Annotated in this window: 47 protein-coding genes and 1 pseudogene (1 of these 48 running past the window's edge); 26 read left to right on the top strand and 22 right to left on the bottom strand. The window is 59.5% G+C overall.

Going from position 1 to position 57,671, the window contains the following annotated elements; genetic code table 11:
• Nucleotides 1–514: the end of a serine hydrolase domain-containing protein gene (locus BF99_RS0118210; protein WP_231471454.1), read on the top strand. The gene continues 731 nt to the left of window position 1, outside the view; the window shows 514 of its 1,245 coding nt (coding positions 732–1,245); the start codon falls outside the window, past its left edge; it ends in the stop codon at nt 512–514.
• Here the strand turns inward: BF99_RS0118210 and BF99_RS0118205 are convergent.
• Nucleotides 499–783, bottom strand: a complete 285-nt coding sequence (locus BF99_RS0118205; RefSeq protein WP_025772256.1) for a hypothetical protein — start codon at nt 781–783, stop codon at nt 499–501. The genes BF99_RS0118210 and BF99_RS0118205 overlap by 16 nt on opposite strands.
• A 15-nt stretch (nt 784–798) precedes the next feature.
• Here BF99_RS0118205 and BF99_RS0118200 point away from each other — a divergent pair, with 15 nt between their 5' ends.
• On the top strand, nt 799–1,905 hold the full coding sequence (locus BF99_RS0118200) for an LLM class flavin-dependent oxidoreductase (protein ID WP_025772254.1): 1,107 nt from the start codon (nt 799–801) through the stop codon (nt 1,903–1,905).
• 472 nt (nt 1,906–2,377) lie between these two features.
• Here the strand turns inward: BF99_RS0118200 and BF99_RS0118185 are convergent, their stop codons facing one another.
• The 4 genes from BF99_RS0118185 to BF99_RS23145 form a co-directional block, all read right to left on the bottom strand.
• A complete protein-coding gene (locus BF99_RS0118185) occupies nt 2,378–2,809 on the bottom strand; it encodes a hypothetical protein (RefSeq protein ID WP_025772250.1) in 432 nt (143 codons plus the stop codon).
• Between the two features lie 268 nt (nt 2,810–3,077).
• Nucleotides 3,078–4,202 (bottom strand): mandelate racemase/muconate lactonizing enzyme family protein, encoded by a 1,125-nt coding sequence (locus BF99_RS0118175; protein ID WP_197019217.1) that lies wholly within the window; start codon nt 4,200–4,202, stop codon nt 3,078–3,080.
• Between the two features lie 29 nt (nt 4,203–4,231).
• Nucleotides 4,232–4,642 carry a VOC family protein gene (locus BF99_RS0118170; protein WP_025772248.1) on the bottom strand — a complete coding sequence of 137 codons (411 nt, stop codon included), beginning with the start codon at nt 4,640–4,642 and terminating at the stop codon, nt 4,232–4,234.
• A gap of 83 nt (nt 4,643–4,725) precedes the next feature.
• Nucleotides 4,726–4,947: a hypothetical protein gene (locus BF99_RS23145; protein WP_156013468.1), complete on the bottom strand. Its 222-nt coding sequence runs from the start codon at nt 4,945–4,947 to the stop codon at nt 4,726–4,728.
• Between the two features lie 73 nt (nt 4,948–5,020).
• Between BF99_RS23145 and BF99_RS0118165 the strand changes: the two genes are divergently transcribed.
• Together BF99_RS0118165 and BF99_RS0118160 are read left to right on the top strand one after the other, a co-directional pair.
• Entirely contained in the window at nt 5,021–5,728 is a 708-nt protein-coding gene (locus tag BF99_RS0118165) for an SDR family oxidoreductase (protein ID WP_025772247.1), read from the top strand.
• Nucleotides 5,729–5,769: 41 nt separating this feature from the next.
• The gene (locus tag BF99_RS0118160; RefSeq protein ID WP_025772246.1) at nt 5,770–6,474 is read left to right on the top strand and encodes a carbonic anhydrase; all 705 of its coding nucleotides are present in this window, start codon (nt 5,770–5,772) and stop codon (nt 6,472–6,474) included.
• Between the two features lie 196 nt (nt 6,475–6,670).
• Here BF99_RS0118160 and BF99_RS0118150 read toward each other — a convergent pair whose 3' ends face one another.
• The 8 genes and pseudogenes from BF99_RS0118150 to BF99_RS23855 all read right to left on the bottom strand — a co-directional run.
• Nucleotides 6,671–8,170 carry an ATP-binding protein gene (locus tag BF99_RS0118150; RefSeq protein WP_025772243.1) on the bottom strand — a complete coding sequence of 500 codons (1,500 nt, stop codon included), beginning with the start codon at nt 8,168–8,170 and terminating at the stop codon, nt 6,671–6,673.
• Nucleotides 8,171–8,323: 153 nt separating this feature from the next.
• On the bottom strand, nt 8,324–9,322 hold the full coding sequence (locus tag BF99_RS0118145) for a Gfo/Idh/MocA family protein (RefSeq protein WP_025772242.1): 999 nt from the start codon (nt 9,320–9,322) through the stop codon (nt 8,324–8,326).
• Nucleotides 9,319–9,759, bottom strand: coding sequence for a (2Fe-2S) ferredoxin domain-containing protein (locus BF99_RS0118140; RefSeq protein ID WP_025772240.1), 441 nt, complete (start codon nt 9,757–9,759; stop codon nt 9,319–9,321). The genes BF99_RS0118145 and BF99_RS0118140 overlap by 4 nt, the downstream gene beginning before the upstream one ends.
• Before the next feature lie 58 nt (nt 9,760–9,817).
• Nucleotides 9,818–10,924 (bottom strand): 4-oxalomesaconate tautomerase, encoded by a 1,107-nt coding sequence (locus tag BF99_RS0118135; protein ID WP_025772239.1) that lies wholly within the window; start codon nt 10,922–10,924, stop codon nt 9,818–9,820.
• 159 nt (nt 10,925–11,083) lie between these two features.
• Entirely contained in the window at nt 11,084–13,081 is a 1,998-nt protein-coding gene (locus BF99_RS0118130) for a tripartite tricarboxylate transporter permease (protein WP_025772238.1), read from the bottom strand.
• 180 nt (nt 13,082–13,261) lie between these two features.
• The gene (locus tag BF99_RS0118120) at nt 13,262–14,416 is read right to left on the bottom strand and encodes a Bug family tripartite tricarboxylate transporter substrate binding protein (RefSeq protein ID WP_025772237.1); all 1,155 of its coding nucleotides are present in this window, start codon (nt 14,414–14,416) and stop codon (nt 13,262–13,264) included.
• A 496-nt stretch (nt 14,417–14,912) separates the two neighbouring features.
• Nucleotides 14,913–16,394: a DEAD/DEAH box helicase gene (locus BF99_RS22235; RefSeq protein ID WP_373604462.1), complete on the bottom strand. Its 1,482-nt coding sequence runs from the start codon at nt 16,392–16,394 to the stop codon at nt 14,913–14,915.
• Between the two features lie 162 nt (nt 16,395–16,556).
• A pseudogene (locus tag BF99_RS23855) lies at nt 16,557–16,754 on the bottom strand (cold-shock protein); the annotation flags it as partial.
• A gap of 765 nt (nt 16,755–17,519) precedes the next feature.
• On the opposite strand from BF99_RS23855, the gene sucC reads away from it, so the two are divergent.
• On the top strand, nt 17,520–18,692 hold the full coding sequence (gene sucC / locus BF99_RS0118095) for an ADP-forming succinate--CoA ligase subunit beta (protein WP_025772233.1): 1,173 nt from the start codon (nt 17,520–17,522) through the stop codon (nt 18,690–18,692).
• A gap of 148 nt (nt 18,693–18,840) precedes the next feature.
• Entirely contained in the window at nt 18,841–19,719 is an 879-nt protein-coding gene (gene sucD / locus BF99_RS0118090) for a succinate--CoA ligase subunit alpha (RefSeq protein ID WP_025772232.1), read from the top strand.
• 30 nt (nt 19,720–19,749) lie between these two features.
• On the opposite strand, the gene BF99_RS0118085 is transcribed toward sucD, so the two are convergent.
• Nucleotides 19,750–20,796 (bottom strand): phosphate acyltransferase, encoded by a 1,047-nt coding sequence (locus BF99_RS0118085; RefSeq protein ID WP_025772231.1) that lies wholly within the window; start codon nt 20,794–20,796, stop codon nt 19,750–19,752.
• Nucleotides 20,797–20,942: 146 nt separating this feature from the next.
• Between BF99_RS0118085 and BF99_RS21455 the strand changes: the two genes are divergently transcribed.
• A complete protein-coding gene (locus BF99_RS21455; protein WP_231471452.1) occupies nt 20,943–22,568 on the top strand; it encodes a GMC family oxidoreductase in 1,626 nt (541 codons plus the stop codon).
• Between the two features lie 87 nt (nt 22,569–22,655).
• Here BF99_RS21455 and BF99_RS21450 read toward each other — a convergent pair whose 3' ends face one another.
• Nucleotides 22,656–23,033: a carboxymuconolactone decarboxylase family protein gene (locus BF99_RS21450; RefSeq protein ID WP_038098975.1), complete on the bottom strand. Its 378-nt coding sequence runs from the start codon at nt 23,031–23,033 to the stop codon at nt 22,656–22,658.
• A gap of 136 nt (nt 23,034–23,169) precedes the next feature.
• Entirely contained in the window at nt 23,170–23,961 is a 792-nt protein-coding gene (locus BF99_RS0118070; RefSeq protein WP_025772230.1) for a hydroxyacylglutathione hydrolase, read from the bottom strand.
• 446 nt (nt 23,962–24,407) lie between these two features.
• Here BF99_RS0118070 and dcm point away from each other — a divergent pair, with 446 nt between their 5' ends.
• The 4 genes from dcm to BF99_RS21435 all read left to right on the top strand — a co-directional run bounded on the left by dcm (nt 24,408) and on the right by BF99_RS21435 (nt 29,798).
• Entirely contained in the window at nt 24,408–25,610 is a 1,203-nt protein-coding gene (gene dcm / locus BF99_RS0118055) for a DNA (cytosine-5-)-methyltransferase (protein ID WP_025772228.1), read from the top strand.
• The gene (locus BF99_RS21445; protein WP_081759348.1) at nt 25,492–26,136 is read left to right on the top strand and encodes a type II restriction endonuclease; all 645 of its coding nucleotides are present in this window, start codon (nt 25,492–25,494) and stop codon (nt 26,134–26,136) included. Before dcm ends, BF99_RS21445 begins: the two co-directional genes overlap by 119 nt.
• A 386-nt stretch (nt 26,137–26,522) precedes the next feature.
• Entirely contained in the window at nt 26,523–28,616 is a 2,094-nt protein-coding gene (locus tag BF99_RS21440; RefSeq protein WP_197019216.1) for a molybdopterin-containing oxidoreductase family protein, read from the top strand.
• A gap of 90 nt (nt 28,617–28,706) precedes the next feature.
• Nucleotides 28,707–29,798: a permease gene (locus BF99_RS21435; RefSeq protein ID WP_197019215.1), complete on the top strand. Its 1,092-nt coding sequence runs from the start codon at nt 28,707–28,709 to the stop codon at nt 29,796–29,798.
• 198 nt (nt 29,799–29,996) lie between these two features.
• On the opposite strand, the gene BF99_RS0118025 is transcribed toward BF99_RS21435, so the two are convergent.
• On the bottom strand, nt 29,997–30,503 hold the full coding sequence (locus BF99_RS0118025; protein WP_025772226.1) for an RT0821/Lpp0805 family surface protein: 507 nt from the start codon (nt 30,501–30,503) through the stop codon (nt 29,997–29,999).
• A 276-nt stretch (nt 30,504–30,779) separates the two neighbouring features.
• Nucleotides 30,780–32,609 carry an ABCB family ABC transporter ATP-binding protein/permease gene (locus BF99_RS0118015; protein WP_025772225.1) on the bottom strand — a complete coding sequence of 610 codons (1,830 nt, stop codon included), beginning with the start codon at nt 32,607–32,609 and terminating at the stop codon, nt 30,780–30,782.
• A gap of 232 nt (nt 32,610–32,841) precedes the next feature.
• On the opposite strand from BF99_RS0118015, the gene BF99_RS21430 reads away from it, so the two are divergent.
• Complete coding sequence (locus tag BF99_RS21430; protein ID WP_025772223.1) at nt 32,842–33,603, top strand: NUDIX hydrolase; 762 nt, start codon at nt 32,842–32,844, stop codon at nt 33,601–33,603.
• Here the strand turns inward: BF99_RS21430 and BF99_RS0118000 are convergent.
• Nucleotides 33,549–34,526: an MBL fold metallo-hydrolase gene (locus BF99_RS0118000; RefSeq protein ID WP_025772222.1), complete on the bottom strand. Its 978-nt coding sequence runs from the start codon at nt 34,524–34,526 to the stop codon at nt 33,549–33,551. The two genes, BF99_RS21430 and BF99_RS0118000, sit on opposite strands and share 55 nt — an antisense overlap.
• Before the next feature lie 290 nt (nt 34,527–34,816).
• Between BF99_RS0118000 and BF99_RS0117990 the strand changes: the two genes are divergently transcribed.
• From BF99_RS0117990 to BF99_RS0117955, 5 genes are all read left to right on the top strand, one after another.
• Nucleotides 34,817–35,389 (top strand): TIGR00730 family Rossman fold protein, encoded by a 573-nt coding sequence (locus tag BF99_RS0117990; RefSeq protein ID WP_025772220.1) that lies wholly within the window; start codon nt 34,817–34,819, stop codon nt 35,387–35,389.
• A gap of 110 nt (nt 35,390–35,499) precedes the next feature.
• A complete protein-coding gene (locus BF99_RS0117985; RefSeq protein WP_025772219.1) occupies nt 35,500–35,829 on the top strand; it encodes a BolA family protein in 330 nt (109 codons plus the stop codon).
• A 110-nt stretch (nt 35,830–35,939) separates the two neighbouring features.
• Nucleotides 35,940–38,858 carry an insulinase family protein gene (locus tag BF99_RS0117975; RefSeq protein ID WP_156013460.1) on the top strand — a complete coding sequence of 973 codons (2,919 nt, stop codon included), beginning with the start codon at nt 35,940–35,942 and terminating at the stop codon, nt 38,856–38,858.
• A 208-nt stretch (nt 38,859–39,066) separates the two neighbouring features.
• Complete coding sequence (locus BF99_RS0117965) at nt 39,067–39,984, top strand: methylated-DNA--[protein]-cysteine S-methyltransferase (RefSeq protein WP_081759347.1); 918 nt, start codon at nt 39,067–39,069, stop codon at nt 39,982–39,984.
• Between the two features lie 388 nt (nt 39,985–40,372).
• Entirely contained in the window at nt 40,373–41,311 is a 939-nt protein-coding gene (locus tag BF99_RS0117955) for an ornithine carbamoyltransferase (RefSeq protein ID WP_025772216.1), read from the top strand.
• Nucleotides 41,312–41,539: 228 nt separating this feature from the next.
• Here BF99_RS0117955 and BF99_RS0117945 read toward each other — a convergent pair whose 3' ends face one another.
• From BF99_RS0117945 to BF99_RS0117925, 3 genes are all read right to left on the bottom strand, one after another.
• The gene (locus BF99_RS0117945; protein ID WP_025772215.1) at nt 41,540–43,804 is read right to left on the bottom strand and encodes a malate synthase G; all 2,265 of its coding nucleotides are present in this window, start codon (nt 43,802–43,804) and stop codon (nt 41,540–41,542) included.
• A 257-nt stretch (nt 43,805–44,061) separates the two neighbouring features.
• A complete protein-coding gene (locus BF99_RS0117935) occupies nt 44,062–45,201 on the bottom strand; it encodes an NAD(P)/FAD-dependent oxidoreductase (RefSeq protein ID WP_025772214.1) in 1,140 nt (379 codons plus the stop codon).
• Between the two features lie 330 nt (nt 45,202–45,531).
• Nucleotides 45,532–46,641 (bottom strand): acyl-CoA dehydrogenase family protein, encoded by a 1,110-nt coding sequence (locus BF99_RS0117925; RefSeq protein ID WP_025772212.1) that lies wholly within the window; start codon nt 46,639–46,641, stop codon nt 45,532–45,534.
• A 474-nt stretch (nt 46,642–47,115) separates the two neighbouring features.
• Here BF99_RS0117925 and BF99_RS0117915 point away from each other — a divergent pair, with 474 nt between their 5' ends.
• The 9 genes from BF99_RS0117915 to BF99_RS21420 form a co-directional block, all read left to right on the top strand.
• Nucleotides 47,116–48,111, top strand: a complete 996-nt coding sequence (locus BF99_RS0117915; protein ID WP_025772210.1) for a phosphotransferase family protein — start codon at nt 47,116–47,118, stop codon at nt 48,109–48,111.
• Between the two features lie 13 nt (nt 48,112–48,124).
• The gene (eno, locus tag BF99_RS0117910; RefSeq protein WP_025772209.1) at nt 48,125–49,438 is read left to right on the top strand and encodes a phosphopyruvate hydratase; all 1,314 of its coding nucleotides are present in this window, start codon (nt 48,125–48,127) and stop codon (nt 49,436–49,438) included.
• Between the two features lie 247 nt (nt 49,439–49,685).
• Complete coding sequence (locus BF99_RS22680; protein WP_081759346.1) at nt 49,686–51,374, top strand: ankyrin repeat domain-containing protein; 1,689 nt, start codon at nt 49,686–49,688, stop codon at nt 51,372–51,374.
• 356 nt (nt 51,375–51,730) lie between these two features.
• Nucleotides 51,731–53,314 carry an ankyrin repeat domain-containing protein gene (locus BF99_RS0117885; RefSeq protein WP_231471446.1) on the top strand — a complete coding sequence of 528 codons (1,584 nt, stop codon included), beginning with the start codon at nt 51,731–51,733 and terminating at the stop codon, nt 53,312–53,314.
• A 133-nt stretch (nt 53,315–53,447) separates the two neighbouring features.
• A complete protein-coding gene (gene dgoD / locus BF99_RS0117880) occupies nt 53,448–54,593 on the top strand; it encodes a galactonate dehydratase (protein WP_025772205.1) in 1,146 nt (381 codons plus the stop codon).
• A gap of 3 nt (nt 54,594–54,596) precedes the next feature.
• Nucleotides 54,597–55,481 carry a dihydrodipicolinate synthase family protein gene (locus BF99_RS0117875; RefSeq protein WP_025772204.1) on the top strand — a complete coding sequence of 295 codons (885 nt, stop codon included), beginning with the start codon at nt 54,597–54,599 and terminating at the stop codon, nt 55,479–55,481.
• Nucleotides 55,482–55,598: 117 nt separating this feature from the next.
• Nucleotides 55,599–56,615: a TRAP transporter substrate-binding protein gene (locus tag BF99_RS0117870; protein ID WP_025772203.1), complete on the top strand. Its 1,017-nt coding sequence runs from the start codon at nt 55,599–55,601 to the stop codon at nt 56,613–56,615.
• Nucleotides 56,616–56,720: 105 nt separating this feature from the next.
• Nucleotides 56,721–57,281, top strand: a complete 561-nt coding sequence (locus BF99_RS0117865; RefSeq protein ID WP_025772202.1) for a TRAP transporter small permease subunit — start codon at nt 56,721–56,723, stop codon at nt 57,279–57,281.
• Between the two features lie 3 nt (nt 57,282–57,284).
• Nucleotides 57,285–57,671 (top strand): TRAP transporter large permease subunit (locus BF99_RS21420; RefSeq protein WP_038098968.1); only part of this gene is annotated, 387 nt, incomplete at its 3' end.

Below are 57,671 nucleotides of genomic sequence, written 5' to 3'. Positions count from 1 at the left end.
AGCCGAACGCTTGGCCGCGAATTATCTGCGCGGAAGCCGAGGCGATATCGTGCTCAAAGATTCTCCCGCCACCAGCGAATTCCTCGCTCCGCCGGCAACGCTTTCCGGCGGTGGCGGTCTGGTCGGCACCGCCGCCGATTACCTGCGCTTCATGCGCATGATGCGCAGCGGCGGGGCGCTTGGCGATAAGCGTCTTTTGGGGCGCAAGACCATGGGGATGATGGTGTCGAATCATCTGCCGGGAGATCTGGCGCAGATGGGTCGATCGCGATTTTCCGAGACCCCGCTTTTCGGGATCGGCTTCGGCCTCGGGGTGTCGGTGATGCTCGATCCGGTGCGAGCGCGAATCATCGGCTCCGTCGGGGAATATGCTTGGGGCGGGCTGGCGAGCACCGCATTTTGGGTCGATCCGGTGGAGGATGTGCTCGTCTTGCTGCTCACGCAACTGATCCCCTCGTCCGCATGGCCGATCCGCAGGGAACTTAGGACCTTGGTCTATCAGGCGTTGATCTGACCGATTCGGTCGGTTTTCATCCGATCCTCGCGATCCTCGAGGGTATCTTGTTTTTTCGGATCGCTTTCGAACTCGAAGCCTGCGATGCTCGATCCGATGCGCTCGTGCTCGTCTTGCTGCCGCCGCTTTGCCTTCTCGGTCGATTCGAAGGAGGTCTTCGTCTTCGGATATCGACCTGCCAAGGCGTCGATTCGGGCGATCGATAAGCGCCGCTTGCCCCAAGCCTCGCGCGATCTCGGATGCGCGATCCTCGAAAGGCTCTTTACCATGCTCTTTTTTCGATCATGAACTTAGGTCTTTTCATGCAACCGGTGCACCCGCCTTGGCGTGATATCGGCGAAGCCCTCGAAGAGGATCGGCAGGCGATTATGCTTGCGGATCGTCTCGCTTTCACCGAATGTTGGATCGGAGAGCATTTCACCGCGGTGACCGAGCCGATTTCCTCGCCCTTGATGTTCTGTGCGACATTGGTGCATCGGACGCGGCAGATCCGCTTCGGTTGCGGTGTTCTCGCATTGCCTGCGCAACATCCGGTGGTGGTCGCCTCGCAGGCTGCGCTTTTCGATCACTTGAGCGGTGGGCGCTTCCTGATGGGGGTGGGGCCGGGCACTTTATCGAGCGATGTCGAGGTCTTCGGGGTCGACGATATCGTTTGTCGATCGAAGATGATGGCCGAGTCTCTCGACATCATTTTGAGGCTATGGACCGACAAGGCACCCTTCGAGTTCGACGGCGAGTTTTTCCCCTTCTCGCTGCAGGATCTTTCGCGCCACCGCTTCGGGGTCGGCGCGCTGGTCAAACCCTTGCAAAAACCGCACCCGCCGGTGGCATTGTCGCTGACCGCGCCGGGATCGTTCAGCGCCGGGGTTTGCGGGGAGCGGGGATTCATCCCCGTCTCCGCCAATTTCATCCACTCGCGGCATGTGGCGAGTCATTGGACGACCTATCGGGAGGGCTGCGAGCGGGCGGGTCGCCGTCCGGATCCGGCGGTGTGGCGGATCGCACGCTCGATCTTCGTCAGCGATGACGAATCCTTGGCTTCGGATCGGGTCGCGGATCCACAAGGAGTTTTCGCTTGGTATTACGAATACCTTCTTTCCGGTTTTCGCCGGCGCGGAGCCGTCTTTCTTGTCAAGGAGAGCGATGAGGTCGCCGACGAGGCCATCACCCCGGTCGGCATCGCCGAATCCTTGGTGATCGCCGGAACACCGGATCGGGTTCTGGATCGGCTGATCGCGTTTCGAGAGGAGGTCGGGGATTTCGGCACCTTGCTCGATGTCGCCCACGATTGGCAGGATCCGGTGCTGGGCAAGCGTTCGATGCAGCTGCTGGCCGAGGAGGTCATGCCGCGCTTTCGTCGGCATTGCCAAGCGATCCGAAGGCCGATTTGAGCGGGGACTCGCCTTTTTCGAAGACGAAGCGCGTCTTGATAATTTGGATATGCGGGGTAAGGCAAGCGTTGGCGGGGGCAAGGCAATCTATCGGGGGGAACGATTCATCGATAAGGCTTCGGCTTTTCATCCAACGGTTGTTCATTCGAAGACTCGGACGATCCTCGAGTCTCGCCCTGAGGGGGCTGCAAGTTTCGAATCATCTCTTGGAGACGGTCGAATCTTTGCGCCTCCTCTTGGGCATACTTCGAGCTCACTTGCTGAAGTTGCTCGAACCCTCGCGCATTGACTTGCCGAGGTTGCTCGAACCCTCTCGCATTGACTTGCCGAAGTTGCTCGAATCCTCGTGCATTGACTTGCCGAAGTTGCTCGAACCCTCGTGCATTCTCTTGCCGAAGTTGCTCGAAACCCTTTGCCAGTTGTTCCCTCAGTAGTCGGTACTGCATCACCGAGAGACCTCGGAAATCCGCCATCAACGGGACTCCGGCTTTTCATTCGATGATTCGGACGATCCTCGAGATTCGCCCTGAGGAAGCTGCAAGTTTCGAATCATCTCTTCGAGATGTTCGAATCTTAGCGCGTTATCTTGGGCGTTCTTCGCATTCTCTTGCTGAAGATGTTCGAATCTTAGCGCGTTATCTTGGGCGTTCTTCGCAATCTCTTGTTGAAGTTGTTCGAATTTTTGTGTGCCATCTTGCTGAATTTGCTCGAATTTTTGCGCAGTCTCTTGCCGAATCTGCTCGAAGCCCTTCACCATTTCCTCTTTCAGCTGTTGGTATTGCACGATGCGCTCCTCCGATTTATCCATCGTCGCATTGACGTACCGGACGATCCAATACGTTGCCGCTCCTCCCGCGCCGATGACAAAGACAAGCGAGACGAGATTTTCTAGAATACCACTCATCGATGATCCTCGCTTTCAAGATTTCGAGGCGTCGAACTCGGTCGCGATCCCGGGCGACCATCCCATGATAGACCATCGCCATCGTCGAGAATTCGCCCTGCGGCGCACGGCCTGCTTTCCGTATAAGGAAGGCGGTGCTCGATGCCGATTCCCATATCGAAATCCTATCCGAACAAGAAAACCGCGGTCGATGAATTTTCGGGCGGGCGCCGCATCGTTCGCCCCCTTATTCGAAAGATCGTTGTTCCCAAGGGTCGCCGCCAAAGCATCAGGCGCCGAGTTCGCTGACGAGATAGTCGGCACCCTCTAACCAGCGAGGGTTGATTTCGACTCCCCATCCCGGCCCTTGGGGAACTTGTACCTTTCCCTCGCGGGCGACGAGGGCGGGGGTGAACAGACCCTCTTCCCAAGGGTAATAATCGCGCCCCTCGATGCTGAACTCGACATAAGGACCGGCACCGGGGATCGCCGCCATCAGATGCAAGGTGAAGACCGTTACCAAACTGAGGTTGGCGGAATGCGGGGTGCAGGGAAGCCCCGCTCGATATGCCATCGCCGCGACCTCCAAAGTACGAGTCAGTCCGCCGAGATAGCAGATATCCGGTTGCACGATATCCACCGCTCGCTCCTCGATCATCCGCCGCCAAAGGGCAAGGTCGCAATCCTGTTCTCCCCCGCTGACTTCGATGTCCAAAGGCTCCAAGGCGCGAGTGACCTCTTTGGTTCGATCCATCTCCCAATAGGGGCAGGGTTCTTCGAAGTGGCGGATGCCGTGATCGTTCAGCATCCTCCCGATCTCGATGGCATGAGGAGGGTCATAGCCGCTGTTGGCATCCGCCAGCAGATCGGCCTCGTCTCCCAAGGCCCGAGCGATGGCGGGCACGATCTCCTGTGTGCGCCCCGGCCACTCGTCTTGGTTGTGGCCGCACTCGCTCGCGATTCGAAACTTGAAGGCATCGTAGCCGTGGGCATCGCGCAGACGAAGGAGTCTTTGCGCTTCGTCCTCGGCGCCGATATCGCGCCGCATGCTCGAAGCGTAGACCCTCAAGGGGCGTGCGACACCCCCCAAGAGTTCACAGACCCCCATGCCCTCTCGCTTGCCCCGCAGATCCCATAAAGCGGTATCGAGACCGGCCATGGCCCGGCGTAGATAGGAGCCCGGAAATTTATGCTCCCGCTCGGTGATGCGCCGCATCAAGGATGCAAGATCGGCGTCGCTTTCGCCCAAGGCATGCGGCGCTACTTGTCGGTGGAGGATCGATGCGGTGATATCGGCATGGTAGGGTGCGGTTTGCCCCCAGCCCTCGCCGCCCTCATCGTCTCGTACCCGCACCATGCACACATATCGGGTACTCCAGCTCTCGATGCGCTTGATCTTCATGATGGATGTCACCTTGTCTCGGTCTTGTCGCGGATCGTCGCCTAAGCCTCGGGATCGGATGCGCTATCGATATTGAGCCCGTCATCGTCATAGCGGCTGATCTCGATCAGATTCCCGTCGGGGTCGCAAAAATAGATCGATTGCATCGCTCCCATCGCTCCGGTTTTCGCGACCGGACCTTCGAGGATATCGACCCCCTCGATTTTGAGGTGAGCGATCACCCGATCCAAGGTCCAAGTCGTGATCAGGCAGAGATCGCCGGATCCGACCGCGGCCCGATTTCTCTTTTCCTGACCCAAACGCTGCAAATTGATCTTTTGGGATCCGAAGTGAAGGGCGCGGCGTCCTTGGGCGAAATGACTGTCGCGCATCATCAGCGTTCGTCGGTAAAACGCCACCGATGACTCGATATCGCTGACGGTCAGTACCAAGTGGTCGAGATGGCTGATCATTCGCTGTCCTTTATCTCAAGTCATGTTCGATCGGAGCGACCGAACCCTTCGCTCTTTTGGGATCCGGCCGATGAAGGGCTCGGTCATCGCTTCCCTTGCAAGGAGAATGTCAACAAAATCGTAAGGAGTGAAAGAGCGAAATGTATCGCCCCTTCCGCCCTCGGCTCGATGCCGGGGGATTCGTTTTCGAAGGTACAATCGCCCCCGAAAGCGGTGGGCTCGAGCATAGCGGGAATTTCTCGAGCCATCGCATCGAGGATTCTCGCTGCGCTCGATGGGGCATCGCGTACGGCGTTATTTTGCATCGCCGATGGACTCCTTCGGCCTTCGAAAAAGCCGCAAAGCGTTCTCGATGGAATACGAGGAACCCACAAGACCATGAGCCAATCGAAGAGGGTTGCGATCATCACCGCCGCCGGCAGCGGCATGGGGGCCGGCGCCGCCCGCAGGCTGGCGGCGGACGGTTTCGATGTGGCCATTCTCTCCTCTTCCGGTCGGGGGGAAGCGCTGGCCAACGATCTCGGGGGTATCGGGGTGACCGGATCGAATGGCTCTTCGGAGGATCTGCAGCGTCTTGTCGATATGACCATGGAACGTTGGGGGCGAGTGGATGCTCTGGTCAACAGTGCCGGTCACGGCCCTCGGGCGGATCTGCTCGATCTTTCGGACGAGGATTGGCAAAAGGGGATGGAGGTCTATTTCCTCAGCGCAGTGCGCCCGATCCGCTTGGTCGCCCCGATCATGCAACGGCAAAGGGCGGGGGCGATCGTCAATATCTCGACCTTCGCCGCCTTCGAGCCCGACCCCGTTTTTCCGACCTCGGGCGTGTTTCGCGCCGGGCTTGCGGCGTGGACCAAACTCTTCGCCGACCGCTACGCCGCCGATAATATTCGCATCAACAACGTTCTTCCCGGTTTCATCGACAGCCTGCCGGAAAAACCTGAGTTTCGCGAGCGCATCCCGATGCGGCGCTATGGAAGGACGGGGGAGATCGCCGAGCTCATCGCCTTTCTCGTCGGCCCCGGTGGCGGCTATATCACCGGTCAGAATATTCGCGCCGATGGCGGAATCACCCGATCGATTTGATGGCGGCCATCCGATAGCGGCCAGGAGGGGATCGAAGGACGATGTCCGATAGCGTGGTTTGGGGTTATGCAGGTGCCATCGGCCCTTCCTGTTGGGGTGGATTGCGCTCGGAGTTCTCTTTATGCGATTGCGGCAAGGAGCAATCGCCGATCGATCTTGCACAGCCCGAGAGATTGCCTCTTTCTCCGATCGAATTCGATTATCGGCAGGTCAGGGCAGGAGTCGGCGATGTCATCGATACCGGCACCACGCTGCAGCTGAACTGTGCATCGGGTGGCGGCATTCGTATCGATGGCATTCGCTACGATCTGGTGCAACTGCATTTCCATCATGGCAGCGAGCACTTGATCGATGGGCGCCGTTTGGCCATGGAGCTGCACTTGGTGCATCGATCGAAGGAGGGGGATATCTGCGTGATCGGGGTCTTGTTGGAGGAAGGGGCGCACAATCACGCCTTCGATCCGATCTGGCGCCACCTGCGCAAAGGAAAGGAAAGCGACGGCATCGGGGTCGATGAGTCGCCGGCCACCGTGGATCCGGCGAGCCTCCTGCCGGTGCGACGCAGCACTTGGCGCTATCGGGGGTCGTTGACGACCCCGCCATGCAAAGAGGGGGTGCGGTGGCTGGTGATGACCGAGCCATCGAGCCTTTCGTCGGCGCAAATCGCCGCTTACGGGGCGGTCTATCCCGACAGCCATCGTCCGGTGCAGCCCTTGGGGGAGCGGATATTGGCCTGCGATGCTTAAAGCGGACCCGAATCTTTCGATCATCCGTGCGCTTTTTCTTTTTCGCATCTCGATCCGACCGAAGGGTGGGATCGCACTCGAAGATGCGTCCGCCCCCGACGATACGCAGCAAGGAGAATCGCTCGGCGCCGTCGAAGGATCGATGATCGAGTCATCGGCTTGTCATCGATGAACGACGTCGAAGATCGAGATGCATTCACTCCAAGGCGATGAAGTTGGATTTGCGAGGGGCCCAAAAAGGAAGCCACGATTCTCTTCGGTGGTCTTGGTCGCCGTCGATTGTCTCCAAGGCCACAAGACCGGCATCGCTCGCCTTTTTTAAAATGCGGGCGCTCGCCTTCGTTCCATTCTCGTCCTCTTCGAATCCCATCCGCCTTCGAAAGGAGGCGCAGGTCATCGTTTGGCCGGTGATCTGACGCAAGCAGGCATGTTGGTAGCAGGCCCGAAGTCTTTCGCCGCCGCTCATCTCCATCGATGCCCTCGGCGCATAGAGCGTCGCCTTGGTGCCCTTCGATGTCTCCTCGAAAAGCGGCGGCGGTAAGTGCAATCTCTCTGCGATGGCGATCACCTTATCGAGGCCGCTATCCCACGCCGCTCGAATTCCCAGTCCCCGCGTTTGCGAAGCCAAGGCCTCGTTTCGGTATTCGGGGGGCGAGTCCACGAAACGCGCAGGATCCATCACCGCTTTGCCGGGGTTGGTGAACTCGATACGATCGTCGAAGACGTCCACTTGCGGTCCTTCGTCGATGATGCGCAAGTCCTGATGGACGAGGGCGTTGATCAATAGTTCGCGAATGGCCGCTTCGAGACCGGCATCGGGGCGAGGATGGCCGGTCGCAAAGGCACTTGTCTTGGGGAGCAGGCTTCGTATTCGCTTTGCGAGCGAGGCGAAACCCAAGGCATAGCCTTTTCGGTGCGGCGGCCGCTCGCAAGGGCGTTTTCGATCCCGGCCCCGATATCGAACGATCCTCACCATCTTGTGTTTCAGGTGATCGAATTGCGATAGATTCCGGGCGAGCAGCAGCGCTCCGAGATTGGTGATATCGACATATCGGCCCCCGGCCCGGATAAGACCGGCTTTGTGCAGCATCTGAAAGACGATTCGCTCGTCGGTGATCGCCGCCAGCCCCGCTAGGCGAAACCAAGTCGGGATATCGAGCAGGCGCATGATGCGACCGCCTTCTACCCGATCCTTGGCGATATCCTCCTCGAAAGGGGCCTCGTCGAGGATGTCGAGCAGTCGTTGCTTCAACGAGGGCTTCTCGTCGATGCAGATCGCGCGACCGTCGTTGCGGACATATTCGATCCCTTTGAAGGTCGCCGGTCGTTTGAAGGCATGACCGACTTGCAAGACGATGACCTGCAAGCCACCGATCGTCGCCTTGCAAAAGCGAAAATCGATTTGCGGTTTGATCAGGCGCCCTAGCCAATGAGCGAGCGGCTCGTCGCCTTTTTTCATGGCAAGGGGAGTAAAGCGCGTCCCCGTGATTGTCCGGCGACGATCCTCGATTCCCCATAAAGCGTAGGCGTGGGTCTTTGCGTGCAACGCCGCGGAATTGGCCAGCGCCGAAATCGATATCCCGATATCGTCGGGATTGACGCTGCGGGCGATCTCGAGCCATCGGGTATCGTTCGGCGAGAAGAGCAGGCGATCGACGAGGCTTGTCAGATAGCCCGGATATTCCAGTGGATTCATATCGCTTGTCTGGCTGATGATCGCCGGCCGGCGCCGTCGATCCTTGTCGGTCGACTATCGATGATCGATTGCCGACATCGGCGGGCGGAGTTTTTTTACAGTGGCCGAATCCGATCCTCTTCGAAGCGAGGAAGATCGGGCAGAGGTCGTTTCCTAAGGCGAGCCCGAAGCGATGGCTCGCTCGATCAGCTCGATATTGCGCAAACCCTCCTCGCCATCGACCTCGGGATTGCGATCCTCTCGAATCGATGCCGAAAAATCCTCGATCTCTTCGGCGTAAGGGTCGACGATCGAGAAGGGGAGGTCACCTTCGTGGGTGCAAATGGAGCCCGTCCCTTGCATCCCCAAGGTATTTTCGCAGATCGCATAGCCATCGCTGCCGTAGATCTCCATGCGCCTCGGGGCATCGAAGAGGACCGATGTGCATAACTCCGCCGTGGCTCCGGATTCGAATTCGAAGTGGATAAGGGCGGTTTCGTCATGCGGCCCTCGATGCACCCGACGGGTGATTTGCGCTCCTTGGCGAAGGATCTCACCGCACGAGGGACGCATCATCCAGCGGATCTGATCGATGCAGTGGGTGCCGACGGCGGCCAGCCCCCACCATTGCCCGACTTCGGGGCGGGCGCGCCAGTTGGAGGGGTCGGCGAGGATCGGCCATTGCACGCGTAAATGTCGCAAGGTGCCGAATTCCCCGGCCTGTACCTTATGGTGGAGGATGCGATGCCCTCGATGCCAGCGAAGGTGGTAGGCGATCCCCAGTTTGACTCCGGCTTCCCGGCAAGCGGCGTTCATTTTTTCGGCGTCGGCCGAGGTGGTCGCCATCGGTTTTTCGCACAGGACGTGCTTGCCCGCCTTCGCCGCCTCGAGGCATTGACCGGCGTGCAAGCCATCGGGGGATGCGATCAGCACCGCATCCAGATCCGGATCGGCCAGCAGCGCTGCGAGGTCGTCGAAGGCGGGATCGGGGGCGGCGGCCCGGTGGCGCTGGGCGAAGTCGCGGGCGCGCCCGAGGTCGCGGCTGAATACGCTCCACAGCTCCACCTCGGACGATCCGGCGATGGCCGGGGCCAAGGATCGATCGGCGATTCGGCCGGTGGCGATCATCGCGATGCGCAAGGCGCGGCTTCCAAGGTCGTCGGTCGTGGTCATGGTGCTTCGTTTCGGTGGATCGGCGAGGGATCGCCCGTGGGCGAAGGCAGGGGTCGAAAGGCGAAGATATATTCTTCGACCGGTCGCCCCCCGATCAGATGTTCTTGGATGATGCGTTCGAGCACCGAAGGGGTGCACGAACGATACCAGATGCCATCGGGATAGACGAGGGCGATCGGTCCGTGAAGGCAAACGCGCAGGCAATTGACTTTGCTGCGATAGACGCCTTGGGCTTCGCTCAGCCCGAGATCGGCCAAGCGCTTTTTCAGATAGTCCCACGAAGCCAAGCCGAGGGTCTTCGGGCAGCATTTGGGCTCGCTCTGATCGCTGCAGAGCAGGATATGGCGCCTGATCTGGCGGATTCGCAGTTTTTCGACCGCGCTCTCCAACCCCTCGTCGCCGGGTTCGGACTTGAGTTTGTCGGTGGAAGGAGTCATCGCGCCAGGGAAGTCGAATCGCTCGGGGAATGGAAATCTTCGGCGGCAAAGCGCAGGCTCATGCCGAGTTTTCGGCCTTCGGATCCCAGATCGAGCGGGGGATAAGGATCTCCCCTCGGGCCAGCAAGCGTGCGGTGCGTAGCAGGCTTGCGGATCGGATCCGGATATCGCGATCTTTTCGTTCGTAATCCATCAGCAGATCGAAAAAGCCCATCGGGTGCTCGATGCGTATCGGGGCGGGGTTTTCTCGTATCGGGGCGACGAGATCCTCGGCCACGGTGCCCGGGGTGAGGGCGCAAGCGGCGATGCACTGTCCGCTGGTGACCGCCATGCTTGGATGACACTTCCAAGGCGTGAAGTAGCGAGCGGCGATGGTGCCGCCGGAGCGCGCTTTCGCAAGCAGGGCGAATTTGGGGACCACGGAGTGACTTGCATCCCCCAAGCCCATGCGCTTGCCCGCTTCGATGCGCACCGATTCCATCTTGGCCAGAAGCTCCGGGCGGTGATTCAGATCCTCTCCGCTCTCGTGCCCCGATAGATCGAAATCCCGCGCCCGAGCCATGACCACCGGCATGGCCACATCCATGCAGGTGAGTTCGATCCCTTGGATGGTCTCTCGGACATTTCCCGTCGGCATGAGCGTACCGGTCAAGGAGCCGACGGTATCCATGAAACTCAGTCGTACCGGGGAAGCGCTGCCAGGAACCCCGTCGATGCGGGCAGCGCCCTCGTAGACGACCCGTCCTTCGGGGGTGCGAACGAGGGATTCGATTCGCGCTCCGGTATTCACCGATCGAATGCGCACCGTGGTGGTTTCGTCTCGAGCCTCGACGAGCCCCATTTCGATCGCCGCCGGGCCGACTCCGGACAGGATATTGCCGCAGGTGGGTCGATAGTCGACGGATCGATCGTCGACCCCCACTTGGGCGAAGAAATAGTCGATATCGTATCCGGCCTCTTTCGCCGATGACAGCATCGCCACCTTGGTGGTCACCGAGGCTCCGCCCCCGATTCCGTCGATATTCAAGGGATGGCCGGCGCCCAAGGCTGAGATCAGGACTTGCGTCAGTCGTTCTCGATCCTCGGGCAGATCCGAACGCCGGAAATAAGGTCCGCGCGAGGTGCCGCCGCGTAGAAAAAGAAAGGGGATGGGGGTTTGGCTCATGCGCTGTGGCTCTTGGTAACCGGTGTTGATCGGGCTCGATGGAAAAAAGACGATGCTCGATATGGATATCCGATATCGAGGGCCGATATCGAGGGCCAATATCGAAAGCGAGATTCGGCGCCGCTCGGCTTGGGTGTTCTCGGATTGGAGATTCTCGGCTTATCGAAAAGGCCAAGGCAGGTCGTAGGCATTTTGCACAAGGCCGCGCGGAAAGTGCAGGCTGAGCATCCATGCAAGCCCCAGCAAGAAGGCCGAGGCGGCCCCGGTCAGGCACAGCGTTCCGGTCCATGTCGCTTTCGTTCGCCACCGCAAGAAGGCGAGAAAGAAAAGGATCATCGCCGCATAAAAGCCGACCACGGCGGCGCCTGCGATCAGGCCCGCCAGCCATAGCCACCCCGACCACATCCGGCCGCTTTCTTTCTTGCCGACATGATCTCCGGTGATTTCAAGATCGAAAAATGCCGGATGGCGGGAAGGCCCGCGCCATAAACGCCATGCCAAGGCGAGGCAAAAGACGAGTCCCAGCGCGGCCGCTCCGGCGGGGAAGATCCTTCCCAGGAAGGTATGCGACGAAGCATCGCTCCAAGCGAGCAGGCAAAATCCCGCCATCGCCAAGGTGAAGCCGATCTGCTCGAAGCGGGTGGCATGCGCCTCTTTTTCCTCGCCGCCGGCGCCGACGGTGTCGATTTCCTTGACCCGCCGCCGCAGACCGAACCACAGCGAAGCCAGTGTCAGGGCGGCGATGACGATCACTCCGGGACGCAAGAGCATCCCGAAGCCGCCGTATTGGGGGTTGAATTGCAAGGCTTGGTAGAAATAGGTCTCCGCTTGGGGGGCGAGCACATAGCCGATCAGGAGCGCCGGGCGTGGCCAACCGAAACGCTTCATCAAGATCCCCAAAGCCCCGATCGCGACGAGGGCCACGAGGTCGGCGATATCGCGCGTGGCCTGAAAGGCGGCGAAGCAGACCAAGGCGATCATGCACGGAGCCAGCCATGCGAAGGGGACCGTGGTGAGGCGGGCGATGGGGGGTGCAAGAAGAAAGCAGATTCCCGCCCCCATGATATTGGCCACCGCCAGCGACCAAATGATGGTGTAGGTGATGCCGAGTTCGGCGTCGGCCAAGGCCGGTCCGGGCTCGATCCCGATCAAGATCATGCCCCCGAGGAAGACCGCCATCGACCCCGATCCGGGGATGCCGAAGAGGATCGTCGGTAGCAATGTGCCGCCCTGCATGGCGTTGTTGGCGCTTTCCGGGGCGATCACCCCGCGGATATCGCCCTTGCCGAATTCGGGGTTTTTCTTGCAGGTTTGCACGGCATGACCGTAGGTGATCCAGTCGACGACCGAGCCGCCCAGCCCCGGGATCGCCCCGATGATGGCCCCGAACCCGGCGCAGCGGACGCTCAAGAAGGTGTTGCGCGTCCAATCCCGCAGTCCGGCGATCCAGCCCTGGCCGAGCAGTGCGTTGGCGGCGATGGATCGGTTCTTGCGCAATAGATCGACGATTTCCGGAATCGCGAACAGCCCCAGCCCCATCACCACCAGCGGAATGCCGTCGTAGAGATATTCGAAATCGAAGATCATGCGGAATTCCCCGGTGGCCGGAGCGGCGCCGATCGATCCCGCCAGCAGACCGACCGCGCCGGCTGCGATGCCCTTCGCCAAACTGCGCCCGGCCAAAGCGGCGACCATCGAAAGGCCGAAGAGGGCGAGCATGAAGAGTTCGGCGGCGCCGAAGGTCAGGATCAGCGGACGGGCGATGAGGACGAAACCGGTCAGGATCAGCGCCCCGATGACCCCGCCGAAGAGCGAGGAAGCGAAAGCCGCCGAGAGTGCCCGGGCCGCTTGTCCCTTCCTGGCCAAGGGGAAACCGTCGAGAACCGTGGCTTGACTGGCGGAGGAGCCGGGGATCCCCATCAGCACCGAGGCGAAGGTATCGGACGTTGGGATGACCGCGACCAAACCGACCAGCATCCCCAAGGCGGCGGTCGGCTCCATGCCGAAAACGAAGGGGATGAGCAAGGAGAGCCCGGCGATCCCGCCCAAGCCCGGAATCACGCCGACCACCAAGCCGACGCAGACCCCGGTCAGCATCCAGATGAAATGATTCAAGGAGGCCAGCGAACTTGCGGCTTGGGTCAGGGCTTCGAGCATGAGAGATGACCGGTGCTCGATGGTTGGAAAAAAGCGCAGCCTAAGGACGAGGGCGTCCCCGGTGGCATCGAGAGTCGAGGCTTTTGAAGAATGAAGTCGGCGGTAAAAGCCGAAAAGGCATCGAGGATCGGACGTGGGAGACGAACGATCCTCGATGCCGAAAAAGCCCCCTAATCCAACTTATTTCTCTTTGATCTTGACCCCGTATTCGCGCTCGATCAAGTCGACCACGCGCTTTCTCAAATCGGCGGAGACTTGGGTGCCCTTGCGCTGCAGTGCATCGGCGGCGGCATCCGTGACTTGCTCGTATTTGCCCAGCACCGCTTGGCGCGCGCTCAAGTATTCCGGATCGACGAGCATATCGCGAATCGCCTGACGCCAAGCCTCGACGATATCGTCGCCCGTTCCCTTGGGCAGGAAGACCATCTTCTGAGCGGGGAAGCCGGCTGCGAAAAAGCCGAACCAAGCGTCATAGTCGGGGCCGGAGGGTTTTTCTCCGGTCAACATCTCGTAGGCCTCGGCGAAATGGGGCAGATCGGGGAAGGTGGGGTCCCGCACCAGGTTGCCGTTCTCGTCCAGCGAACCCCAAGAGAAGAGCGGGATCGCCTTGCCGGATTCGACCAAGGGGGCGACGTTCTTCAAATAGGCCGAGGAGGTTTGGTAGTCGATATTCGTTTCGCCGCGCTCGAAGGCCAAGCGTCCGCCCCCTCGCCCTTTGAAGCCGAAAACATGCTGCACATCGAGTCCCATCAGACGAAAGCCGAGCATCGGCACCAGATCGAGGGAGGTCGCGCCTTGGCTGGCGTAGATCAGTCGTTTCCCTTTCAGATTGGCGATATCCCCCGCGTTCTCGACCCCGGTCGATGGCGAGGTGTAGACCACGCCGCCGGTGGGGGAGGCCATCACGATCTTCCAGTTCGCGTACTCGTAGCGCACGCGCGGATCGCCGAGCAGATAGGGAAATTGAGTCGATCCCGAGGTGATGAGGATGGTCAAGCCGTCCGGCTTCGCCCTTGCTTCGAAGAGGTTGCTGCCTTTGGTCGAACCCCCGCCCGGCTCGTTGACGACCACCACATTCGGTTGTCCCGGGAGGTGCTTGGAGAAGAAAGGAGCGTTGAATCGGGCCAAGGTATCGCTTCCGCCACCGGCGGAGAAGGGCACGATCCATTCGACGGTTTTGCCCGCAAAGGAAACTTCCGCCGAGGCTACTTGAGCGAAAAGAGCGAGCCCGGTCAGCCCGAAGGCAAGGCAAAAGCGGCGTAGATTGCGCTTGATGCCTCCAAAAAGCCTCGATGCGAAGGCATCATAAAGATCATGTCGCTTTCTTGATATCATTTTTTCTCGATCTCCTCGATGGGGTTTGTCCGTGAAAAAGGCGAGGGTGTCGTATCCGCCTGGATAAGGACTTCACGGGGTGCCCGAAGGGGTGCGATGCACGCGAATCGACGATCCGAAGATCGCATAGGTATCAAGGTGCGTCTTGTTTTCGATGCTTGCGCACCGGTTTGCGCACCTTTTTACAATGGTACCACCAAGGCCCGGGTCGCCATCGACTTTTCGGGCTTTGCCCGCGGTGGCCCTTGCCCGGGCGCTCGATAAAAACTCGATCCCGCGATCGCTTTCGGTGACGATCGCTTGTCGAAGATAGATTGCCGAAGACGAGTCTTGCCCTGGTTTCGATGGGGGCGATGAGCGATCAACCCCTTCCGCTCCTTCATCGGAAGTCATCGTTGCCGCTCGAGGGCTTCGATCCCGATTCGATGCTGCCCAAGATATGCAGACGATCGACCGGGAACGAGTCGGATAATGGATATCGGCAAATTCTCGTGCTTCAACCCTTCCAGCCGATGCGCTTTCGCAGGATTTTCAATACCCGATCGATATCGATATCATCCAGATCGGTTTTATGAACGTCGATGGCGAGATTCAGAACGCCCAACTTGCCGGAATCGTTCTCCTCGTTTTCCTGATAGGGATCTTCGCTCGTCTCGTCGGCGTAGCAGATAACGAGTGCGGCGCCGGAATCGTCGTCTTTCTTGCGAAGGATCCGTCCGAGTCGTTGGATCAGCTGTCGTTTTTGCCGGCTCGATGACAAGATGATCGCAAGATTGGCATGGGGGATGTCGATGCCTTCGTCGAGCATATTGACGGCGACGACGCATTGCAGATGGTTGTTTTTGAAACGATGGATGGTTTGCGCTTGCGATTGTCTGTCGATCTTCGTATGATAGGCACTGGCATCAATCCCTTGATCATCGAGCACCCTCGTTATATGGTCGCAAGCCTTGATATCGGCGCAATAAACGATGGCCCCTTGCGAAGATGAAATCAGATCGGAGAGTTTTGCGGCGGCTTGAATTTTTCCTGCGGAGCCGCCCAGGATTTTGCGACGGTCACTCATGTTGGAGTTGTATTTGGAGATGAGGATACCGGCGTCTTTGGAGTGGTTGCCTTTTCTTATCTCGGAATAGAATCCTTTTCCTTGCGGGAATCCGTGTTCGCGGACAAGCGTATCGCGGGCTTTTTTCATCTCCTTGCCGCAACGATCGTATTCGAGGCGCTCCTCATCCGAAAGCCAAGTGGTTAAGGTGATGGCGACGAATTTCGAGACGACTTTATCTTTGATGGCTTCTTTGAATCCGTAATCGAAGACGATCGCTTTTCGTTCGTCGCCTCGCTTTTTCGAAGGAGCGAAGTAGGGGGAGATGAATTTATCGACTCCGTTGTCGCCCCGCTCCAAGGTGGCGGTCAGGCCGAGCCTCATCGTTGCTTGGGGCAGCAGGGCTTTGCGAAAATCGGGCGCTCCGGAGCGATGGCATTCGTCGACGACGATCAAATCGAAGTTGGTATTGAAGATACGAAGATATGACCTTTTGGCGACGCTGTTGATGACCGCAAGGGTGATCTGCTCGTTCGGATCGAATCTGAATCCATGCCCGGCACCGACCATCGATCGGATATCGCCCTTGGCGTGCCTTTCCAATTCACTTCGCCATTGATGGAAGAGCGTGATCGACGGAACGATCACGAGGCATTTCCCGCCCTCGTCGATCACGCGCTTGGCGATGGCGATCGCAACGAAGGTTTTCCCCGAGCCGGTAACCGCTTCGACGATTCCCGTTCGTCCGGCCTTTTCCCAAGCATCGATGGCCTTGCTTTGCCAACGGTAGGGCTTTTTATCGAGAGGGGATTTGAATAGGCGCTGCGGCGGCGCAGGCTTATTTTGCGGGGTACGAGGGTTTTTCGAATTTCGTTCGCAAAGGATTTCGATTCTCTCTCGCATCCTTTCGAGGGCTTTGATTATCTCTGACATGCTTGCCGGATCGTCGGAGGTATCGATATTGGCCAGCATCTTTTCAAGTGCGGTGATAATTCTCTCGGTCCGAGTGTCTTTGCTGCCGGTCTTGGATCGATTCGGAGTATTCGTCTTTATATTCCTTTGGGGCTTGGGGGCAGATTTCATTCCAACGACACGGACGTTGCTAGCTTGCAATCCTTTCGGTCCGCGCTTGATATCGAAGTTGACATTTTGCCCTTCCTCGATCTTGCGAAAACCGCTCATGGCGATAGCGGAAAAATGCACGAATATATCTTTGTTCTCGTCGCCGTCTTCGAAGGCGATGAAGCCGTAGCCTTTTGAGTGATTGAACCACTTCACAATACCGGTGGGCATCGAAGCATGTCCTTTGGAAGAATGTCCTTTATGAGATACCGAATGCATCATGAATGGTACTTGGCTATTGCAATGATTTTTCAAAAAATAAATCTTGCCCTGACGTGCGATTCGCTCGAAAATGGATAGACGGTCTAGCCTGCAGATATTCGAGCGATATTGGGCTTCGAAACTTCCCGTACCATTATCGAGTGGCATGAGGATGATATTCAAGGAGGCAAATTCCACTGCGTGGATTTGTCTTTCTCGTCAGTGATCGAGCCTATCGATGCGCAACTTGAAAGAAGGTGATGAAGCGGATCGGGGGGATCGTCAATCGATTGACGAGTCTTCTCCGAATCGGTGCGAATTTGCGATCGAATGCTTGAAAGTCCCCGATCTCGGCGCTTTTCGAATCGCCATTTCCCAACGGACCGCCTTTGGGCTGCCGATTGCTGATTCATCCGGATAAACCTTCCGAGTTCGAGGTGGTACTATCATGAGCCCCGGCCACTGATCGCCGAGCCGATGTCGGCCGATGCGTTTGCCCGTCCTCACCGATTCCGATCGCCCTCGATTCGGTGGTTCGGTCGTCGTTTCGGCATCGCAAGGCTTTTGTACAATCGGACTTTTCAGGCTTTTCGGTCTTCGCAACAGGCCATCGAGGGGGCGAAAAGCCATGAGAATCGTTCATAAGAGCGCATTCGGATATTCGATGCCCTCGATTTTTCCATTCGATACTCTCCACCGCCGTTTTTGACATGAACCGATTGCTTTCGAGTTGAAATGGATATCCACGAATATCAGGCCAAGCAGCTTTTGCGCCCCTACGGGGTGATTTCTCCGCCCGGGGAGTGCGCCTTCACCGCCGAGGAGGCCGAAGAGATCGCCCGCCGCTTGGGTGGCGGTCACTGGGCGGTCAAGGCCCAGATCCTCGCCGGAGATCGCAGTCTCGCCGGAGGGGTGAGGATGGTCGCTTCCGAGGCGGAAGTGCGCGAGACCGCGCGCGAGATGCTGGGCACTCGGTTGACGACCCCCCAAACCGGCGCCGGGGGAGAATATGTGCGCCGGGTCTATGTCGAGCGGGTTCATCGCATCCGCAGCGAGCACTATCTGGCGCTGGCTTTGGATCGGGACGCTTCCAAAATAGCGCTGGTCGGATCCGATGCCGGGGGTTCGTCGATCGAATCCGTGGCCGCGAACCATCCGGAGCGGATCGTGCGCATGACCATCGATCCATCGTCCGGTCTGATCGAGGCCGACGCCCGCGACCTCTCCCTCCGTATCGGCTTGGGCGAGAACGACGCCAAGACTTGCGGGCGTTTGATGGCCGGGCTTTTCGATGCCTTCATCGCTTTGGATGCCTCCTTGATCGAGATCAATCCGCTGGCATTGACCGTCGAGGGCGATCTGCTGGCCTTGGATGCCAAGATGAGCATCGATGACAACGCTCTTTTTCGTCATCGGGAGATCGAGGATCTGCGCGAACGCGAGAGCGATGGCCGTCTTTCCAGGGCGCGACATGGTTTCAACTACATCCCTCTCGACGGCGATATCGGATGCGTGGTCAACGGAGCGGGGTTGGCGATGGCCACCATGGATCTCCTGCGCCTTTACGGAGGCGCACCCGCCAACTTCCTCGACCTTCCCCCTTCCGCCTCTCGGAAGAGCATCACCGCCGCTTGCAAGTTGGTGATCGAGAACCCTAAGGTGCGAGCGCTGCTGATCAATGTGGTCGGGGGCGGCTTGGGCCGCTGCGATGTGATCGCCGAAGCCTTGGCCGGGGCCTTCAAGGCCGCCGGTCGCACCTTGCCGGTGGTCGCCCGCTTCGAAGGGGCCAATCGGGAACTTGCGCGCAAGATCCTGCGGGATATGGGGATCGGGGCGGTGCTCGCCGATAGCTTGGGGGCCGCTGCGAGCCAAGCGGTGCAGATGACGAAGGAAAGGAAAGCCCCATGATTTTTTCGACTTTTCCAAGCCCCGGCCGGCGGCGGATATCTCGGCCGGTCGCGGGCAGCGACCCATGCTCCGAAGGCCGATGCGGGCACCATCCCCGCTACGGCTTGTACGGCTTGCCGATCTTCTTGCCTTCGCTAGGGGGAGTGCGATGGCCATCCTCGTCGATGCGCAAACGCGGGTGATTTGCCAAGGGATCACCGGATCCCAGGGCACTTTTCATACCGAGCAATCGATCGCCTACGGTACCCGGGTCGTCGGCGGGGTTACCCCCGGCAAGGGCGGTGGACGCCACCTGCACCTTCCGATCTTCGATCGAGTCGCCGATGCCATCGAGGCCACCGGCGCCGAAGCCTCGGTGATCTACGTTCCGCCCGAGCAAGCGGCGGATGCGATGCTCGAAGCGATCCATGCCGAGATCGGATTGATCGTCTGCGTTACCGAGGGCATTCCCTCGCTCGATATGGTGCGCGTCAAAAGTGCGCTCGAATCGAGCAAGACCCTCCTCATCGGCCCCAATACCCCGGGCATCATCACCCCCGGCGCTTGTCGTATCGGCATCATGCCCGGGCTCATCCATAGGCGCGGACGCATCGGCATCGTTTCCCGCTCCGGAACCCTCACCTACGAGGTGGCGGCCCAGTGCACCGCCTCCGGTCTCGGTCAAAGCACGGTCGTGGGGATCGGGGCGGATCCGGTGCACGGTATCGGTTTTGTCGAGTGCATCGAACGCTTCTTGGCCGATGAGGGTACCGACGGCATCATTCTCATCGGCGAAATCGGGGGCAGCGAAGAGGAAAAGGCGGCCGAATTCCTCAAAGAGAATCGCCCCTCGAAGCCGGTGGTGGGCTTGGTTGCCGGGATCACGGCGCCGGAGGGCAGGCGGATGGGTCATGCCGGAGCGATCATCTCCGGCGGTCGAGGCAGTGCGCAAGGCAAGCTCGAAGCATTGCGCCTCGCCGGGGTGCATATTCCGGATTCCCCGGCGGATGTCGCCTCGGCGATGGCGAGGGCGCTAAAGGGTGGCTGAGGCCGGTGTCGGTATGAGGGCTGAGGATACTTAGTCTGATTCTTGGATTGATCCTTGGCCCATCAATCCGCTGATGGCGGTCGCCGCGACGATATCGTCCACGCTCGCACCGCGGGAAAGATCGCAAACGGGCTTGGCAAAACCCTGCAAGAAGGGGCCGATGGCCCGCATTCCACCCAAGCGCTCGCTCAATTTGTAGCCGATATTGCCAGCATCGAGATCGGGGAAAACGAGAATATTGGCTCGCCCGGCCACCGCCCGCTCATCGCCGAGATCTTCCTTTTCCAGCTTGATCCTCGCGACATCGGCAACGAGGGCGGTATCGACCTGCATCTCGCCGTCGATGGCAAGCCCGGGTGCGCGCTTTCGAGCCAGTTCGACCGCCTTTTGCACCTTTTCGACGCGGGCATGGCGGGCGCTCCCTTTGGTCGAGAACGAAAGCATCGCCACCCGCGGGGGAGCGTCGAGCAATTGCTTTGCACTTGCTGCCGAGGCGATGGCGATATCCGCGAGCTGTTCGGGATCGGGATCGATATTGACGGCGCAGTCGGCGAAGATCAAGGCTCGGGATCCTCGTGCATCGGGATTTTCGTCATCCTCGGGACGCCGCTGCGGGATCATCAAGAAAAAACTCGATGGGGTCGCGATCCCCTTCGCCATGCCGACGGTCATCAAACCCGCTTCGATGATGCGGGCGGTCGGCTGCTTCGCTCCCGCCACCAAGAGATCGGCGGCGCCTGCTTTGACCGCCATCGCCGCATAGTGAAGGGGTCTCGATAGGAATCGCATCGCCATACGCTCGTTCGCCCTCGGGCGTCCTTGGACATAGAGTGCGGCGTAGGCGTCCAGTATCGGACCCGGTGCGGGGAAGACGGATTCGATCCCGGTCAGGGAAAATCCCGCCGCTTGCGCCTCGTTTTCCAGTTTTTCTCGTTCTCCGACCAAAATCGGGTGGGCGATGCCTTCGTCGTGCAGCCTTTTCGCCGCTTCGAGGATGCGCCGATCATCGCCTTCTGGCAATATCACCCGCTGTCGATTTCGCTTCGATCGCTCGATGAGCCTTTCGATGGTATCCATGATTTTCAAATCCACTCCTTGGGTCTTCGTTCCTATCGATATCGAAAGTCGAAACGGCAAGGGACAAGGCGGCTGCGCACAAGGCTCGGCTTTCGTCGGATTTTGATATCTTCAAGTCAATATCGCATATCCAAGGGCCAAAAATCGTGAGCGACAACCCATCGAAGCACCCGGTGATCGAGGCCGACTATGTCATCGCCGGTGCCGGATCCGCAGGATGCGTCCTCGCCGCCCGCCTTAGCGAAGATCCGCAAAGACGCGTGATTTTGCTCGAAGCCGGCGGCGAGGATAGCAATCCTTGGATTCACGTTCCGGTCGGCTACTTCAAGACCATGCACAACCCCGCCACCGATTGGTGCTATCGCACGGAGCCCGAGGCGGCTTTGAACGGTCGCAGTCTCGATTGGCCGCGCGGCAAGGTGCTCGGGGGATCGAGCTCGATCAACGGATTGCTCTATGTGCGAGGTCAGGCGCAGGATTTCGATCATTGGCGACAACTCGGCAACCGGGGTTGGTCCTTCGAGGATGTATTGCCCTACTTCATCAAAGCCGAGGATCAAGAGCGCGGAGCGAGTTCATGGCACGGCGTCGGCGGGCCGCTGGCGATCAGCGATATGCGCACGAGGCGCGATGTCTGCGATGCCTTCATCGCCGGGGCGGAGGAAGTCGGCATCCCTCGCAATGACGATATCAATGCCGAGCGGCAAGAGGGTGCGGGATATTTCCAGCTGACGGCGCGTAAGGGTCGTCGCTGTAGCACCGCAAGGGGTTATCTGCGTCCGGCGCGTCGCCGCCCCAATTTACAGGTGATCACCGGCGCCCATGTCCATCGTATCGAGATCGAAGGCAAGCGGGCGGTCGGCGTGCGCTATTCCGTAGGCAATGAGATCCATATCGTTCGGGCGCGCGCCGAGGTGATCTTATGCGCCGGGGCGATCGGATCGCCGCAGATCTTGCAGCTTTCGGGGATCGGAGCGGCGCAGCTGCTAAGGGATCGCGGGATCGACATCGTGCACGATCTTCCCGGAGTGGGGGAGAATCTGCAAGATCACTTGCAGCTGCGCTCGGTCTACCGCTGCACTCGTCCGACGCTCAACGACGAGGTCAACAATCCGCTGCGCAAGATGATGATCGGCCTTCGCTATATCCTCGATCGAAGCGGCCCCATGAGCATGGGGGCCAGTCAGGTCTATGCCTTTGCCCGCACCCGCCTTGAACTCGATGCCCCGGATGTGCAATTCCATTTCCAGCCTTTGAGCGCCGACAAGCCGGGCGAGGGATTGCACCGCTTCTCGGCGTTCACCGCATCGGTTTGCCAGCTGCGTCCGGAAAGCCGAGGAAGCATTCGCATCAAGCACTCGGATCCCTTCGCCTATCCCGCGATCGAGCCGAATTATCTGGCGACGGATTTGGATCGGCAAACGGCCATCGCCGGGATTCGCTTGACGCGGGAGATCGTCGAAAGCGATGCGATGCGCCCTTTCGTCGAAGAGGAGTTGCTTCCCGGAGCGCAAGCGCGCACGGATGAGGAATTGCTGGCGGCGGCGCGGGATATCGCCCAGACGATCTATCACCCGGTCGGAACTTGTGCGATGGGACCGAAGACCGGGCCTTTGCCCGATCCGGTGGTGGACGAAGCGTTGCGGGTGCACGGGATGGGCGCCTTGCGCGTGGTGGATGCCTCGGTGATGCCGGTGATCACATCGGGCAATACCAATGCCCCGACGATCATGATCGCGGAAAAGGCTGCGGACATGATTCGCAGCCGATGAAAGGATCGCGCGGGATCGACGGTGATCCCGCGCGATCGACCCGCTTCGTCGGGTTCCTCTTCGTTCCCCAAGCCGCCGAAGACGCCTTCAATCCTTCATTTCGTCGAGCACGCGACGGGCGATGCGAAAACTCTCGATCCCCGCCGGGATGCCGCAGTAGATCGCGATCTGCTGCAGGACATCTTTGAGTTCTTCGCGGCTAAGACCGTTTCGAATCGCCCCCCGGAAATGGAGTTCGAATTCATGGCTGCGCCCCAAGGCCGCGAGCATGCCGAGATTGAGGATGCTGCGCTGTTTGCGGTCGAGATGAGGGCTACCCCAGACCTCGCCCCAGCAATATTCGTTGACGATCCGTTGGAAATCCCGATTGAAATCATCGGCGCTTTCCATCGCTCGCTCGACATGCTCGGCTCCGAGAACTTCTTTTCGAATGCCGAGCCCGGTCTCATGACGTTGTTCGTCCATCGGCGGATCTCCAAAAAAATCAAAAGGGTTCGAAAGGGATATCGATGACGGCATCGATCGACCTATCGGCACTTTGCGAGGGCGAAAGGGCGAAGGGCGCTCCTCGATCTCGTTCGTTATCCGTCTTCGCCGCTTATTACCAGTCGTTTCGTAGTTCGCGCAGTTTGAGGAAGACGGTTTCGGGATCCGGATTGTCCTTCATATCGGGGAAAGCCTCTCGCAATTTCTCGATGATGGCGGGGTTTTCCAAGCGAAAGAAGGTGTTGATTTCCCGCTCCAAAGCCATCGTGGAGACGAGGGCGTTTTCGGGCCCCTTGCTTTCGACCTCTTTCAGCAGATCCTTGGCTTTCGGATTATCCGGCTCCCGGTTCAGCGTGAATTTCAGATTGTTCTCCCAATAATCATGGCCGGGATAGATGCGGGTTTTTTCAGGTAGTTGCACGAGCTGACGGATAAAGGTTCGATAGAGCTCGCGCGGATGTCCTCCGTTATGACAATTGCCGGCCCCGGCATTGAACAGGGTATCGCCGCAAAAGAGCGCCGGAGGGTCGGTATGCGAAAAAAGGCAGATATGGCTCATCGTATGCCCCGGGGTATCGAGCGCCTGTAGTTCGATGCTGCGCCCGACATTGACCCGGTCCCCGGCTTTTAGTCCTCGATCCATATTCGGTATGCGATCCCTTGCGGCTTCGTGAGCGATGATCTTCGCCCCGGTGGCCTCGACCATCGCCGGATTCCCCCCGATATGATCCCGGTGCTCGTGGGTATTGAGCACTTGGGTGATCTCCCATCCCCGATCCTTGGCCAACGCCAAGCATTTGCGATGATCCAAGGGGTCGATGGCAAGCGCCTCCCCCGTTTCCGGGCAGGCGATCAGGTAGTTGAAATTGCGCCAGGCATTGGCGGTCCAGATCTGTTCGACAATCACGGGTTCGCTCCGAAAGATTCGATGCCAAGACAAGGTATGAGGGATCTGCGGCGCTCGGCGCCGATCATCGGCTTCGCCCTCGGCGAACGAAGCATTCCCTCATCGCCTAAGTCGATGCGAATTCAAGGGATAGGGTAAGGGCATACCGGGTATTTTAAGGGGTGATGATCTCTATCGGCGTCGATGATCGCCCGAGCATTCGCCCCGAGCAGTCGGTTCGCCATCGGAGGATTCCACCACTTCCTCGCCCGAAGGCGCTCTTTCGAGTGGTGTCATGGTCATCGAGAAGCGCTTGCGACTTCTTCGAATGCCGATCGTTCGAACGCCGATGCCTTCTTGCCCCCGCTCATTGCTTTTCGAGTTGGACCGATCGGTGGAAATCGCTATCATGGATAGCCGGAGGCGTTCGAAGCGCCCCGTCGGTCAATGGCATACAGGTATCGGTTATGAAAACACCCGTCGAAAGGGATATCGCCGACCCGGCGGATCGCGCAGGGGTTTGCATGGAGCCTTTCTCGCATTCCTATGGTGCCGGCGATCGCTCGCCCCGACGGCATGCGGCGGTATGCAAGCACGGGCGGGCCGACGCTTCGAAGACGGATAGGTTATGCGATGAGGAGCCCTTGCATCGTAGAAGCCTTTTTCGCTTCGTCGATCTTTTTGCGGGCGTGGGCGGGATAAGACTTCCTTTCGAGGAGATCGGAGGACGCTGCGTTTTCACGGCGGAGCGGGATCGCTTCAGCTGCCAAACCTACAAAGCCAACTTTCCCGAACCGATCGACAGCGATCATATCTTGGCCGGAGATATCAAGCCTTGGGCCGCCGACCCTTCGAGCATCCCCTCGCATGATGTGTTGTTGGCGGGTTTTCCTTGTCAGCCTTTTTCGATCGCAGGCGTCAGCAAAAAGAATGCACTCGGTCGCCCGCACGGATTCCTGTGCAAGACCCAAGGCACGCTCTTTTATGATTTGGCGAGGATCATCGATCACCATCGCCCCCCGGTTTTTTTATTGGAGAATGTAAAGAATCTCGAACGACACGATAAAGGCAAGACCTTCGCAACGATTATGCGTGTACTAAGCGTCGAACTCGGATATAGAGTTTTTCATAGAGTCATCGACTCCGCTCCATGGGTACCGCAAAGGCGAGAGCGTTTATTCATCGTCGGATTCGGCAATCACGACGTCGACTTCGATTTCGACGATCTCATCGTTCCCGATGGCGAAAGGCCGAGACTCGGCTCTATATTGGAAAGGGATGTCGACCCGAAATACACCTTGACCGAAAATATGTGGAATTATCTTCGATCCTATAAGGAGAAACATCAAAAAGCGGGAAACGGATTCGGTTATTCGCAGTTCGGACCCGACGATGTGGCGAGAACCCTTTCGGCTCGCTACTACAAAGACGGCTCCGAAATCCTGATCGAGCAAGAAGGCAATCGTCCGCGTCGATTGACTCCTCGCGAATGCGCCCGCCTCATGGGCTTTAGAAGAATCGATGGATCGGAGTGGACATTCCCCGTTTCCGATGCCCAGGCATATCGTCAAATGGGCAATGCCGTGGTTGTCCCGGTCGTGCGAGCGATCGCTCGACTCATTCGGCAGATCGTTTCCGAAAACCATCGAGTTCTTGGCGATCGCTTGTGAAGCCCTATCCGAGGTCAAGGCCGAGGATGACCCCGACGCGGCTTTGGATGGTTTCATCGCATTTTCTCTTGGCGTTCAAAATCGACGAAAATCGCGTATGGGCTATTCCTTGGAGAATCATATCAAGGCGGTATTGGATGCATACGATATCATTGACGAGCAGGGTGTGGGAACCGAGAACGATCATCGTCCCGATTTTTTATTTCCCGGTATCGATGCCTATCGCAAAGCATCCACAGGTGATTGTTGTTTGACCATGCTTGGCGCCAAATCCAGCTGCAAAGATCGTTGGCGGCAGGTATTGGCCGAGGCGAATAAAATACCTCGCAAACATTTATTGACACTGGAGCCGAGCATCAGCGAGCCCCAGACCGATCAAATGAAGGCATCGGGGCTTCAACTGGTGGTGCCGCAATCCATTCATGAGACTTATGCCGGTGCGCAACGGACTTGGTTATGGTCGGTGAGGGGCTTTCTATCGGAAGTGCTCGAAAGGCAAGAGCGCTATCGTTCAAGGGGATTATGAAGAGAAAAGTTATATGGATATTCTGAATCGATCGATGAGATCGCTTCGAATAGATATTCGATGTCTATGATGGATGCGCGCTATCGCTCGACCTTGGATCGATTCGGTGACCTGACGGGAGGCATCCCGGTGACGGCAAGGAAACCGCGAGTCTTTCGATAACTTCGATGTGCGGCAAGGGTGCTACAATCGGATTTTCGATGGTTCGATCTCATCGCCAACGCTTTTTTGCCTTTTCGACGGCCTCGCCGGTGTCGGCCAGAGCATCGCAAGCGATTTGCGGCGCGCAAAGCGCCCTAGACGATGATCGGCGAATGATTCCATAGAAAGTCTCCGGCGCTCTTGAATCGCAAGAGGCGAGACTTCGGCCAAAGGAAGAGCCCACGATGCAGACCATGGCCGCCGTTTTTGAGCACCGCCACAGTGTTTGTCCCCACGATTGTCCTTCCACCTGCGCCTTGGAGGTGGAGGTATTGGATAACCGTCGCATCGGCAAGGTCCGCGGAGCCAAGGACCATTCCTATACCGCCGGGGTGATCTGCAGCAAGGTGGCCCGCTATGCCGAGCGCATCCATCACCCGGATCGATTGACCGTTCCGCTTCGTCGCAAGGGGGATAAGGGACGGCGGGACAGTTTCGTTCCGATCGACTGGGAGGATGCCCTCGATATCGTGGCCGAGGAGCTGCTACGCATCGAGCGCAAAGACGGTTCCGAGGCGATCTGGCCCTACAACTACGCCGGCACCATGGGATTGGTGATGCGAGACGGGATCAACCGGCTGCGTCATGTCAAGGGTTATAGCGGTCAGCACTCGACGATCTGCGTTCCCTTGGCTTGGAACGGCTTCATCGCGGGCACCGGGCGCTTGGCCGGAAGCGATCCGCGCGAGATGGCGCGCTCCGATCTCGTGGTGATCTGGGGCACGAACGCGGCCTCGACCCAAGTCAATGTCATGACCCACGCTCTCGAAGCAAGGCGCGAGCGCAAGGCCCGCATCGTGGTCATCGATACCTACCGCAATGCGACCGCGAAACAGGCGGATCTCTTCGTTTGCCTTCGTCCGGGCACCGATGGCGCTTTGGCGTGCGCGGTGATGCACGTTCTCTTTCGCGATGGCCACGCCGACCGCGAATACCTCGCCCGCCATACGGATTGCCCCGCCGATCTCGAGAGGCATCTGGCAAGTCGCACCCCGAAATGGGCGCAGTCGATTACCGGGGTGCCGGCGCAGACCATCGAGGAGATGGCGCGGATGATCGGCACCGTTCCCCGCACCTACCTGCGCTTGGGCTACGGTTTTTCTCGCCAGCGCAACGGAGCGGTCAACATGCATGCGGCGGCTTCGATCGCCGCCGTCACCGGTGCTTGGCGGCACGAAGGTGGCGGGGCCTTCCATAGCAACGGGGCCATCTATCACTGGGATAAAACCATGATCGAGGGGCTCGATGCCCTCGATCCCTCGATCCGGGTGCTCGATCAATCACGGATCGGGGCGGTATTGGAGGGCGATAGGCAAGATATTGCCGACGGTCCCCAAGTCAAGGGGCTTTTGATCCAAGGTACGAATCCGATGATGGTCGCCCCGGAATACGAGCGGGTGCGTCGGGGATTCGCCAGAGGCGATCTCTTCGTCTGCGTGCACGAGCAGTTCATGACCGAAACCGCCGCCGTTGCGGATATCGTCCTGCCGGCGACGATGTTCATGGAGCATGACGATCTCTATCAGGCGGGAGGACAACAACATATCCTGCTGGGCCCGAAGTTGATCGACCCCCCTGCGGGTTGTCGCAGCAATCACGAAGTGGTTTGCGCGCTCGCCCGGCGCTTGGGGGCCGAGCATCCGGGTTTTTCGATGACCCCGCGCGCGCTGATCGACCATACTTTGGGAGCCTCGGGCTGGGGGAGTATCGAGGGTCTCGAAGCCGATCGTTGGATCGACTGCCAACCACCCTTCGAACAGGCGCATTACATCGACGGTTTCGGCCATCCGGATGGAAAATTCCGTTTCGCCCCTAACTGGGCGGAGTTCGAACCGCAAGGTTTCATCGATCGAGCATTGCTGGAATCGATGCCCCGTCTTCCCGATCATTGGGAGGTGATCGAAGAGGCCACCGACGAGATGCCATTTCGTTTGGTCACCGCCCCCTCCCGGCACTATCTCAACTCGACATTCACTCAAAGCCCGAGTTCGATTCGCCGCGAAAGCCATCCCAAGGTGATGATGCATCCCGACGATGCGAGGGATCTCGGGGTCGATGAAGGGGATCGGGTGCTCATCGGGAATCGCCGCGGCAATCTCGTCATTCGTATCGAACCCTTCGAAGGCTTGCAAAGGGGCGTGGTGGTGATCGAGGGGTTATGGCCCAACGAGGCTTTCGAAGAGGGCAAGGGGGTCAACGTGCTCACCGGAGCGGATGCCGCAGCTCCGACCGGCGGTTGCGCGTTTCACGATAATCGGGTTTGGATTCGGGCGCAGTAGACGCTCCCCTTTTTTCGCATTCGAAACACGGCAGCATCGACAAACCCGCCCGGCGAATTCACTCGCACGGATCGATCGAAGAGGAAATCAATGAATACGATGTCGTCGCCCCGCATCGCTGGGTTGTTGCGCGCCGCCGTGGGGTCCGTCGGAAATCGGATATCGGCGCTTTTCAGGGATCGAGTGGTCATCGCCTTCGTCCTCGCCATGCTGGTGGTGGCGCTATACGATATTCGCAACGATACCCGACAGGCCTTCGAGAGCCTCGTCTTCGTCGTCGATGCGCTGGTCGGTATCGCCCCCTTCTTGTTGTTGGCGGTGGTCATCTCCGCTTTCGCCTCCGCCAGCGGTGCGGATCGTCTGATCGCTCGGGCTTTTTCCGGAAGTCCGGGGCGGACGGTGCTCCTCGCCTCGTTGATGGGGGCCCTTTCCCCTTTTTGCTCTTGCGGGGTGATTCCGCTGATCGCCGCCATGCTTCGGGCCGGGGTGCCGCTGGCACCGGTGATGGCCTTTTGGCTGGCATCGCCGGTCATGGATCCGGAGATGTTCGTGCTCACCGTTGCCGGGGTGGGCTCGGGGTTTGCCGTCGCCAAGACGCTGGCGGGGGTCGTGCTGGGTTTGCTGGGCGGCTTTGCGGTGCTGGCGATCGAACGCGCCGGAGGTTTGCGCGATCCCTTGGCCGGAGCGGCGAAGGGATGCTGCGGATCCCAATCCTTCGTTCCCGGATCGGCCATCGATGTGCACTGGCGTGTATGGAGTGATCCCGCACGTCGCGAGCGTTTCTTGCAAGATGCGCTGAAAACCGGCTTGTTTTTGGGTAAGTGGCTATCCGTGGCTTTCTTGGCCGAGAGTTTGATGTTGGCGTGGCTGCCTGCGGAATCGGTGGCGCAAGCGGTCGGCGGAGAGGGTCCGTTGACCATCGCCTTGGCCGCGGTGGTCGGAGCCCCCGCTTATCTCAACGGCTATGCCGGGATCCCGTTGATTTCCGGTTTGATCGAAATGGGGATGTCCGGCGGAGCGGCTTTGGCTTTCGCCACATCCGGAGCGGTCTCGTCGATACCGGCGGCGATCGCGGTATGGGCCTTGGTGCGACGCAGCGTCTTCGGGCTCTATATCGGATTGGGCTTGGGGGGTGCGATCCTCTCGGGCTATGCCTATCAACTGCTCGGGGCGCCGATCTAGCCGGTTTTTATCGCACCCGAGAGCGCAGGCTTATCAACGATCGGGCTTATCGAAGCCGATAGTATCGACGGTGGATATATAAAAACAACGAAGCCGCCTTCGATCTTCGATCGAAGGCGGCTTGGCTTGTTATCGATTCCCGCCCGTCGACGATAGGCGGACGATGAGGCCGATATCAAGAAGCGTTTTTTCTTGTCATCAGCCGCTTTGGACGATCTTCCAATCCCCGTTGCTGTCTCGGCAGGCGGTTCCGTAGGCTTGCTCTTCTCGATTGCCGATGGTCACCGTGTGATTGTATTCACGGCAGGTCATGCCTCGGTTGTCCTTGCCTTGGCGCACGACCCTCACCCGCCCTTGAGCGGCGCCGCCGGTGTTATTCGGATTCTCCCAAGTGATCGACCTTCCTCCCACCCGCGCGGTATCGAGGGCTTGGCGGGTGGCTCGGTCCGCTTGGCGACGCGAATTCGCATCCAAAGAGCTCCCGATCTCGCGGCCGATGCTCGCTCCGATCACCGCTCCCAAGGCCGTGGCCGCGGTATTGCCGCTTCCCTTGCCGAACTGATTGCCGATCACCGCTCCGGCGACCCCGCCCAAGAGTGTGCCCGTGGTCTCGTTTTGGGTCATATTGCAGCCGGAAAGCGAAACGATCCCCGATACCGCCAGCACCGCGATTAGCCGGCGGCGCGAAAAAATGCGATAAAACATCACGATTCTCCTTGATGGATATTGGCGAAATGAAAAGCGGCGAACACGGAAAAAAGCGAGGCGATAGATAGATTCGTCGATGTTCGAAGTTAGGGGATTGGGTTCGAAAGCGCATCGCTTCGAGCGTTTTTTCTTTGACGTTTCGGTCCGATAAAAGTATATCCCGATATTCGATGGCCGCCGATGTTTTTTCCGATGAGAGCACCGCCGAAAAACCGAAGATGCGGCGTCGAGCCTCGATCCATGGCGGATATCGGGTCTTGCACACAAGATCGATCAGGTGGGTTTGGGCTTGCGTTCGATACTTTGCTGGCGATTCCACATACGGGCGTAGACCTCGTTCTTGGCCAGCAGGACATCGTGTCGACCGCGCTCCAAGATCCCTCCTTTTCCGATCACGAGGATTTCGTCGGCATCCACCACCGTCGAGAGGCGGTGGGCGATGCAAAGGGTGGTGCGGCCCTTGGAGAGTTCTTGCAGATTATGCTGAATGTCGCGCTCGGTGGCCGAATCGAGCGCCGATGTCGCCTCGTCGAGGATCAAGATGGCGGGATCTTTCAAAATGGTGCGCGCGATCGACACCCGCTGTTTTTCTCCCCCCGAGAGTTTCAATCCGCGTTCGCCGACCATCGTCGAGTAGCCATCGGGGGTGCCGACGATGAAATCGTGGATGCGGGCGAGCCGCGCTGCGCGCTCGACCTCCGCCGGGGTCGCCGAGGGTCGTCCGTAGGCGATGTTGTAGTAGATGGTGTCGTTGAAGAGCACCGTGTCCTGGGGGACGATGCCCAGTGCCGCCCGCAGGCTTTTTTGTGTCACCTCGCGCACATCCTGATCGTTGATGCGCACCGACCCTTCGTCGGTGTCATAGAAGCGAAAGATCAGGCGACTCACGGTCGATTTTCCCGAGCCGGAAGCCCCGACGATGGCCAGGGTTCGACCCGGGGCGATCTCGAAACTCAAATTGCGCAGGATGGGTCGCCGGGCGTCGTAGCCGAAAGAGACACCGTCGAATTCAACTTTTCCGCTACCGTGGTCGATGATCAGATCCAGGGCATCGGGGGTGTCCTTGATATCCGCGCTCGCATCGAGCAAGGTGAACATCTTTTCGATGTCGATCAGCGATTGCTTGATCTCCCGGTAGACGAATCCGAAGAAATTCAGTGGCTGGTAGAGTTGCATCAGGTAGGTCATCGCCATCACGAATCCGCCGATGGTCAAGGTGCCGTCGACGATGCCGAATGCACAGATCAGCATCACCACCGCCATCCCGATGGCGATGATCGCCGCTTGACCGACATTGAGCAGCGAAAGCGATGTCTGATTCATCACCGCCGCTTTTTCGTAGGCACACAGAGCCTCGTCGAGGCGACGGGCCTCGTGCTCCTCGTTGCCGGAATATTTGACGGTCTCGAAATTGAGCAGGCTGTCGATGGCCTTGGTATTGGCCCGCTCGTCCTCGCGATTCATGCGCCTGCGAAACTTGATGCGCCACTCCGTCACCATGAAGGTGTAGATGACATAGAGGATGACGGTCAGGGCCGTCATGGTCGCGATCACCCAATCCAGAGCCACCCAAAGTATGATGAAGACCAGCAAGAGCTCGAGCGGAGTGGGAATGATGGTGAACAGGCTCATGCGCAAGAGGGTTTCTATCGATCGCGTGCCGCGCTCGATGACCCGGGAAAGGCCGCCGGTCTGACGGTCGAGATGAAAGCGCAAGGATAGGGAGTGCAGGTGACGAAAGACCTCCAACGAGACGGTGCGCGCCGCCCGTTCGGAGACATTGATGAAGATGGCGTCTCGACCCTCGTTGAAGATCGAGGAGAGCATCCGGGCTCCGGCGTATGCGAGGATCAGCCCCACCGGGACCGCGATCACGGCATTCGTCGCCTCGTCGGGAGCGAGTTGATCGACCACCCATCCGTAGATCGTCGGTACGATGACCAACGCCACCTTCGAAGCCACCAGCAAAATGACGGAGAGCACCACTCGGGCGCGCAAGGTCGGGGCGTCGGCGGGCCATAGATAAGGGAGCAGCATGCGAATGGCGTACCAACCGCCCTTTATTTTTTCCTCTTCGGTGGAGGCGTCGGATGGCCTTCTCATCTGTTTCTCATCATGATGTTCTCGATCGCGCGCCGGGCGGCGAAAGGCCGGGCGGCGAGAAAGGGCTCGGGATCGGCCGAGTTCGTATTCGATCCGATGGTTCGGCGAAATGCGGCGGCCTTGGAAATGGCCGGCACCGGCCAAGATCCGCCGCTTGCGATCCATCGATCGAGATCGAAGCGCAAATGACGATTCGGCGTTGAAAATCCCGCATCGAAGACGACCGCCGCCGATGTCCGGATCGACCGTTGCCGAAAGCCCCGCCGCCTCTCGCCCCCGAGATGCCGCCAGCCTGATCGTGGTGCGCACCGGGGCGGACGGCGAAAGCGAGTGCCTGATGGGGCGTCGGCGTCGGTCGGCGCGCTTCCTTCCCGGATATTTCGTCTTCCCCGGCGGATCGGTGGAAAAGGCGGATTTCCGCGCGCGCTCGGCTTCGATCCTCGATCCTTCATCGATATGGGCGATGGGGGTCGGTGATCGCCGCTCGCGCGCCGAAGCCCTGGCGATGGCCGCGGTGCGCGAGACATGGGAAGAGACCGGCGTGTTGATCGCCGAGCCCGGCGATGTCGGTTCCGCCCCCGGTCCCGCCTTCGACGAGATGCGGCGACTGAACCTCGCCCCCGCTTTGGGGCGGCTTGTCTACCTCGGCCGAGCCATCACTCCGACATTCAGCGCGATCCGCTTCCACGCTCGCTTTTTCCTTGTGAGAATCGATGCCGAGAGCGACCCTGCAGGCGCTCTTTCCGCCGATCCCGGGGATTTATGCAAAGACGGAGAGCTCGAATGCCTCTCGTGGGTTCGGCTGTCCCGTGTAAGCGATCTCGAAACCATTCGGGTGACCCGCTTCATGACGACCTTCGCCGCCCGCATCATCGACGAAGGGCTCGCATCGCACCCCTATCCGGTTCTCTACGGCCGCGCTTCGAAGCGCTTGGTGCGCTACTTGCGAGAGGGAGACGCTTCGGTGATCGAGTCCTTCGCTGCGAGGGTGTAGCGGGAGTCGAGCGATACGGGATCGGGAGCGCTCACCATGCCTTGTTCGATCAGATGGATAATCGAGGCCAGTACCGACCGCTCGGCGGCCCGATGCATGGCGACGGGCAATTCGCGATAGATATCCCGGACCATCTCGGGGATCGTGTCGATGCCTCGGTGCAGGCAATCCACGATCTCCCTTTCGCGCCGCTGCCGGTGATGGATGAGGGTCTCGATACGGGCCTTGGGATCGCGTATCGGATCTCCGTGAGTCGGCCAGTATATTCGGTCGTCCTCTTCGAGCAGGCGCTCGAGGCTTGCGATATACGCTCCCATATCGCCGTCCGGCGGGGAGACGATGGTGGTCGACCAGCCCATCACATGATCCCCGCAAAAAAGGGTGCCGCCATCCTCGGCACCTTCCTCGGCACCTTCGCATAGACGATAGCAGACGTGATTGGATGTATGGCCGGGGGTATGGAGGCATTGGATGACGAAGTCGCCGCCGGTGATGATATCCCCGTCCCGCACCTCGATATCCGGCGTGAAATCGAAATCCGCTCCTTCTTCTTGGCTGCCTGCGATCTTCGCTCTTACCCGATCCTTGCGATGCTCTCTCCCCGATCCGTGGGGTCCGAAGCCGTAGGTGGGTGCATCGCAGAAGTCTTTCAACCCGGCGCAGCCCGGGGAGTGGTCGAGGTGGGTATGGGTGATGAGGATGTGGGTGATGGTCTCGTTTCGAAGTCCTCGCACCAAGGCTTCGATATGGGCGGGGATCGCAGGCCCGGGGTCGATAACCGCGACATTCCCCTTCCCGATGACAAAGGTTCCGGTACCGTACAATGTGAAAGGCCCGGGATTGGGGGCGAGCAGCCGCCGTATTCCGGGGCCGACCTTGCGCAAGATCCCGTACTCGCAATCCGTCTTTTTCTTCGAGGGCATCTGACCTTTTTACCTGTGGCCTGGTTCTCGGTCGTCGAAGCCAGCGTCGATCGAGATCGGCGGGGCGATGTCGATCGAGATCGAGGCCTTATCGATCGGTATCGTTATCGCCCGGTATTGTACGGGGCGGGATTGAATCGAAAAGAGTCCTTCGTGTCTTTTTGCGACAATATCGCATCGCCGACCCCCGGGTTGCAGCGCTCTTCGCTTCGAAGCCACTTGGCCTTTGTCCAAGATTTATTCGCCGTCGGCTCGCAGCGAGATCGATTATCGCTACCAAAGGGCGAATCATGACCACGAACGCCAAGCGTCTTTGCGTATTTTGCGGGAATCAGGCAGGTCTTTCCCCGACTTGGATCGAGGCCGCAACGACCTTGGGGCGAGCCATCGCCCACCACCGCATCGAGCTCGTCTACGGGGGTGGCGGACAAGGCATGATGGGAGCGGTGGCCGATGCCGCCCTCGAAGCGAAGGGACGGGTGATCGGCGTCATCCCCAGCGATCTTTTTGCGCACGAGAGCCTGCACCGGGGTATCGACGAGGTATGCGAGGTCGAAACCATGCGAGAGCGCAAAAGCCTGATGATGGATCTCTCGGATGGATTCATCGTCCTGCCCGGCGGAGTGGGGACCATGGACGAGCTCTTCGAGATATGGGCTCTGGCTCGGATCGGCATCCATTCCAAGCCGACCGTGTTGCTCAATATCGAGGGTTATTACGATTCGCTGGTCGATTTTCTGGATACGATGACCGCCTCCGCCTATATCGGCGCGGACGATCGCGCCTATTTGCAGGTGGAAAAGCAGCCCGAGGCGGCGCTCGCTCGGCTGTCGGCGGTGATCGAAGGCCGAGCGAGGGATTGAAAAGCGAAGGCATTGCGCCGATGTATCGACAGTCGATGTATCGATCGGATGTATCGATATGGATGAGCGGCGGCCCGATGAGCACGGACCCGATGAAAGGAGTGAAGACGATGATCGTTCAAGAGCGTTTGCGCCGGAAAATCGAGACCGCGCTTCATCCGATGCATTTGGAGGTGATCAACGAGAGCGACGGGCATAATGTCCCGCCGGGCTCCGAGACCCATTTCAAGGTGGTGGTGGTTTGCCGGGCCTTCACCGGGAAGCCGCGCATCGCCCAGCATCGGATGGTCTTCCAAGCGGTGAAAGAGGAGATGGAATCCGGGGTCCATGCCTTGGCTTTGCACACCTACAGCGAGGATGCATGGGCCAAAGCCCTCGTTCCGGATTCACCTCGATGCCTCGGGGGCAAGGCTCGGGAAAGCGAGCCCCTCCCGTCCTAGTCGAGATCCACCGATAAAAGGGCTTCGATAGCGCTCGTGGATGTCGATGAATCGACCGATCGATCGACGATCGAGCCGATCGAGCCGATGATCCAGTGATCCAATCAGCGATGAACCGCATTCTTCTTTTTCTGTTCGGCGTCTTGGCGGGGCCGATGACGGCCTTCGTGTCGATGAGCGTTTTGGCGAACGCCGAGAGTTCGGTTGGAACGATCGACGGGGATACCATGGAAATCAAGCGAAGTCCCGAGGACTTGCGCGAATATCGGGCTTTGTCGCTCGCCAACGGTTTGAGGGCGGTGGTGGTGCACGATCCGGGAAGCGAAAAGGCCGCGGCCGCGCTTTCGGTGGGGGTCGGCAGCACCGACGATCCTCCCTCGCGTCAGGGGCTGGCGCATTTTCTCGAGCACATGCTCTTCCTCGGCACGGAAAAATACCCGGATGCCGGGGAATACGGGCGTTTCATCTCCGAGCACGGCGGCTCGCATAACGCCTCCACATCGCCGGATCGCACCGACTACCACTTCAGCGTCGAGGCCTCGAGCTTGGAAGGAGCGATGGATCGCTTCGCTCAAATGTTCATCGCCCCTCGCCTCGATCCCGAGTATGTCGATAGCGAACGCCAAGTGGTGCATTCCGAATTCATCGCCGGTCTGCGCAATGATGCTCGACGCTATCTCTCCGCTTGGAAGCAGACCTTGCACCCCAGTCACCCATGGAAAGCCTTTGCCACCGGCAATGCCACGACCTTGGCGGATCGTCCCGATTCGACTATCGAAGACGAACTCAAGGCTTTCTTCGATCGCCATTATTCGGCGCATCGCATGACCCTTGCGGTGGTCGGTAGCCGTTCCTTGGATGAGTTGGAGGCGATGGTGAGGGAAAAGTTTTCATCCCTGCCGCGCCGTCCCGGCGAATCCCTTCGCATCACCGCTCCCCTTCATCGAGAGGGACTGCTGCCCGCCCGCCTCGATATGCAACCGATCCGCGAATCTCGCACGCTCTCCCTTTCCTTCGTCATCGACTCATTGCAGCCCGCTTATGCGACCAAGCCCCTCGCCCTGTCCTCCCATCTGCTTTCTCGCCGAGGCCGAGGGAGTCTGATCGAGTTCTTGAAGGCCAAGGGTTGGGCACTGTCTTTGAGCGCCAGGACCGGCATCGACCACGCCGATTTCGCCACCTTCGATATCACGGTGCAGCTGAGCGAGGCGGGGCTTTCGAATGCGGACGATATCGTCGAGGCGATTTTTGCGAAGATCGACCTGATCCGCAAAGAGGGGATCGAGGAGCGCCATTACGAGGAGATCGCCCTCCAACCGCGCCTGGCCTTCCTTCATATCGAAAAAACCGAGGCGAGTCATCTGGCGAGGGTCTTGGCATCGTCCTTGCGCCGCTACCCCACCGAGGAGTTGATATCCGCCCGCTATCGCTTCGACGGCCTCGACGCCGATCTGGAAAGAGCCTATCTCGATACGATGGTCCCCGAGCGAGCCTTGATCACGATCGTGGCCAACGATGTGGAGGTCGATTCCACTGCACCTTATTACGAGACTCCCTATCGATTGCATCCGATCGAGCCCGCTCTTGTCGAACGTTGGCGCAAAGCCAAGGCCGAGGACAACGCCGACTATTCTTTTTCCCTGCCCGAGAGGAATCCCTATCTGCCTGAGGATCTCGATCTGATCGAACCTGCGCCCTCGTCCTCGCCTTTTCCCGAAAAGATCATATCTCGTCCCGGTTTTTCGCTTTGGTATCGGGCCGATGCGGAATTCAAAAAGCCCAAGGCCTATTTCCTCCTCTCCTATCGTTCTCCTTTGAGCGCGGCCACCCCTCGCAATGCCCTGTTGACGGAGTTGTTGACCTATATGGCCGAGGAGAGTCTCGATGATATTTCCCGGCAGATCGCATTGGCCGGACAGTACCGCTCCATCGGTGCCCACTCCCGCGGTATCGAGGCGCGAATATACGGCTGGAGCGATAAACAGCTTCCCTTGATCGAGCGGGTCATCCTCGCCTTGCGCGATCCGGAACTCGATGCTGCGACCTTCGAAAGGGAGAAAAAAGACCTCGCTCGGCGCTTGCGCAATGTCCCCGAGAACCCTCCTTTCAGGCGGGCTTCGGGGAGGCTTCCCGTTTTGCTCTCGGAGCCGGGTTGGTCGCACGAGGTCTTGCTTTCTGCTTTGGAAACCATCGATCTCGATGATCTTCGGGCCTTCGTCGACGATTTCTTCGCCCATGGCGAGCTCATGGCCTTCGCCTTCGGCAATATCGATGGCGAGCGCACCTTGGCATTTGCGAAGATGCTCGAAGAGAAGTTGCTGGCATCGACGAAACCCCTTTTCGTCCCCCCGTTGCGGGTGGTGGATATTCAGCCGGGGCAGCGTTTCGTGCATCGCTTGGAGAGCGAGCATGAGGATCATGCGCTGGCGCTTTATCGTCAGGCGGCGAGCGCGGATATCGAGGAATGGGCCAAGGTGTCGATGATCGCCCAGCTCGCCAAGGAGCGTTTTTACTTCGAACTGCGTACCGAGCGCGAGATCGGCTATGTGGTCTCGTTATACCAAAGACCGGTGATCGATATCCCGGGGCTCGTTTTCGTGGTCCAATCGCCCGTTGCCGCCCCCGATCGACTCTTCGATGAGATACAAGATTTCATCGCACGCTTCGATGAGCGATTGGAAGCGATGCCCGACGATCTCTTGGAGCGTCATCGCAATACGCTCGTCGATGCGTTGCGCGAACCCGATAAGCGCATGTCCCACCGCGCCGATCGCTTCTGGCGCTCTTTGAATCGCCCGGGCGAGCCGCTTTTCGATCGTCGAGAGAGAATCGCGCAGGCGGTATCGGCGGTGACCAAAGCGGATATCGTCTCCGCTTGGCGAAGGATCGTTGGCGATTCGAAGAGTGCCCGCTCCCTTGCGGTGGTCGTCTCGAAGATGGCCATCGATGAGAATTCTCCCCTCGCATCAAGGACCGAGATCGACGATACCCTCGTCCTCGATCCCTCGAGGCGCTATTTCGAACGCTGAAAAAGCGAAAGGATCGAAAAGATCGGTCGATCGTCATCCGATCATCCGAGTTGATCCCGATCGAAGCAAGATGAATCGAATCGCGCAAGAAACGGGTGGTCGTTCGAACCCTCGATGCCGGACAATCCCTCCTTGGATAACGTGTTCTCGGGATCGATATCCCGAGATCGTGCCCTCAAGGATGGTTTTTCAGCAGGAGGAATGAACGATGATGATGTCGTCGCCGACCTTGGCGATCGCTCCCTCTTTTCGCTTCGAATCTCAAGGGTTCACCAAAGCCACCGGATCCATCCTGCGCAAAGAGGACGAAGCGCGCTTGACGAGCGTATTGGAGTGGCTGGCGAGGAATTTCGAGCGCCAGCCATCGCTGGCTCTTGCTGCGGATCGGGTGCATCTGAGCCAGTATCACTTTCAGCGTCTTTTTCGGCGGGCGGTGGGGCTCAGCCCGAAAAAATACATTCAGTTCCTGACCTTGGCTCGGGCTCGCACCTTGCTCGATCGCTCCTGCAGCGTACTCGATGCCGCGATGGAGTCCGGTCTTTCCGGTCCGAGTCGGTTGCACGATCTCTTCATCCGCATGGAGGCGATGACCCCGGGGGAATATAAATCTCGAGGCCAAGGGCTCGTCGTTCGTTATGGCATGCATCCCTCGCCCTTCGGGGTGTGCATCGTGCTGCGCACCGATCGAGGGATCTGCGGCTTGGGCTTTGCCGATCGGGGAAGCGAAAAAGAGGTCTTGGCCGATCTTTCCTGCGGATTGGAGTCGGCCTGTTTTCGAAAGGATGCGTCGGTGGCGGCCGAAGTCGTTCGCACGATCTTCGGGGAGGCCGGCGGCGATATCGCTTTATGCCTTCGTGCCACTCCTTTTCGCATCAAGGTTTGGGAGGCGTTATTGGCGATCCCTCCCGGCTGCATCGTCACCTACGGCGATCTGGCGCGAAAGATCCGATCCCCTCGCTCGTCGAGGGCCGTCGGCAATGCGGTCGCCGCCAATCCGATCGCATGGCTGATTCCCTGCCATCGGGTCATCCTCTCATCGGGGGTGTTGGGCCACTATCGCTGGGGACGAGGCCGCAAATTGGCGATGCTCAGCCTCGAAACCGGTTTGGAGGATATCGAATCTTGATGGGCTCGATCGGCGCCCTCGAGGATCGGCTCATCCTCGATCTCTCCTTCGAGGATCGACAAGCCGGATAAAGAAGATCGGCGAGGATCGCCTTTCAAAGCGATCGATCGATGAATATCGCCGAAGCCTTCGCATCGAACATCGATGGATGATCTCGCCCATCCCATCGATCCCCATCGTTTCGACGCCTTGCATCGGCGCTCGGATGATTTCGATCGCCAAGACTCTTTATGTATACTTTTTACCTTTTATCGCCCGAAGGAGAAAAGGGCATCGGCTCGTTCGGGGTCAATTTCGAATGCCTGCCTCGGCCTTCGGAAAAAGCAAGAACGAGCGATCGAACGAGCGGCGGCGCATCGTCGGTGCAGTGGATAAAGGAATCGCAAAGATGAGCGAGAGAACGAAACCCGAGCGGATCAAGCATCTGCTGGATTGGAAGTTTTGGAGTCGACAAGACATTCGCGCCTTGCTCGATCTGGCCCTTCGGATCAAGCAAGATCGACGCGAGTTCGAAGATCGTTTGCACGCCCGCACCTTGGTGATGCTGTTTCAAAAGACATCCACCCGGACTCGGGTTTCCTTCGAAGCGGGCATGACCGCTCTTGGCGGCCATGCCATCCATCTCGATTGGCGAGCATCGAATTTCACCTTGGGCGATATTCGATCCGAAGCCCGCTATCTTTCGCGCAACTGCGCCTTCATCATGGCGAGGGTGCGAGATCATGCCGATGTGCGATCGATGACCGAGGTGGCGACGGTGCCGGTGATCAACGGTTGTTGCAATCTCTATCACCCCTGTCAGGCCTTGGCCGATGTACTGACCATCGCCGAGGATCGAGGCGGGGATCCGAGCGGCGCTCGCCTCGTCTATATCGGGGTCTATAACAATGTGGTCAATTCCCTGGTCTCGATTTGCGAGGCCTTCGATATCCATCTCACCTTGGTATGTCCCCTAAGGGACGATTCGGTGATCGATCAGCAAAGCCGCCGACGCCTGCTCGATAAAGGGCTGCTGAAAGAGAGCCTCGATGCGAAGGAGTCCTTGAACGGGGCACATTATGTCTATACCGACACATGGTTGGATATGGAGTTTTTCAACGATCCCGCTTATGCCGATGAAAAGGAAAGGCGCATTTCCCTGATGCTCCCCTACCAGATCAACTCGGATCTTCTGGCCGGAAGCCAAGCGAAGGTGATGCACGATATGCCGATGCATCTTGGCTATGAGATCACCGAAGAGGTGGCGAACGGCGAGCGTTCGATCATTTACGAGCAGTCGGAAAATCGCCTTCATGCCCAGAACGCGATCTTGATCGACCTTTCCTAGACCCTGCGGCGCTTCGATATCTCGAAAGGGCGATCATCGGCAGCGCTACTTCGAAGGAGACTCGCTTTTTTTGCGAGATCATTCGATCCGTCGCTCGCCATCGAAAAGCGAGCCATGAAAACGAGTCATAAAAGCAAGTCATAAAAAAAGGAGGCGCGATGGCACCTCCTTGTTCTTACGGCTCTTTTTTCGGCTCATCAATCCTATCGAATCGGCGGCCCGCCTTTATCAGTGATTGCGGCTCGCCTTGACCTCCAAGCGACGGCGATGCAATACCCATTCGGTATAGCCGTTGGGTTGTTTGCGGCCGTCGAAGACGAGTTCGAGGGCGGCTTGGAATTCGATGCTGGATGCGGGGTCTTCCGCCATCGGACGATATGCCGGATCCCCTTCATTTTGCCGATCCACGATCACCGCCATCCGCTCGAAAGCGGATCTCACCTGCGCCTCGTCGACGATACCGTGATGCAGCCAGTTAGCGATATGCTGGCTCGAGATACGCAGCGTGGCGCGATCCTCCATCAGGCCGATATTGTTGATATCGGGCACCTTGGAGCAGCCGATCCCCTGTCCGACCCAGCGGGAGACATAGCCGAGGATCCCTTGAACGTTATTGTCGAGTTCTTGTCGGATTTCCGCATCCGATAGGGTTTCGCCCTCGTCGAGCAAGGGGATGGCGAGGATATCGTCCAGCGTCGCTCGGGGCCATGCGGCGGCGATCTCCTTTTGCCGGGCGATCACGCTCACGAGGTGATAGTGCGTGGCGTGCAAGGTGGCGGCGGTGGGCGAGGGCACCCAAGCGGTATTCGCCCCGGCTTGCGGATGGGCGATTTTCTCTTCCATCATCGCCGCCATGGCATCCGGAGCGGCCCACATCCCCTTGCCGATCTGGGCTTTGCCGAAAAGCCCCTCTCGAAGACCGATATCGACATTCCAATCCTCGTAGGCGCCGATCCATCGGGCCGCCTTCATGCGAGTTTTGGGGATGACCGCCCCGGCTTCCATCGAGGTATGGATCTCGTCCCCGGTGCGATCGAGGAATCCGGTGTTGATGAAGCAAACGCGACTCGTTCCATCTCGGCGGGCGGCGGCGATGCACGCCCCCAAGTTGACGGTCGTGCGTCTCTCCTCGTCCATGATGCCGATCTTGATGCAGCCTTGAGGTAAGTCCAAGGCCTTTTCGACCCTTTCGAAAAGGTCGACGGTGAAGGCGACTTCCTCCGGTCCGTGGAGCTTCGGTTTGACGATATAGATATTCCCCTCGCGGCTATTGGCGAATGCCGGATCGCTACGATAGAGATCGTTGCGGGCGGCGAAGGCGGTCACCATCGCATCGAGAAAGCCCTCGGGAATCGCCTGCCCCTTACTATCGAGCACGGCGTCGGTATACATGTGCAGGCCGACATTGCGCACCAGCATCAGGCTTCGTCCGGGTAAGGTGATCGCCTCCTTGGCCGGACCGAGCCAAGTTCGATCCGGATTCAGCCGCCGCTCGACGGTCCGTCCCTCCTTTTCGAAGGTCGCATCGAGCGTTCCTTTCATCAAGTTCAGCCAGTTGCGGTAGATGCCGGTCTTGTCATGCGCATCCACCGCGCACACCGCATCTTCGCAATCCTGGATGGCGGTGATCGCCGATTCGAGCACGATATCCTTGATCCCCGCCGAGCTCAGCCTCCCCGCCGGATGCTCTGCCTCGATATGCAGCTCGATATGCAATCCATGATTGCGAAAGAGCAGGGCTTCGGGGGCATCGGGTCCATCCCCTTCGCGGTAGCCGACCCATTGACCGCCCTCGCCCAAGGTGGTTCGGCTTCCGTCATCGAGCCTTATTTCCAGCGATGCCGGGCCTTGATCCGCAGATGACGAGACGGTGTAGGCGCATACTTGTGCGTGCGATCCCGACTCGAGCGGCAAGGCGCGATCCAAGAAACGGCAAGTCCAAGCGATCACCTCTTTGCCTCTTGCCGGATCGAATCCACCGCTGCCGCTCTGCCCCGAGCGGGGAATGACATCGCTCCCGTAAAGCGCATCGTAGAGGCTGCCCCAACGAGCGTTGGCGGCGTTGAGCGCATAGCGGGCATTGTCGACGGGGACGACCAGCTGCGGACCGGGAAAGCGCGCGATTTCGCTCCAAGACGCTCCGCCGGCGTCGCCCTTCGCATCAATGCCACCTAAGGGCGCAGGTTGCGCCGGTGGATCGAAGGGGACGATATAGCCGATGGATTCCAAGAAGGTGCGGTACTCGGCGGGATCGAATCGGCCTTGCTTGCGGCGAAGGGCCAAATGCCAATCGTCGATTTGCGATTGCAGCCGGTCGCGTTTTTCGAGCAGCGCCCGATTGGTCGGGCCGAGTTCCTCGACGATTCGGGCCAAGGATTGCCAAAAACCCTCGGCATCGATAGTCGATGCCGGTGTCGATGCGAATTCATCCCGTATCAAATCGTGCAGACAGGCGGCGATACGAAGGCCGCCGATTTCCACTCGTTCTTGCATGACCACCTCTTCATTGCGTGCGTTGAAGGTCGCCGGATCCATCGATCCATCGATCGATCAATCAAGGGACCGAGCGGGATCTCGAAACCCGAAAAGCGATCCGAAAAGACCTTGTCGATAAGAAGGCGATGATCATGGCTTCGATGGCCCGATGGGATCGCCCGAGGAATATTGTCGGCTTTGGTGAGATCATAATCGCCGATGCCAAAAGACGGCGGAGATTGTCTTCGATAGCGGGCCTTGAATGGCCGCATCGTTCACTCGATCCTGGCGGGATCGAGATCTGCGGCCGATAGACCGATGCCCTCGAGATCCGAAGGAAAAGTCTCGCCGGTCGCCAAAGCGGCCACGAGGCGAGAAGCGGCCGGCGAGGTCTGGATGCCGTACCCCCCCAAGGCGGCCATCCAGAGGAAACCCTCCCGCTCGGGATCGGGGCCGATCACCAAAGAGCCGTCGAAGACGAAACTGCGCAGTCCGGCCCAGCGGGCTTCGATGCGATCGATCCGCAAAAGGGTGGCGGCTTGGATGCGCTCGACGGCGATGGCGATATCGATATCCTCGGGCTGCGCATCGCAAGCAGGAGAGGGGGTCTCGTCCGCAGGAGAGCAAAGCAAGCGCCCCGCATCGGGTTTGAAATAGAAGGCCTCGTCGATGTCGATGCCCATCGGCCACTTATCGGGGGTGAAGGAGACATCCGGATCGAGGCTTTCGGCGGCTACGGTGAATGCCGTGCGCCGCTTTGGGACGAGGCCTATCGTTTTCGCCCCGGCCATGCCGGCGACCTCGTCGCACCAAGCCCCGGCGGCGTTGATCACCGTTTTCGCAACGAAATCCCCTCGGCGAGTACGGGCATGCCATCGCCCCGCCTTGCTTTCCAAGGACTCGAGCTCCGCATCGAGCGCGATCTCGGCTCCTTGGCCCTTGGCACCGGCGAGAAAGCCCAAGTGCAAGGCGTGCACATCGATATCCATCGCCTGCGGCTCCAAAATCCCCGCCTCGGCGTAGCGGGGACGAATGGCGGGGATCATGTCGAGGATCGATGGTTCGTCGACGAGGGATACCCCGGGGATCGATGCTGCGCTTTCATCGAAGAATGCCCGCAGGCGGTCCATCTGATCGGGGCGGGCGAGGTGAAGTACGGGGCGGGGTGAGAGAAGGGGGGCGTCGGCGAAACCCGTCGGCGGCGAAAGCAGGAAATCCCGGCTGCCCCGAGCCAGGCAGCGGGTGCTGAAATTGCCGTAGGATTCGAGGAATTGGGCGGCGGAGCGGCCGGTGGTGTGGTAGCCCGCACTCGATTCGCGCTCGATCACGATCACCTTGCCGGATGCCGCCAGTCGAAAGGCCGCCGACGCTCCGGCGATTCCGGCTCCGATCACGAGAAAATCGCATTCTTTCATGGTTCGATCCCATGGCGGTGAGAAGATTCCTCGAAGGTGCGTCTTGCCCTAAGAGACGGTCTTTTTGGAGCCCTTTTCGAGTATCGAGGTTTTTTCATCCTTGACCGCGATCCCCATCGATGCTCTTGCTTGGCGGCGAGCCGATCCCGGGCATGACGGTCATGAACGAAGTCGCCGGTACGAGGCCCACCCCGTATCGGCGGCGAGATAGGGTACCGCTCGGCTCAGAGCGAAGCGATGTCAATGGAAATATTCTTTTCGGATCCATCGCTCGCATCATCCGAAGGTACCGCCCAAGCAGGATCGAAAGGAAATTCGACTCGCTCGTTTTCAAACGGCGGTGATCGCCTCCCAAACCCGCTCGCCCCCGCCCGTTCGGGCGATATGGCGGCCCAGTTCGATGGCCCATGCGCTTTCGGGGTGAAATTCGTCGCGCCACGCCCATAACCGTCTCGTGCGTTGCTGCAAGGAGTATTCGCGGGTGAAGCCCATGGCCCCGTGGACTTGGTGGGCGATGGCCGCTCCCGCCCCGGCGGCCTGCCCGGTACGGATCTTCGCGGCGGCGATCGCAAGAAAGGCTCGCTCGTCCCCGAAGCCGTGACGGGCAAGGGCGTCGATGGCGGCGTCGGTGGAAACGCTCGCCGCTGCGACCTCGCCGGCGAGCATCGCAAGATTGTGTTGCACCGCTTGGAATTTGGCGATCGGACGCCCGAACTGCCGTCGTTCGGCGGCGTATTCCAAGGATTGCTGCAAGCACGATTCCAGTGCCCCCGCCATTTGCGCCGAGCGCAGCAGCGCCCCCATCCACAGCATACGTTCGGCTCGATTCTCGCCTTGGGAATCGGGATCCGGCAGGGTATGGGCGATGGGGCGCACCCGGTCCAAGGTCAGCGTATCTTGCGGCTCCCCGGCCAAGGAATTTCCATGATCGATGGTGCAGGCCTTGCGCTCGATGATCGCAACCCCCGTTCCAAGCCCGTTGGCCGCATCATCGGCGGATGGATGAGCGTTCGCGCACTCGAAGAGCACCGCCAGATGCTCGCAGGAGCGAGCGAAGGGCACCCTTTTCGCGCAGCCTTCAAGGGCTCCGTCCTTGAACACGATCCGATCCGCAGGATCGATCGGTAGCAGGCTCGAAGGCCCCGGCGGCGGTGAAAGTCCGGCGTTGCCGACCAACCATCCGGCAAGCAGGGTTTCGCCGATGGGGATGGGTGCGGCATGGGCGGCGGCCCGGCGGGCGATGGCAAAACCGTCGGCGAGATCGGCGCCGACCCCGCCCAAGTCCTCGGGGATCCAAGCTCCGAGGAGCCCGGATTCCTCCAAGGCATCCCACAGGGCTTTCGGCCATTGCCCGTCCTCGGCGGCATTGACCGTCATCGGATCGCAGAGATCGGCGAGGATGCGTTCGGTGCTTTCGATGATCAAAGGGTCGCTTTTCATGGCATCGAGGCTCGATCCTTGTGCTTCGAAGTCATCAAGATGTCCGAAGGCGAGTATGACACGGAGGATCCTCTTTTACCCTCGAAGGTCTGTTCATCCCGATCCGCCGCTTTCAGAATCCTTCCGGTTCCTTCCAAGATCCTTTCCCTCCAAGACCTTTGGAGATGGATCATGAATCTCCGCCGCTTCGAAGATGAGAGACGGTGCCAGGCAATGATCGACCCACCATGGGGATATGATTGCGGCGGCGCCCTCCTTCGTTTTCACAATGCGAATCGAGCCGCGCAGCCGATGCCGATCGATCGGGGCGGGTAGCCGATGGTGCGAAAACCACCTAAGAGATGCGGATGGTCGCACGATGCTTCGGTACTGATCACGGTTTTCCGGTACCTGCTTTCAAGACTCGAATGCTCATCCGAAAGGGTTCGATCCCTTTGAATCCAAAAGGAATATCGCCGATAAGGAATAGCGAGGATGTCGGATCTGGAGGGTCGATGCCGCCGCTTGCTCGGAGAATTGGGGCTGGCATCGCCGCATGAACGCCTGTCGGTGGAGCCGCTGAGCGGCGGGGTGGCCAGCGATATCGCCCTCGTGCGCATCGCCGATCGCAAGGTCTGCGTCAAGTTCGCCCTTGCGAAACTGAAAACGGCGGCGGATTGGTTCGCCCCGATCCACAGAAACGCCGCCGAATACGCTTGGCTGCATAGGGCGGCGCAGATCGCCCCGGAAAATGCGATCGAGGTATACGGACGCAGCGAGTCATCCCATGGATTTGCGATGGAGTTCTTGCAAGGCGACGACATCTACCTTTGGAAAGCGGCGTTGTTGAGCGAAGCCCCCGATCGAGGGGAGGCGGCAAGGGTCGGGGCGCTATTGGGGCGTATCCACGCCGCCAGCGTCGAGCCCGATTTCGATCGTACCCCTTTCGATAATCGATCCGATTTCCACGCCCTGCGTTTGGAACCCTACCTGATCCACACCGCCCGAAGCCACGGCGATCTTCGGATTCATTTCGACCGCTTGGTCGACGATCTTCATATTGCGGATCGAGTCCTCGTGCACGGCGATGCCAGCCCCAAGAACATCCTTTTGCGCGGACAAGCCCCGATCCTGCTCGATGCCGAATGCGCCACGATGGGGGATGCGAGTTTCGATCCCGCCTTTTGCCTCAACCATATCGTGCTCAAAGCCATCCATCTGCCCGACGCCCGCACCCGCTACCTGCAAAATGCCCAAGGGCTTTGGCAGGCCTATGCCCGGTGGATCGTTTGGGAATCGAAAGACGAAGTCGAGGCTCGTATCTGCCGCCTCTTGCCGGCCCTGATGCTGGCGCGCATCGACGGCAAATCCCCGGTCGAGTACTTGGATGGACTCGAGCGCAAAAGAGTGCGCGATATCGCTTGTTCGCTGATCAAGGCCCCGATGCCGTCGGTGGCGCAAACCCTTGCCGAGATCGCAGCGTCTTGCTGAAGGAGCCTGCATTATGAGCGCAATTCTCTCGGTGAGAGGTCGTCGGGTTTGGGATTCGCGCGGAAATCCCACCATCGAGGTCGAGGTGGCGCTCGAAAACGGCAGCAAAGGCCGCGCCATCGCTCCTAGCGGGGCCTCGCGCGGCACCCGCGAGGCTTTGGATTTACGCGATGGCACCAAGGCTCTGCAAGGCCGGGGAGTTTCCAAGGCGCTGGAGAACGTAAATGGCCCGATCGCCCGGGCCTTGGTCGGGCGCGATGCACACGATCAAGCGGGTGCGGATGCCGCGATCATCGCCCTTGACCCCTCGGCGATCAAAAAGACCATCGGCGGGAATGCGACGGTCGCCGCCTCGCTCGCCGTGCTCCACGCCGCCGCCGCCGATGCCGGCCGCCCCCTTTGGCTGCACATCGCCGACCATTACGGCTTTACCCCCTCGATCCCCTTGCCGGAGATCCAGATCTTCGGCGGGGGCGCCCATGCCGGGCGTCGCGTGGATATCCAGGATTTCATGATCATGGTCCCCGGCGCCGATTCCTTCGACGAGGTGATGGAGATCACCAACGAGGTCTATTTCGCCGCCGGCGACATCATGGCCAAGCGCGGGCGATCGGCGGGGGTCGCCGACGAGGGCGGTTGGTGGCCGGATTTCGACAGCAACGAACAGGCCTTGGAGATATTGGTCGAGGCCATCGAACAGGCGGGCGAGAAGCCCGGCGAAAGGGTGGTGATCTCGCTCGATATCGCGGCTTCCGAATTCGGGGGAAAGGGCAAGTACCGCCTAGCCCTCGACGATCGCCGGATGGATAGCCAGGGATTGGTGGATATGCTCGGTCGGTGGCTCGATCGCTATCCGATCGCCTCCATCGAGGATCCGCTCGGGGAGGACGATCCCGAGGGCATGATCGAGTTCACGCGGCGATACGGCGATCGGGTGCAGATCATCGGCGACGATTTTTTGGTAAGCGATGCCCGCCTCGTCGACGAAGCGGCGAATGCCGGGGCGGGCAATGCGGTCCTGATCAAGGTCAATCAGGCGGGAACCGTCAGCGAGGCCATCGACGCCTACCGCTGCGCGAGAAAGGCCGGATGGGGCGCCGTCGTCTCCGCCCGCTCCGGCGAGACCGAGGATGTCTCGATCAGCCATCTCTCGATAGGCTCGGGATGCGGCCAACTCAAGGTCGGCTCCTTCCAACGCTCGGAGCGGATGGCCAAATGGAACGAGTGCCTGCGCATCCAAGAGGTGCTCGGATCCGACTCCTTCGTCGCCGGCACCCCGCTTGCGGGCACTTGGTGGGGCAAGCGGGAAGATGGCGATCGCCGCTGAAACCATCACTCGCTTTTCGCCTCGAGGCGATGCACCGAAGATCCATCGCCCTTTTCGGATTCCCGGTGGCCGGCGCTCGGAGCGCGAACGACTTTCCATCGGTGAGTGTGCATCGAAAGGCTTTGTATCTTCGACGTATATGCTTTCCACCAAACATCGATGATTTCCCCTCGATATGTTGGAAACTAGGAGCGTTTGATCCAAGGGTGTTGCAGCGTATTCTCGCCAAGATGAAAAGGGAGAGGCGATGGCAGTAAAGGAAAAACGCAAAAGTGGACAGTTGCACTTCGCTGCATATCACGGGTGCATCACCAAGGTCGATTCATTGCTCAAGGCCGGTGCCGACCCGAATGTGCGACAAGAGCAAGGAGCAACGCCCTTGTACATCGCGGCGCAGAGCGGTCACACCGCAGTGGTTGAAGTGTTGCTCAAGGCTGGTGCCGATCCGAATGCGCGAGAAGAGCTAGGAAGAGCACCCTTGCACATCGCGGCGCAGATCGGTCACACCACAGTAGTTGAAGTATTGATTGGAGCTGGTGCCGACCAGAATGCGAGAGCAAAGAAGGGGTTGACGCCTCTGTTCAACGCGGCGCGGAGCGGTCATATTGCAGTGGTTGAAGCATTGATTGGGGCCGGTGTCGATCTGAACGCGAAAGCAGAGGAGGGAGATACGCCTTTGTTCTTCGCGTCGCAGCGCGGTCACATCGCTGTGGTCAAAGCACTGATCGAAGCTGGTGCCGACCTGAACGCGAAAACAAAGAACAGGACTACGCCTTTGCACATCGCGGCGCATTGCGGTCATATTGCAGTGGTCGAAGTATTGATTAGGGCTGGTGCTGACCCCAATGCTCGGCAAGAGCAAAGGCGGACGCCCTTGCATATCGCGTCGCAGCGCGGTCACACCGCAGTGGTTGAAGCATTGATTGGGGCCGGTGTCGATTTGAACGCGAAAGCAGATGAGGGAGATACGCCTTTGCACATTGCGGTGCAGAAGGGTCACACCGCAGTGGTCGAAGCATTGATTAGGGCTGGTGCTGACCAGAATGCGCGACAAGAGCAAGGAGGAGCGCCCTTGCACATCGCGGCGCATCGCGGTCACATCGCAGTGGTTGAAGCATTGATTAGGGCTGGTGCCGATCTGAACGTGAAAGCAAAAAAGGGGTTGACGCCCTTGCGTGTCGCGGCGGAGAGAGGCCACATCGCAGTGGTTGAAGTATTGATTAGGACTGGTGCCGACTTGAACATGAAGGCAAAGAACGGGGTGACGCCCTTGCATATCGCGGCGCATGATGGTCATACCGCAGTGGTCGAAGCATTGATTAGGGCTGGTGCCGACTTGAACGTGAAGTTAAAGAAGGGGTGGACGCCTTTGCATATCGCGGCGGATTGCGGCCCCATCGCAGTGGTCGAAGCATTGATTGGGGCCGGTGCCGACTTGAACGTGAAGTCAAAGAAGGGGTGGACGCCCTTGTGCGTCGCGGTTGGATATAGCGCTGCGGTCGAGACATTGCTCGAAGCCGGTGCCGATCCGAATGCGAAGGTTGCCGACGAGCGAACGCCTTTGTTCCTCGCCGTGGAGGCGGGAGATCTGAAAAGCGTTCGTTGGCTGATCAAGGCCAAAGCGGATGTCAACGAAAAAGGCGGTGCGAAAGACGATGCGCCCTTGCATCATGCAATCGCCGGTGACAAAGCCGAGATCGTTCGCGCTCTGATCACCGCCGGCGCCGATATCGATTTCCCGAATCGAAGCGGGCAAAGCGCATTGCATATCGCCGTCGAGGCCGATTCGTCGAAGATCGTCGAGGTGTTGATCAAAGCAGGGGCCAAGGTCAACGCCGAGGATGGGCAAGGACATACTCCCTTGTTTCTTGCCCAAGGGGGCGATCGGAAGAAGATCGCCAACGCGCTGATGAAGGCCGGTGGGGTGAAGAGGTGATCGTCGGATGAGGAGCGGGTCGAGCGGGGGGTGGTTTTTTTCGAAGCCTCTCCCGATGGCCGCGAAACGATGATCGAGGGCGGGGCTTTCGCTCGCCGATCCCCGGTTCATCGCCGAGTTCGTCGCCGACGGCGATAAAGCGGGTAATGATCCGATCGATCCCGGTCTCGTAGCCTCGATCCGCATCCTTGGATCCGATGGAAGAGCACTTCGAAGGCGAGAGGGACGAGGACGAGGCTCTCGCCTTTTTGGATCTTCTTTGGATCGTCGGCGGGTACGATTCGACGGGTTCGAGGCGAAGAACGCCCGATCCGATCGCGGCACATCCGGCAGTGGAGGAAGAAAGAGGAATGAAGGTGGAAGAAGAAAATCGGTGGACCCCCTTGCACAGCGCCGCGCTGGAAGGGCGCCTCGCCGAGGTCGAGCGCATGATCGATGCCGGTGCCGACCCCGATGCCAAAGCCGACGACGGTTCCACCCCCATGCACCACGCCGCGTGGGAAGGGCGCGTCGGGGTGATCGAGGTGTTGGCGAAGGCGAATGCGGATCCCAACGTGAAGTCAGAAGAGGGCGGGACTGCCTTGCACTGTGCGGCGCAACGAGGGCACGCCGCCGCGATCGGAGCGCTGGTTGCAGCCGGTGCCGACCCGAATGCGACGATCGAAAACGGAGGGGCGCCCTTGCATATCGCGACGCAATACGGGCATACGTCTGCGATCGAGGCTTTGGTCGCAGGCGGTGCCGACACGAACGCAAGAGCCGACGATGGAAGGACGCCCTTGCATGTTGCGGCCCATAACGAATATGTCGCCGCCGCCCGAGTGCTGATCGAAGCCGGTGCCGACCCGAATGCGACGATCGAAAACGGGATCACGCCCTTGCACAGCGCAGCGCAGAGCGAAACGGCTTCCGTCGCCGAGATATTGGTCGCAGCCGGAGCCGACCCCGATGCCCGGCAAGAGCAAAAGGGAACGCCTTTGCATATCGCGGCGCAGAACGGACATCCATCCGCGATCGAGGTTTTGGTCGGGCTCGGCGCCGACCCGAATGCGAAGAGCCATAACGATGCCGTGCCTTTGCACCTTGCAGCGCGTAACCGACACTTGGCGGCCGTCAAGGCCTTGCTCGAGGCCGGTGCCGAGCCCGGAGCGAAGACCGTAAACGCCGAGACACCCTTGCACTTCGCTGCGGACGACGGGCACTTGGCCATGACCGAGGCGTTGATCGAAGCCGGTGCCGACTTGGATCCGAGGAACAAAAGCGGGGCCAAGGCCACTCCCTTGCATGTTGCGGTGCAAAGAGGGCATGTCGCGGTGATCGAGGCGCTGCTCGAAGCCGGGGCGGATTTGGATGCGAGGATCGATAACGAGTCCACATCCTTGCATATCGCCGCCCAGCACGGACAGGTCGCCGCGATCGAGATATTGGTCGCCGCCGGCGCCGATATCGAAGCGCAAAACAAGAACGGGAGAACGCCCTTGTTCATCGCCGTGTTGTTCAAGCAAATCGCGGCGGTCGAGGCGTTGATCAGGGTCGGGGCCGACCCCGGTGCCATATCGAAGGATCAGGTGAATCCTTTGCATGTCGCCACGGATAATCGCGATCTGAAATGCATCCGCTTGCTGATCAAGGCCGGGGCCGAGCTCGACGCCGACGCGATCTCGCCTTTGCATCATGCCGCCCTCGGTGATATGCCGGAGATCGCCCGGGTCCTGATCACCGCCGGCGCCGATATCCACAGGTTGAATCAAAGAGGTCAGACCGTCTTGCATGTCGCCGTCGATTCGAAATCGTTGAAAATCGTCGAGGCTCTGATCAAAGCGGGAGCCGACGTCAACGCCGAGGATGCAATGGGACATACCCCTTTATATCTGGCGCAAGGGGGGGATCGGAAAAAGATCGCCAATGCCCTGATGAAGGCGGGCGGGGTGAAGAGGTGATCTGCCGATCCAGGGTCGTTTACAGCCGGTATCCGCCGCTCGCAGTCCCTCGCTCGCCGGCGTCCGATGGATGGCGCCATGATGCCATCGGGCGCTCTTGCGGCGAATCCCCCTTGTGCCAAGGAGATCGAAGATGAAGATCGTCGGCCTTGAAACCTTCATCGTCCCGCCGCGCTGGCTCTTTTTGAAGATCGAAACCGACGAGGGCATCAGCGGCTGGGGGGAGCCGATCCTCGAAGGCCATGCCGAGGCCTGCGCCGCCGGAGTCATGGCTTCGAGCGATTTCCTGATAGGCCGCGATCCGTTGTTGATCGAGGATACATGGCAAGCGATCTACCGCACCGGTTGCTACCGTGGCGGGCCGATCATGATGAGCGTCCTTTCGGGGATCGATATGGCGTTGTGGGATATCAAGGGCAAGTATTTGGGGGTGCCGGTGCATTCCCTCTACGGCGGGCCGGTGCGCAGCAAGGTGCGCAGTTATTGCTGGGTCGCCGGGGATCGACCGGAGAATCAAATCGAGCGGACGAAGGAGCTGATGGCCGCAGGTTTCGATGCCTGCAAGATGAATGTTTGCGGTGAGATGCAGATCGTCGACAGCATGAAAAAGGTCGACGGGATCGTCCGCGCCTTGGGCGATCTACGCGATGCCGTCGGCTGGGAGATGGACTTGGCTTTCGACTTCCACGGCAGGGTCCATGCCCCGATGTCGAAAATCCTCCTCCGAGCCCTCGAGCCCATCCGCCCCCTTTTTATCGAGGATGCCGTCACCCCGGATCATATCGATGCCTTGGCGGATCTGGCTCGCTCGACCTCGATCCCGCTCGCAACCGGCGAGCGCTTGCATTCCCGCTATGATTTCAAGGCGGTTTTCGAATCGCGCGCCGCTTCGGTGATCAACCCCGATACCGCCCATGTCGGCGGAATTTCCGAAATGGTGCGTATCGGGGCCATGGCCGAGGCCTACGATATCGCTTTGGCTCCGCATTGCCCCATCGGTCCGATCGCCCTCGCCGCTTGCTTGCAGGTCGATGCCATTTGCTATAACGCCTTCATTCAAGAGCAAAGCCTCGGCATTCACTACAACGAGGGCGGGGATCTTTTGGATTATGTATCCGAGGGGACCTTCACCATCACCGGCGGCTATCTCGATATCCCCACGGCGCCGGGTTTGGGCGTGGAAGTCGACGAAGCGGTGGTTCGAGCGCGCACCGCCGATCCCCATCGATGGCGAGCCCCGCTTTGGCGGCACGAAGACGGTTCCGTTGCGGAGTGGTGAGGGATGTTTCAAGGTATCCACGCCGTTCTTTATGCGATGTTCGATCGCAACGAGCGGATCGACCCCGGTGCGATGCGCACCCAAGTGGACTATTGCATCGACGCCGAAGTCCACGGGATCACGGTGCCGGGGCTCGCCACCGAGGTTTTGAAACTGACCTTGACGGAGCGCAAGGATCTGATCCTCGATGTTGCGGATGCCATCGGTGGGCGGGTTCCCCTCTCGGTCGGCGTTGCCGGGAATTCGATCGCCGAGCAAGCCGAAACGATCGAGGTGGCCGAAGCGGCCGGTGCCAAATGGTTGATTTTGCAGCCCCCGATGGTGGGCAGCTATTCGGCCGAGGTCTATATCGATTTCTTCGCCGAGGTGGCGGCCAAGAGCGGTCTTCCGGTTGCGATTCAAAACGCACCCGCATATCTCGGGCGTTCGCTTTCGGCGCCGGATATAGGGCACTTGAAGCGTCGTTGCCCCAATTTCGCGGCGGTGAAAAGCGAGGATTGCCCGAAGAAGGTCGAGGAGATCCTTCGCATTGCGGGCAAGGATCTGGCCATTCTCGGCGGCCGCGGAGGGCTGGATCTGCTGGATCTCCTGCAGATCGGATGCGCAGGCTTCGTATTGGCTCCGGATATCGCTCCCGTGGCGGTGCGGATCCGCAAAGCATGGATTGAAGGGAATAGGGAAAAAGCGGCGGATCTCTATCGAAGGATATCGCCGAGCATCGATTTTTCGATGACCTCCTTGGAGCACCTGATCACCTACGGCAAGCGTATCTTCGCTGCATGCGCCGGGCTGGAAGTCCATGATCGCTCGCCCTGCCTTTCTCCGACGCAAGAGGGAACGGCGAAATCGGAAGCCTTCGTCGCCGATCTGATGGATATTCTTCGCTGAAGCTTGATCGCGCATCTTCGGCGGACTCGAAGAAGGGATCGAACGGGGCTTTGAGATTCGCACTGTCGCTTTCGGTCGTCGACCGGAGCATTTGGATAGATCCAATAGGAGAAAACAATGAAATCGTTTCGCAACCTCGTGGCGGGCGTGGCGCTCGCCGGTATGGCCTCGATGCCTGCGCTCGCTCAGGAATTCGTTTTGAAAATGCAATCGAGCGATCCGGCGGGCAATCCGACCTTCATCATCGAGCAGGAATGGGCGGCGAAGGTCACGGCCGCCTCCGGCGGGCGCTTGGCGATCGAAATGCTGCCGGTGGATTCGGTGGTGAAGTACAACGAGACCCACGATGCGGTGGGGGCCGGCATCCTCGGCGGTCATATCACGGCCACCGGCTATATCTCGGGCAAGGATCCGGCCTTTGCCCTGATCGGGAATACCGTCGGGGCTTGGAGTTCGCCCTACGAGATGCTGCGCTATGTGAATTACGGCGGCGGCAAGGAGTTGATGAACGAGTTGCTGCACCCTTATGGGCTGCACTTCATCGGTGCGACTTCGGGCGGTTTGGAGGCTTTCGTCTCCAAGGTGCCGATCGATTCCGTGGCCGATTTGAAGGGGGTCAAAATGCGCGCCCCCGAGGGTTTGGTGCAAAAGGTTTTCGCCGCCGCCGGGGCCGCTCCGGTGAATCTTCCGGGATCGGAAGTGTTCACCTCGCTCGACAAGGGAGTGATCGATGCCGCCGACTACACGGTGTTCTCCGCCAACCAAGCGGCGGGGATGAACGAGATCGCCCGGCATCCGATCTATCCGGGTTTTCATTCCCTGCCCCTGATCGAGGTATCGGTGAACAAGGCGATGTGGGATGGCATGCCCGCCGATCTGCAGCATCTGCTCGAGATATCGGTCAATCACCTTGCCCTCGACATGACCTCGCAGCTCTTCATGAAGGATTTGGAGGCGGTTGCCGAGGCCCGCGCTGCGGGTATCGAGATCCATGATTGGAGCGTCGAGGAGCGCGCCAAGTTCCGCGCCATCGCCAAGGAGCAATGGGTGGAATTGGCCGGTCAAAGCGCCAACGCTCGCAAGGTCTTCGATAGCCTGACGGCCTATCTGACATCCCAAGGGCTGTTGAAATAAGACAGGATCGAAGAGATCGCTCGCACCGCACCTATCGATCGCCGGCGGGAGGCGGTGCGGGCGATTGTCATCGATCGATAGCATCCAATCGATAGCATCCAAGCCATGTCACGCATCACTGAGCAAGCGAGGATGGCCAAGCGGCCGGAAGAGACCGAGGAGATCCCTTCGGATCCCATCGCGGCTGTGACCTTGAAACTCGGTCGCCTCTTTGCGAGCCTGTTTTTGGTGTCGATGGTGATCTTGATCTTCGAGGTCGTCATGCGTTATGTATTCGACCGTCCGACGATCTGGGTGCACGAGACGACCATATTCATCTGCGCGATATGCTTCGTTTTCGGCGGATTGCACTGCGTTTCCCGCAACGGGCATATTCGCGTGGTCTTGCTTTACGACCATGTCTCTGCGGATGTGCGTCGCCGACTCGATATCGCCATCTATACGATCTGCGGTTTTGCGACCGGGATGTTCAGCTATTCCATCTGGCCGACGGTGGTGAAGAGTTTTTGGGCGCCGACGGGGGAGTTTCGGATGATCACCAGCGGCAGCGCTTGGAATCCGCCCTATCCGACCTTGCTCCGCGCCTTCCTCTTCCTGGTGTTGATCGCGATGACGATGCAATTCGCTATCTTGGTCTTCAACCGCATTCGGCGCAAGTCAGGGTAGATCATGTTCGACCTTTCCGCGCTCGGCGTCGAGTACGGCACGCTCGTCATGTTCATCATGCTGCTGGTACTGCTGATCAGCGGCATGCCATTGGCATTCGTCACCCTTCTCGTCGCCTTGATATTCACCCTCGGTTGGTTCGGCCCGAACGCGGTTCCTTTGGTCACCAGTCGAATTTTTTCCTTCGTTTCATCCTTCGTATTCGTATCCGTCCCGATGTTCGTGCTGATGGCCGCGATCCTCGACCGCTCCGGCATCGCAAGGGATCTTTTCGATGCGATGCGGATCGTCGGCGGGCGCATCAAGGGCGGGGTCGCGGTGCAAACGATATTCGTCGCCGTCATCCTTGCCGCCATGTCGGGGATCATCGGCGGGGAGATCGTCCTGTTG

The sequence above is a fragment of the Thioalkalivibrio sp. HK1 genome (assembly GCA_000583135.1).
Lineage (GTDB): Bacteria > Pseudomonadota > Gammaproteobacteria > HK1 > HK1 > HK1.
This window is presented reverse-complemented; position numbering and strand designations above follow the sequence as displayed.

What these genes read in the sequence shown, in the direction of transcription:
- BF99_RS0117935 (WP_025772214.1), bottom strand. Translation starts at nt 45,201, where the DNA reads ATGAAAGAATGCGATTTTCTCGTGATCGGAGCCGGAATCGCCGGAGCG.
- BF99_RS0117915 (WP_025772210.1), top strand. Translation starts at nt 47,116, where the DNA reads ATGTCGGATCTGGAGGGTCGATGCCGCCGCTTGCTCGGAGAATTGGGG.
- dgoD (WP_025772205.1), top strand. Translation starts at nt 53,448, where the DNA reads ATGAAGATCGTCGGCCTTGAAACCTTCATCGTCCCGCCGCGCTGGCTC.
- BF99_RS0118140 (WP_025772240.1), bottom strand. Translation starts at nt 9,759, where the DNA reads ATGACTCCTTCCACCGACAAACTCAAGTCCGAACCCGGCGACGAGGGG.
- BF99_RS0118200 (WP_025772254.1), top strand. Translation starts at nt 799, where the DNA reads ATGAACTTAGGTCTTTTCATGCAACCGGTGCACCCGCCTTGGCGTGAT.
- BF99_RS0118165 (WP_025772247.1), top strand. Translation starts at nt 5,021, where the DNA reads ATGAGCCAATCGAAGAGGGTTGCGATCATCACCGCCGCCGGCAGCGGC.
- BF99_RS0118000 (WP_025772222.1), bottom strand. Translation starts at nt 34,526, where the DNA reads ATGCCCTCGAAGAAAAAGACGGATTGCGAGTACGGGATCTTGCGCAAG.
- BF99_RS21445 (WP_081759348.1), top strand. Translation starts at nt 25,492, where the DNA reads ATGCCCAGGCATATCGTCAAATGGGCAATGCCGTGGTTGTCCCGGTCG.
- BF99_RS0118130 (WP_025772238.1), bottom strand. Translation starts at nt 13,081, where the DNA reads ATGCTCGAAGCCCTGACCCAAGCCGCAAGTTCGCTGGCCTCCTTGAAT.
- BF99_RS0117955 (WP_025772216.1), top strand. Translation starts at nt 40,373, where the DNA reads ATGAGCGAGAGAACGAAACCCGAGCGGATCAAGCATCTGCTGGATTGG.
- BF99_RS0117990 (WP_025772220.1), top strand. Translation starts at nt 34,817, where the DNA reads ATGACCACGAACGCCAAGCGTCTTTGCGTATTTTGCGGGAATCAGGCA.
- BF99_RS0117875 (WP_025772204.1), top strand. Translation starts at nt 54,597, where the DNA reads ATGTTTCAAGGTATCCACGCCGTTCTTTATGCGATGTTCGATCGCAAC.
- sucC (WP_025772233.1), top strand. Translation starts at nt 17,520, where the DNA reads ATGGATATCCACGAATATCAGGCCAAGCAGCTTTTGCGCCCCTACGGG.
- BF99_RS21440 (WP_197019216.1), top strand. Translation starts at nt 26,523, where the DNA reads ATGCAGACCATGGCCGCCGTTTTTGAGCACCGCCACAGTGTTTGTCCC.
- BF99_RS0118085 (WP_025772231.1), bottom strand. Translation starts at nt 20,796, where the DNA reads ATGGATACCATCGAAAGGCTCATCGAGCGATCGAAGCGAAATCGACAG.
- BF99_RS0118135 (WP_025772239.1), bottom strand. Translation starts at nt 10,924, where the DNA reads ATGAGCCAAACCCCCATCCCCTTTCTTTTTCTACGCGGCGGCACCTCG.
- eno (WP_025772209.1), top strand. Translation starts at nt 48,125, where the DNA reads ATGAGCGCAATTCTCTCGGTGAGAGGTCGTCGGGTTTGGGATTCGCGC.
- BF99_RS22235 (WP_373604462.1), bottom strand. Translation starts at nt 16,394, where the DNA reads ATGTCAGAGATAATCAAAGCCCTCGAAAGGATGCGAGAGAGAATCGAA.
- BF99_RS0117945 (WP_025772215.1), bottom strand. Translation starts at nt 43,804, where the DNA reads ATGCAAGAACGAGTGGAAATCGGCGGCCTTCGTATCGCCGCCTGTCTG.
- BF99_RS0118145 (WP_025772242.1), bottom strand. Translation starts at nt 9,322, where the DNA reads ATGACCACGACCGACGACCTTGGAAGCCGCGCCTTGCGCATCGCGATG.
- BF99_RS0118170 (WP_025772248.1), bottom strand. Translation starts at nt 4,642, where the DNA reads ATGATCAGCCATCTCGACCACTTGGTACTGACCGTCAGCGATATCGAG.
- BF99_RS0118015 (WP_025772225.1), bottom strand. Translation starts at nt 32,609, where the DNA reads ATGAGAAGGCCATCCGACGCCTCCACCGAAGAGGAAAAAATAAAGGGC.
- BF99_RS0118120 (WP_025772237.1), bottom strand. Translation starts at nt 14,416, where the DNA reads ATGATATCAAGAAAGCGACATGATCTTTATGATGCCTTCGCATCGAGG.
- dcm (WP_025772228.1), top strand. Translation starts at nt 24,408, where the DNA reads ATGAAAACACCCGTCGAAAGGGATATCGCCGACCCGGCGGATCGCGCA.
- BF99_RS22680 (WP_081759346.1), top strand. Translation starts at nt 49,686, where the DNA reads ATGGCAGTAAAGGAAAAACGCAAAAGTGGACAGTTGCACTTCGCTGCA.
- BF99_RS0117985 (WP_025772219.1), top strand. Translation starts at nt 35,500, where the DNA reads ATGATCGTTCAAGAGCGTTTGCGCCGGAAAATCGAGACCGCGCTTCAT.
- BF99_RS0118205 (WP_025772256.1), bottom strand. Translation starts at nt 783, where the DNA reads ATGGTAAAGAGCCTTTCGAGGATCGCGCATCCGAGATCGCGCGAGGCT.
- BF99_RS0117870 (WP_025772203.1), top strand. Translation starts at nt 55,599, where the DNA reads ATGAAATCGTTTCGCAACCTCGTGGCGGGCGTGGCGCTCGCCGGTATG.
- BF99_RS0117865 (WP_025772202.1), top strand. Translation starts at nt 56,721, where the DNA reads ATGTCACGCATCACTGAGCAAGCGAGGATGGCCAAGCGGCCGGAAGAG.
- BF99_RS23145 (WP_156013468.1), bottom strand. Translation starts at nt 4,947, where the DNA reads ATGCAAAATAACGCCGTACGCGATGCCCCATCGAGCGCAGCGAGAATC.
- BF99_RS21435 (WP_197019215.1), top strand. Translation starts at nt 28,707, where the DNA reads ATGAATACGATGTCGTCGCCCCGCATCGCTGGGTTGTTGCGCGCCGCC.
- BF99_RS0118185 (WP_025772250.1), bottom strand. Translation starts at nt 2,809, where the DNA reads ATGAGTGGTATTCTAGAAAATCTCGTCTCGCTTGTCTTTGTCATCGGC.
- BF99_RS21450 (WP_038098975.1), bottom strand. Translation starts at nt 23,033, where the DNA reads ATGGACGAACAACGTCATGAGACCGGGCTCGGCATTCGAAAAGAAGTT.
- BF99_RS21430 (WP_025772223.1), top strand. Translation starts at nt 32,842, where the DNA reads ATGTCCGGATCGACCGTTGCCGAAAGCCCCGCCGCCTCTCGCCCCCGA.
- BF99_RS0117965 (WP_081759347.1), top strand. Translation starts at nt 39,067, where the DNA reads ATGATGATGTCGTCGCCGACCTTGGCGATCGCTCCCTCTTTTCGCTTC.
- BF99_RS0118160 (WP_025772246.1), top strand. Translation starts at nt 5,770, where the DNA reads ATGTCCGATAGCGTGGTTTGGGGTTATGCAGGTGCCATCGGCCCTTCC.
- sucD (WP_025772232.1), top strand. Translation starts at nt 18,841, where the DNA reads ATGGCCATCCTCGTCGATGCGCAAACGCGGGTGATTTGCCAAGGGATC.
- BF99_RS0117975 (WP_156013460.1), top strand. Translation starts at nt 35,940, where the DNA reads ATGAACCGCATTCTTCTTTTTCTGTTCGGCGTCTTGGCGGGGCCGATG.
- BF99_RS0118025 (WP_025772226.1), bottom strand. Translation starts at nt 30,503, where the DNA reads ATGTTTTATCGCATTTTTTCGCGCCGCCGGCTAATCGCGGTGCTGGCG.
- BF99_RS0117925 (WP_025772212.1), bottom strand. Translation starts at nt 46,641, where the DNA reads ATGAAAAGCGACCCTTTGATCATCGAAAGCACCGAACGCATCCTCGCC.
- BF99_RS0118150 (WP_025772243.1), bottom strand. Translation starts at nt 8,170, where the DNA reads ATGAATCCACTGGAATATCCGGGCTATCTGACAAGCCTCGTCGATCGC.